The sequence below is a fragment of the Mucilaginibacter pallidiroseus genome (genome assembly GCF_007846085.1).
Lineage (GTDB): Bacteria > Bacteroidota > Bacteroidia > Sphingobacteriales > Sphingobacteriaceae > Mucilaginibacter > Mucilaginibacter pallidiroseus.
In genome coordinates, this window is sequence record NZ_VOEJ01000004.1 from 115344 (window position 1) to 173014 (window position 57671).

The window sequence follows — 57671 nt, forward strand, 5'->3', positions numbered from 1 at the left end:
CCGCGAATATTTACTACATCGCCATTACGCTCATCTATCACGATATTAAAGTTTGCTGCTTTGTCTATGTTAACGGTTGCCGTAACATCCAGCCCGGTAAGTTCCGACTGTTTAAGCGAGTCGAGCTGCCGCGCCATAAGTATGGAATCGGTTTTTGGCGCATCCTGGTCAAAAAACTCAACCACGCCTTTCCTGTCCTCAATACCGGGATCGGTAGTTGGCAGTACAAAGGTCATGTCGGTTTTATCATTAACGGTTAGGGTTGCGTCTACAACAGGCTTGGCCATGTCGCCACGCACTTTTACGTTGGCATCCATAAACAACTTACCATAAAACAACTTGTTATCGGCCTTGGTAGAGTTGATGACCCTAAAGTTATCCATCCGTATATCCATGCCAAACTTAAAGTCGGTATAAGTAGTGGTGTAAACCGCACCTCTGATAACAGCTTTATTGCCGGTCGAGTCGACCATCGTAAAGTCATTGAAGCGTATGCCTTCATCATTAAACGTAATGCTCTCTTTAGGCATAGTAAAATAAGAGTTAAGCATCGATACGTTAAAGCCTACCTGGTTAAAGTTTATTTTACCCCTAACGGCAGGCTTATCGGTTGTGCCTGTTATTTTTAAACCGCCGGTTATGTTGCCACTTGCATTGCGTATGCTGCCAAAGCTAAAGCCTTGTATGCTTTTCATGCTCAGATTTACGATGTTCAGGTTCATATCAAAGCGGCTCTCAGGCGTGGTATAGTACATACCCATTAAATCCACCTGGTTACCTTTACCCGTTACGCTTACATTTACATCAAATGCATTGGCTGTTTGGTTATTTACCTTGGCCGATATGTTGCCAACTGTGTCGCCTTTAAAGTTAAAGTTGCTTACATCCATAGCAGCGGTAAATACAGGCGATTTTTGCAGATTACTCACAACAGCGTTACCATTGATGGTACCCCCAATAAGCAACGAATCTTGCTTGGCCATCTTGGTGAGCGTTTCGATCTTAAAGTTTTTAAAGTCGACAGTTATTGGCGAATTAAACTCGCCCGAGTTGCTGTTGATGCTCAAAACCTGGTTGGCATTACTTAGGCTGAAGTTTCGCGCAAGGATACCCTTATTGCCGTATAAAAAGGCATTATTAGGGTTAACCGCCCAAGGCGTATAATCGAGCATAACACCGTCCTGTAAAAAGCTAAACTGGTACTGATTTGGCAACGCACTGAAGTTACCGGCAATACGATAGCGTTCTTTCTTTTGTGCATCGCGTACCTGCAGGCTTATGCCTAATATGTTGTTTTGCGCAGCACCGCTAATACTGGTGTAAAGCAGGTCGAGGTTCGAGCCAACTTTAATCTCGTCGGTAGTAAGGCTGTAGTTAAGTGCATTGTTGCCTGTATTTACAGCCAGTTTCATGTTATTAACGGTATTGGTGCCGTAAACAACGGTAGGGATAGAGCCGTTTAAAACCAGTTCGCCAGCTGTGGAGTTGAAGCGCCCGTTTATTATTACAGGATCAAGCGTTTTTAAATCCGGAACAAATTTTTCTACCAACGGGGTTTTAACAAAGCGTGCATCAAAATTAAATTGCTGCGGCGAGTACTTTACTTTAGGTCCGGCCTTTTTGCCAGCGGCAAGATTAGTATCGTAATATTTATTTATTACATCCTGTATAGCAGGGGCAATCTCGGTAAGCTTATACTTGCCGCCCATGTGCGCATAAAACATTGGCGTTTTAAGGCGCAGGCTGCTGCTATCGGCATTGGCGGTAGATATCAGGCTTACGGTGTCAAGCGCAATGCGCTGCGCCTTATTAATAACTAAAAGCTCGGTTGCCAATATATTAGCGTTCAGGTAATCTGGGTCGGCGGTTGGTACATCGGCCACAATTTTACCATGAAAGCGCATCGGGTCCTTAACAAATTTTAGTTTTTGCAGGTCAATGCTGTCAACCATCAGCGTAGCGTTTACCGATGGATACTTTTTGTTCATGTTTGCCTTTGCATCAAGCGCAAAGTTGATGTTTGGATCGCGCATTACGGCGTTTGCCACATAGCTGCCATTGCGCGCACTGCCTTTCATTTGCAGGTTGCGGTAATTGTAGCCTTTGATGTAGGAACTGGCAACATTGCCGTTAAACTGCAGGTTGGCTTTTTTAGGATCAAGACCGGCACCTTTGATATTGGCGCTCATGGTAACCATGCCAACCATTTGCGGTTGCTTGGTTAACGCACCTACGTTAAGGTTATTGGCTTTTATGTTTGCCGTATAAGTTTCGCTTCCCTTACGACTGCCGCTTTTCATGGCGGCTACCAAATCAACCGCGCCATAGCTGCTGCGCAGGTTCATTTTGGTGTTAAAGGTTTTCATCGACCCTTTGAATGTTCCCGTAAGGTTCATGTTCTCAGGTATGCTTACCGTTGGCGGGATGGTGCCCTTAGGTGCAAGGCGCACAATATCGCTGCGTGTTGTGCGGAAGTTTGCAATGTTAACATCAAAGTAGGCCTTTTCCACATCGGGCAGGCCGCGCATACTTGCAGATGCTTTTATGTAGGTATTGCCAAAACCGCTTATCTCGATGTTAGGAATGCGCAGGTTGTCTACTGTTCCGTTTACACGGCCATTGATTTTGATAACCGAATTTGGCGATGATTTAAAGGGCTCCATAGACGCCATTGTAGGCATCAGTAATAATATATCACCCAGGCTTAGCTTGCTGCCATCAAGGTTGGCGTTAATACTTAGCTTACCCAGGTTTTTGGTAAGTGATTCGATAGAAGGGTAGCCCACCTGCAGATCTTTCTGAATAACAGATTTCGGCGTTTCAACCAACAAGTCTTTGAGGTAGGCGCTTTTTGGCCGGTAGAAGAAGCTTGTATGGAACTTATTGATCTGTAAACCACTTTTCTCTTTAAAAGTAAATGCGTTTACACGGCCCGAAAGGCTGTCGGCTGTGTAAGAAATTTTCTCTACATCAGCGTTTAGGTCCTTGATGTTCATGTGCGCAAAATCGAGCCCGCGTGGCAGGGCCTTTTGCGCATCGTTATCAAACTTTATGTTGTTGTTGGTAAAAGTTACTTTGCCTAAATCAGCACTCCAGCTTTTTGCAGGTTTCCCGGCAGAGGTAAGGGTATCAAGCTTCTTAATGGTTTTATCAACCGCTTTCGCTACCGTTTTAGGTTTTTGTAAAAGTAAGCCTGCATTGGTATTATCTAATTGAATATTTTTAATGCCCACATGCTGGTTTTTCATGTCTATTTTATCCATGCTAACCAGCAACTTACCCAAATCAACCTTCGCATCCATTTCAGAGCTTTGGTAATCAACCTTGATTTTCTGAAAGTCGATATCACCTAACGACAGATCGAGCATAAGCGGTGCTGTGGCGGTATCAATTACAGCTGCCTGTTGTATGGATGAGCCGGCCGGTGTTTGGATAATTTTTGCGTTTACGCCGCTCAGGTTGATTTTGGGAATGGTGAACTTCATCTTGTCCAAATCAAAATCGGTAATGCGGGTATCAAAATGGCCGAGTAAAAATCTCACATCGTTGCCGGTAGTAACATCCTTATATTTAATATTAATACGATCCAGAATAACTTTATCAACCGAGAATTTCATGGTTGAGGTTGTGTCTTCCGGTTTAGGTTCTTTCTTTTGCTCGCCGGCAAAGGCTTTTATAATGTAGTCGAAGTTGAAAAGGCTGTCGGAGCCGCGGCTTACATTGGCGGTAATGCCTTCCAGGTTAATCTCATTTATCTCGACCTTGTTTTTTAAAAGCTTTAAAAGGGTAATATCAACCTTAAGCTTATCGCCTGCAATAAGGGTGTCTTTTTTTTGGTCCTCAAAATAAACATCCTCCAATACCAGTAGTTTTGGCAGGCCAAGGCTGATGTGCCCGATCTCTACCTTGGTATGGATCTTATTTTGCAAAAAAGTTACAGCTTTGTCTTTTGCGAAGTTTTGTACGGCGGGCACCTGTATCGAAATTACTACAAGTAATATCAAAAAAATTACACTCGCAATTATCCAAAGTATTGTTTTAAGGGCAATGCGTCCAAATCGATTCAAATTCGTAAAGATTAAAGTTACTACTGATAGTTGTACAAACAATGTGCTGCAAATAGCACAACAACGCATTTTGAACAGTACAGCCGGGGTAATTGTTTCTGTAAAACTGTTAAATGGCGCAATAAATGGGCAACGGCTCGTTTATAAAAATAATACTCAAATAAAAAATCGTTCCAAAGCTTAGCTGTTCAAATAAAGTTTTCAAGGCTACCTGTGGAAAATATAATGGCAGTTATGTGATTGTGCCACCTTTGTTTTTGGTAATTTTGTAATCCACCGATAATTCTCTCATGCCCAATTTTTCGCACTTACACGTACATACCCAATTTTCGCTGCTGGATGGTGCAGCAGACATATCCAAGCTGTACAAGAAAGCCGCTGCCGATGGTATGAAGGCCCTTGCCATTACAGACCATGGTAATATGTTTGGGGCATTTAAGTTTGTTGCCGAAGCGGGTAAGCACAACGTAAAACCCATTGTTGGTTGTGAGTTTTACGTGGTTGAAGACAGGCACATCAAGCAGTTTACCAAAGAGAAAAAAGATAAACGTTACCACCAGCTGATGCTGGCCAAAAATGCCGAAGGCTATAAAAACCTTATTAAACTTTGCTCGCTTGGTTACATGGAGGGCCTGTACAGCAAATGGCCGCGTATTGATAAGGAACTGATATTAAAGTACCATAAAGGTATCATAGCTACTACCTGCTGCCTGGGTGCATCGGTACCGCAGGCTATACTGCGCGATGGTGAGGCAGCTGCCGAAATTGAGTTTAAGTGGTGGCTCGATTTGTTTGGCGAAGACTTTTATATAGAGATGCAGCGCCACGACATTCCCGAGCAAAATACGGTGAATGCCGTGCTCATGAAGTTTGCCAAGAAGTACAATGTTAAGGTTATCTGCTCAAACGATTCGCACTATGTAGATCAACAAGACTCGAACGCGCATGATATTCTGCTTTGCGTAAACACCGGCGATTTGCAAAGCACCCCTATAGCTACCGATGAAGAAGGTGGTAAGGGCTACCGTTTTGGTTTTACCAACGACCAGTTTTACTTTAAAACGCAGGAAGAAATGGGCAAACTGTTCCATGATATTCCGGAGTCGCTTGATAATACCAACGAGATTGTTGACAAGGTTGACGTGCTGAAGCTTAAGCGCGATATCCTGCTACCCAATTACCAGATCCCACCTGAGTTTAAGATCCACAGCGATATAACACCGGATGCGGATACCCTTAACCAGTGGGAGTATTTAAAGCACTTAACGTTTACCGGCGCAAAAGAGCGCTATATTGATATAAGCCCCGAGGCAGAAGAGCGTATCAACTTCGAGTTGTTTACCATCCGTACCATGGGTTTTGCAGGGTACTTTTTAATTGTAGCCGATTTTATTAAGGCAGGGCGCGACATGGGCGTATTCATAGGACCGGGCCGTGGATCGGCAGCCGGGTCTGTGGTAGCGTATTGTATAGGTATTACCAATATCGATCCGCTTAAGTATAACCTGCTTTTCGAGCGTTTCCTAAACCCCGACCGTAAATCGATGCCGGATATTGATACGGATTTTGATGATGCAGGCCGCCAGCGTGTTATTGATTACGTGGTTGATAAATATGGTAAAAACCAGGTAGCGCAGATCATTACCTATGGATCAATGGCTGCACGTACCAGTATCCAGGATGTGGGCCGCGTGCTTGATATGCCCTTAAGCGAGGTAAATGCCATGAAAAAGCTTGTGCCCGAAACTTTGGGTATAAATCTTAAAACGGCAATTGACCAGGTGCCCGAGCTACAGGAAATATACAAGGCAAATGACCTGCGTGGTACCGTGCTGCGCGAGGCCGAGAAACTGGAAGGATCTGTACGTAACACGGGTGTGCACGCTGCCGGTATCATTATTGCTCCTTATGACCTTACCGAAATTGTACCGGTTGCTACCGCAAAGGACTCCGACCTGCTGGTTACCCAGTATGATGGCCGTGTAATTGAAGATGCAGGCGTTATCAAGATGGACTTTTTGGGCCTTAAAACCCTTACCATTATTAAGGATGCGCTGCGGTTGATCAAGCAAAATCACGGCATTGAGATAGATATCGACTACATTCCCCTGGAGGATGAACAAACATATGCGCTTTACCAGCGCGGTGATACCAATGGCACCTTCCAGTTTGAAAGTGATGGTATGCAAATGTACCTGCGCGACCTTAAGCCCGATAAGTTTGAGGATTTGATTGCCATGAACGCGCTTTACCGCCCGGGCCCGATAGAGTATATACCCAACTTCATCAAACGTAAACATGGCCAGGAGCCGATAGTGTTTGACCTTGAGGACATGGAAGAATACCTGGGCGAAACCTATGGCATAACCGTGTACCAAGAGCAAGTGATGCTTTTGTCGCAAAAGTTAGCAGGATTTAGTAAAGGCGACGCCGACGTTTTACGTAAGGCAATGGGTAAAAAGCAAATTGAGGTACTTAACAAAATGGAGGCCCAGTTTATGGACGGGGCCATGGCTAAGGGCCATCCTAAAGATAAGCTTACTAAAATTTGGACCGACTGGAAAGCTTTTGCGCAATACGCTTTCAATAAATCGCACTCCACATGCTACGCTTTTGTAGCCTACCAAACGGCTTACCTAAAAGCGCATTATCCGCCGGAGTATATGGCTGCGGTATTAAACAACCAAAACAGTTTGGAGAAGCTTACCTTTTTTATGGAGGAAGCGCGCCGCATGGGTATCGAGGTACTAGGCCCGGATATTAATGAGAGTGATATGTCGTTCTCGGTTAACAAGCGCGGGCAAATTCGTTTTGGCCTTGCGGGTGTAAAAGGCGTTGGTGAAAAGGCTGTTGAAAGCATTATTGAGGTACGTAACGAGGGCGGCCCCTACAAAAGCGTTTATGATTTTGCCCAACGCTCAAATACGCGCTCCGTTAACCGTAAATCGTATGAGAACCTGGTTTACGGTGGTGCTTTTGATGAGTTTGGCATACGCCGTTCGCAATTCTTTGCTAAAACAGAAAACGGCCTGCTAACAGGGGTGGAGCGTTTAATTAAATACGCTAACGATTATCAAAACACGCAAAACAGCTCGCAGTCGTCATTATTTGGCGGTTCGGTAGCGTCATACATTCCTGAACCGGCCATGCCGGAGGCCGAAGAATGGGGACTAATTGAGAAGTTGAAGTACGAGAAAGACGTAATAGGAATTTACCTAACAGGCCACCCTTTGGATAACTATCGGTTCGAGATGGGTAAATACTGTAATACCACCATTACCGAATTGAAAGTGCTGCAAAAGGCACGATCTGGCGAGGGGGGGGAAGAGGTAATGGCCAAATTTGCTGAACTGCGCAAACGCGGCGAAATATGCATTGGCGGTTTAGTTACCAGCGTACAGCACAAATTTACCAAAATGGGCAAACCTTTTGGCGCATTTGTATTGGAAGATTATAATGACTCGTACGAGTTTGCCTTTTTTGGTGAGGATTATGCCAAGTTCCGCAATATGTTGGTAGAAGGCTACTTTATGCACATCAAGGGTAATATTGAAGAAAAATTCCGGCAGAAGGATAACTGGGATTTGCGGGTAACCAGCATGAGTTTACTATCTGAAATGCGCGATAAACTAAGCAAATCATTGACGGTGTGTGTTGATGTACGCCAGCTGAACAGCCAATTTTTAAACAGCCTGGAACAAGCTATAAATACCAATAATGAAAAGTACCCGTCAAAAAGCTGTACCCTCAAATTCAAAGTAATGGATGGAGAAGAATCGATGACGGTTGATCTGTCGTCCAAGTTGGTTAAGGTAAGCCCAAGCGATGAATTGATGGAGGATATTTACAATCTTACCAGCCTAAGGGCAGTATTGCAGTAAGGTATTTACAGAATAAGAAGCCCCTTGGTTTATCAACGGGGCTTCTTGTTTTAAGCACAAATATCAAGTTAAAGGTATCTCGAAGTAAAAGGTGGAGCCTACATCCGGCTCGCTCTCTACCCAAATTTTTCCGTTGTGCCTGGATATGATCTCGGCAGAAAGGTACAAGCCGATACCAAAGCCTGATACCGAACTGGTTTTATGGTTGGATACACGGTAAAAGCGTTCAAACAGTTTTTGTACATCCTCCGGCTGTATACCACGGCCCTCGTCTTTAACGCTCACAGTTACTTTACCCTCGCTTTGGTAGGTGCTTATAAAAATTGATTTGCTGTGGTCGGCATATTTAACGGCGTTGTTTAACAAGTTTGTCACTACCTGTCCGATTTTATCCCTGTCAGCATTTACAATTATGCGGCCCGCTGCAGGTTCGAAAACAATATCGTGATTAGGAGATATTAATAAAACATCGCCTGATACCTCATAAAGCAGGTCATTAAGATCGAATTCCTCTTTGCTCAGCAAAATTTTACCCGAATCGAGCCTTGAGATGTCAAGAAATCCGCTTATCATCTTGTTCATTTTATCAATTTGCAAGTTGGTTTTGCGGAGAGCATTAGTAGAAAATTCGTCGCCGGCCTTTTGCAATCTGCTGTTGAGCATTTGTGTATAAGCCTTAATAGATGTCAGGGGAGTTTTAAGCTCATGGCTAACCATGGCAATAAAGTCGTTTTTCCGTATTTCGTCCTGCTTTTGCTCGGTAATATCCACCAATATTCCGGAAAAGCTTGCAGGGTAATCTGGTGTTACGTAAAACATTTTACCGGTTACACGCAGCCACACCCTTTCCTTGCTCATAGGATTATTAACCGGAAATTCAAGATCAAATGGCTTGCTGTTTTTAATGCCGTTATCAAGCGCATCGGCCACAATTTTACGATGGTCATGGTCAACCATGTTTAGCAGTGCGGCAATGGTTATTTCCTCATTTTTAGGAAGCCCCATTATTTCTGATGCCCTTAAAGAGAGTGTTACACGGCCGCTATTTGGGTCGGCACTCCAGGTTCCCATACCAGCCGAGTCAATTGCCATCCTGAATTGAACCTGAGCCCACTCGGTGTGCTTACGGGCAATATAAGTTTCAGTAATATCTTCTAAAATTACCAAAATGCCGCTTACATTACCATCGTTGTCAAATATTGGCTGATAGGTGGAGTTTACTATGGCTGTACGCGTTTGCCCATCAAGCGTAGGCATTTGCAGCATTACCTCATGGTTTATTTTTGACTGTTTGGTAACAAGCACTTCATCCAACCAGTTACCAATGCCCTGGTTATGCACAAAAGGCCGCGCTATGGCATGTGGTTTATCCAAAACATCTTCGCGGCGGCTTCCCCATATGTTTATTATGGTATCGTTCGCTTGTTCAATAACATGGTTTGGGCCGGTAAGTACGGCAATACCTATTGGTGCTTTTTCATAAATGTTGGCAAGGCGCTGTTCGCTTAATTTCAGTTCAGTGAATAACCCCTGCAACTTCCCGCGGGTGTCGGCTAGTTCATTATTGGCCGACTGGAGTTCCTCGTTAATGGCATTGAGCTCCTCATTTATAGCGATGTATTCTTCGTTAAGCGAACTTAACTCATTATTTGCATTGTTAAGCTGCTCATTGGCGCTGTGGTATTCTTCATTTAACGAGGCTACTTCTTCATTTGTTGAATTGAGTTCGTCGTTTTTTTCCAGGAAAACCGTATTTAGGGCTGTCAGCTCACGATTGGTTTGCTGCAGTTCAAACATCAATTCTTCCCTTACCCGTTTTGCTTCATCAGCCAGTTTCTTGGCCAGGTAACGCTCGGTTACATCTTGCGCCGTATGAAGGATGCACAGCATATTTCCATCAGCATCCTTAATAGCCCGGTAACTAAAATCAAAGTAGGCAGTTTGCAGTTTGCCGTTAATCAGTAATTCGGCAGGCGTATCAACCGCCACGTAGGTTTCCATTGTTTCCCAAACAGTTTTGAGCAAACCTATAAATTCCTGGGTATTAAGTTCGGGTACAGCTTCGGTAAGAGGCATTCCGACAATATCACGACTGCGTCCCCAAAAAGAGAGCATAGCATCGTTGGCCATTTCAATAACAAGATCGGCAGATGTGTATATAGCCGTCGCATCTTTTGATAGCGCCAATATTTCGAGTAGTACGCTGTCTGTTAATCGATGGTTATTAAAAGGCATTAATCAAAATTAGGTATGGTAAAAATAGCTTAAAGCCTGCAATAATTATAATTAGAAGTTAACTTTACTTATTCCTATTTGCTATCCTGTTAAAACTACGTTAGGCATTGTAAACGTTTTCAACAGCTATTTTAACTGCTTTGAACTTATACGAAACAGAACGTGCTGTCATATAGTTAAGTGTTAATAATATAATTGTCACATTGTCATGCCCTCACTTGTGGCAAGCTATTTGAATACTATATATTTGTAACATATTATTAAAAAATAGAAATCATGGCTTTAGAAATAACTGATGCAAACTTCGAAGAACTTGTTCTTAAATCAGATAAACCTGTACTTGTAGATTTTTGGGCAGAGTGGTGCGGTCCATGTAGAATGGTAGGCCCGGTGGTAGAAGATATTGCTAAAGAATACGATGGCAAAGCCGTTGTAGGTAAAGTGAATGTTGACAATAACCCAGGCATATCAATGAAGTACGGTATCCGTAACATCCCGGCGCTTTTATTCTTTAAAAACGGCGAAATAGTTGACAAGCAAATTGGTGCGGTGCCAAAATCAGTATTGGCTGATAAATTGGTTAAGCAATTAGCATAATTAATATCATCATATAATAAAAAAGGCTTCGGTGGATAATCCTCGAAGCCTTTTTTGTTATGTTTAGTTGCTTCCCACCGGGAGGGACAGGGAGGCTGTTACATCCTACTCACGCTGCCGCTGCCCGCTTTTGAGCTTGATATGTTCCTGGCGGCACCGGTGTAGTGAATATCACCTGATCCTGTTACAGATGCATCAATTTTCTCTGCTGCGTTAACGCGGGCATCGCCGCTACCGGCAACCCTAACCGAAGTATTTGTAGTAGCCAGGCTTTGACCGGTAAAATCGCCCGAGCCAATTACGCTCACATTTGATGTTTCGGCACGGCCGCTTACTGTGATATCGCCTGAGCCGGATACGCTGCTCTCCAAATCCTTCACATCAAGTTTTCCGCTGATATCACCTGAGCCAACTACCTTTAATTTAAGAGATGTTGCTTTTAAGCCGTCTTTAAAAAATACATCGCCCGAACCTGATAGGCTAACGGCGTTTACATTTTTAATAGACACATAAACAATCATCTTATTGTTTTTGCCCCAGCTCCAATTGATGCCATTGTTGTTTTTGATGTAGATATTTAATACGCCGCCTTTAACCTCGGTAATGATACGATCGATAACGTTGGAAGGTGCATCAACCTTTACCGACTCTGTTGACCCCTGGGTTATATAAACATCAAATGAGCCTGATACGCTTACAGCGTTAAAGCCTGTAAGATGGCGATCTTCAGTGCTATAGGAATTGCTGTAATTTAAAGCTGTTTTAATAGGTGTAGCGATAGTAGCGCTGGTAGCCATGGTAAGGCCTGCGGCCAATAGTAAATTATTTAAAGATCTCATAGTTAATTGTGTTTAGTACCTATTAGATGCACTTTGTATCAGAAAAGTTGCAGGGCGATGAAAATTTATTTTTTGGCGCTGCAATCAATGTAGATGGCGTTGCCATGCTATCCCTCGCAACAACATATCAGATGTATTTGTTACAACACATACAACCGCGTCATTGCGAACGATAGTGAAGCAATCTTCGCCGTACAGGTTGTAATTTACATATCAAATGGATTGTTTTTTGCCTTGCAAGGAAGTGTTGGAAAACATAAACGCGCCCGTATAAACGAGCGCGTTTTCTTTGTCATGCTGAGTAGCGTGTGTTTTTATTAATCTACCAGCACACCTACGTAATAATTAAAGGTATCTACCTCAATATTATCTTTGTTAACACCGTCAATATTAAGCGGGGTAAAACGGTTACGCAGATTTACAAATTTATATTCGCCGCCTTTTGCGCGGATTTTTACCGGAATGTTAAAGTCGGGAACGTCGCTTATCCAGCGGGCCATTAGCTTGCCGTTAATGGTGATTATTTCTACTATTGGCAAGTTTTTGTATTTTAGATATTGGTCAAAAACAGGGGTGAGCTTCACGCCGCTTTCCTGGTTTATGTAGTTTACAACTTGATCGTAGGTAACGGTTTGATGGTAAAATACCTTGTTAAGGCCCCGTAAAATATTGCGCCATTTCTCATCATCATTAATGATGGTACGCAGCATATTTAGCATGTTACCGCCTTTAGGGTACATATCTCCCGAACCTTCCTTGTTAACGCCATAAGGGCCAACAATTGGGCCATCGTTATTGATGCCCAGGCGGGTGCCGTGTATATATTCCTGGGCGGCTTGTTTGCCGTAATAGCTTTCAATAAATAACGATTCGCTATAGTTGGTAAAACTTTCATGTATCCACATGTCGCCCAAGTCTTTACTGGTAATGTTATTACCAAACCATTCGTGGCCGCTTTCATGCACTACAATGAAATCCCATTTTAAGCCCCAGCCCGTTCCGGATAAGTCGCGGCCAAGGTAGCCGTTGCGGTATTTATTACCATAAGCCACGCCGCTTTGGTGTTCCATACCAAGGTGAGGGGTTTCAACCAGTTTGTAACCGTCCTCATAAAAAGGGTAGGGGCCAAACCAATGCTCAAATGATTTTAGCATACGGGGCACTTCAAAACCCCATTGTTTTTTAGCTTTTTCCAGGTTATAAGCCAGTGGCCAGAAATCAAGCGTGAGCTTGCCTTTTTCGCCCTGGTAGCTGCTGGTGTAATGGGCATAGTCGCCTATATTGGCTTCAATATCATAATTATTGATAGGGTTAGCAATAAACCAATCGAACCGGGTATAGCCGTCTTTAAGTTGCGTTACTTTTCGCAGACGCCCGTTTGAAACATCTTTTAAGCCTTTAGGCACGCTGATGCTTACCATGGCGCTGTCAACCTCATCATCCTGCTGATCCTTAGTTGGCCACCAAACGCTGGCGCCCATGCCCTGGCAGGCAGTAGCTACGTGTGGCTTGCCAAGTGAGTCTTTGGCAAACTGTACCCCGCCGTCCCATGGTGCACGTTTAGCCTCCGTAGGGTTGCCCGAATAGTAAACGGTGAATTGGTCCTTCGCACCCTTAACAATAGTTTGTGGGAAGGTTACAAATACCGCGTTAAACTCCCGTGTGTATGGTAGTTCTTTCCCCTTGTAAACTACTTTCTCCAGTTTAAGATTGTTCCACAGGTCGAACTGCAGCTTTGTAAAATCCTGCTCGCTGGTAAATTTAAACAGTACGTTGCCACTGATGAACTTTTTATCGATGTCAAACTTAATATCCAAGTGATAATAGTTGATATCATAACAGGTGCGAAAAGGCGAGGTTAAAGAGCCGCGCAAGGTATCTGCACGGGTGAAGGTTTCCTTATGGGTGCCGAGTTGCGCATGGGCGTTTAATGTAAAAGCGGTTAGCACCGCAAGTGCTAACAGTAATCTTAATTTCATTCTGCTGTATTTTAGTCATCCTGAACTTGTTTCAGGATCTCATATTTAGTTTTAAGCTTAGCATTTGGGATGCCGAAATAAATTCGGCATGACCATGTTTTATGTGAAGAATAAATGTCGTTGCGAGCGATAGTGTGGCAATCTCGCCGCTTATTTTCTGAACGCGATAAGATTACCGCTTTACTGCGCTCCTCGCAATGACAAAAGGTTTAACAAAAGAAACTAATCTCTTATCGCCAACCTTTTATCTCTAAAGTCTACTTCAGCACTTCTACATCCACGTAGCTGTCATTGTAAACGGTTTCGGTAGCTTTAATGTAGTCGCTTTCGTTGGCTTTGTATGGGTTTTCTACAAATTTCTGCGGGTTGCGCGCAAACAGCGGGAAGGCTGTGCTTTGTACCTGTATCATAATGCGGTGGCCTGCTTTAAAGGTGTGCAATACATCATTCAGTTTAAAGTTAACCGCTGTTTTTTGATTGGCAACCAAAGCCTCGGGTTTTTCAAAGCTGTTGCGGAAGCGGGCCGGCATTACCTGGCTGCGTACCATTTGCTGGTAGTTGCTCATAATAATGTTCTTGTTTGGCTGGTTAGGGTTATTGGCCGCATCCGGTGGGTAAACGTCTATCAGTTTTACAAAAAAGTCGGCATCAGTACCGGTGGTGGCAATTTTTAGGTTGGCCATGATCTCGCCACCAAGCGTCATATCCTCGGTCAACACATCTGTCTGGAAAACCAAAACATCTGGCCTGCGGCCTGCAAAGCGTTGGTCCTCGCTCATGTAGTTGTGCGGCGTAAAGCCCATAGTGGTGCTGTTGTCTTCGGTATATGGTACAGGTTTAAGCGGATCGCTGATGTAGCTTGTTGAGCCGGCCGCACTTGGTGCCGTAGTAGCAAGTTTACCATCGTTATTCAGGTAAAACTTAACGTGTGTTGCCGCGGGTGATGGCCATTTATCGAATTTGCGCCACTCGTTTTTGCCTGTGTTGAACATATAAGCGTCGGGCAGGCCCGAATTTTTGTCGCCGCTGCCTTTCAGGAAATGGTTGAAGAACTTTTGCTCAATTTGGGTTTGATAAAAAGTGGCAATACTATCGCCAAAATAAACATTGCTATGGAAGGTGTGCCCTGTCTCGCGCGACCAGCGGCCATGCCCGAACGGACCCATTACAATAGTGTTATAAGCCGACGGATCTTTCTTCTCGATGGTTTTATAAATAGCCAACGGGCCTGTTAAATCTTCGGCATCAAACCAGCCGCCAACCAGCATCACCGCAGGTTTCACTTTGTTGTAGTGTTTTAACAGGCCACGTTTTTGCCAAAACTCATCGTAGTTTGGGTGATTAATCGTTTCCTGCCAGTAAAAATTGTCTTTGTAATATTTGTCGGCGTTTTTAAGCGGGCCCATGTCCAGCAAAAACTGGTAGCCATCGCGTGTGCCCGGGTTGATCATGGTATTTTGATACCACGCTTTAGATGTTGTATCAGTTTTTTGTACACCAAATACCGGGAAGGTAAAAAAGTAGCTTTCAAGGAAAGCACCGTTATGGTGAAAGTCGTCAAAGAAAAAGTCTGATATTGGTGCCTGCGGTGATGAAGCCTTTAGAGCCGGGTGATTACTTAAAATACCTGCGGCAGTGTAAAAGCCCGGGTAGCTAATGCCCCACTGGCCCACGCGACCATTATTGCCTGTAACATTTTTGATCAGCCAGTCGATAGTGTCATAAGTATCGCTGCCCTCGTCAACATCTTTTTTGCTTTTCTTGTTATCTATAACGGGCGTCATATTGGTCCAGGTGCCTTCGCTTTTGTAGCGGCCGCGCACATCCTGGTATACGAAAATATAACCTTCCTGCATCATGAATTTTGAGGGACCAACCTGGCCCGGATATTTAGTTTCGCCATATGGTGCAACGCTGTAACAGGTACGCTGCATTACAATAGGGTATTTGTTTTTGGCCGATGCATCTTTAGGAGAGTAGATCGATGTAAACAACTTTACGCCATCGCGCATGGTTATGTACACATCCTTTTTGGTGTAGTGCTCTTTTACGTAGCTGCTTTGGGCAAAAGCGCCGCTGCAAGCCGCCGTAAAAACAAATAAGAGGGCTAAAATTTTTTTCATGATGGGTTGATCAGTTATTAGTAACAATAGGGCTGTAATTTACTAAGTATATAATTAATAAGCTACATGTTACAACGATGTTACAAAAGCAACATTGTTTCATTTGTCGCTATAAGTTGTAGGTAGTACTATTATGCATTTATATTAAATTTGGTTATGCGTAAATTTACCTTCGCTCATCTAGAAATCCGAAAATTAAGCTTTTCAGATTTACTTTGGCTATTTGTATTTATCTGCGTCGTAGTAGCGCTGTTTGCTTTCGAAGCAAAGGGAGTCCATAAGAATGCCTTTATAGTACTATTCGGTGGTCAGATGGGAATTGCATACCTTGTATTGACTACACAATTCGGCTTGCGGTTTCGAAGTGCACATTTTTCGCTATTTTGGTTTATTTTAAGCCTGTTGTTTTTAAGGGTAGGCATTCCTATATCTTTTTTGTCAATCAGTTTATTTGTTTTGTACCACCTCTTAAGGTTTATTTTCTTTCTTAAATATGGCCGCGAATTTATTCCATTTAATCTTGGTCGAGGTTTTCAGTTTTACCGTCAAGTCGATAATATTGAAAGGCAGGGTGGAACAAATCACGACAAAGACTTTATGAAGTTATTAGCTATAGTTGGGTTCGCTATTTTGATAGCTTGCCTTTAGGTATAGTTGGCATAAAAATCAGCTAATAGTTTCACGCAGCATTTTAGTTATTAGCTTATTTGAAGATTGCTTCGTACCTCGCCAAGACGAAGTTGGATTTTAAAGCCGCGAATTTGTTTGTTGTCAAATAAAAATCACTGCCTTACTTAACAGAGCACTAATCGCACAAGGGTTATCTTCATACTCAAATTACGCTAATTTATTAGGCTTAAATGTGCATTGTCAATCCATCAACATTTTAATCAAATACCTATTTATTAGGCCTTATATATTCGCTAACTTTGCGGGCTATAAATACACACTACTATGCAATATGATGTTATCGTTATAGGTTCGGGCCCTGGTGGATACGTGGCTGCCATACGCTGCGCACAGCTGGGTATGAAAACCGCTATTGTCGAAAAATATAATACACTTGGAGGTACCTGCCTTAACGTGGGTTGTATCCCGTCAAAAGCTTTGCTTGATTCTTCCGAGCATTTCCATAATGCTGCACATGCTTTCGCATCTCACGGTATAAAATTAGATAACCTGGCTTATGATTTCGGCCAGATGATTAAACGCAAACAGGAAGTTGTAGATGCCAATACAAGCGGTATCAGTTTCCTGATGAAAAAGAACAAAATTGACGTACACAATGGTGTAGGTTCATTTAAAGATAAAAATACCATCACGGTTACCAAGGCCGACGGTATCGCTACCGAGATCACTGCTAAAAATGTGATAATTGCTACCGGTTCAAAACCATCGAGCCTGCCTTTCCTGAAGATCGATAAAAATCGCATCATCACATCAACGGAAGCTTTGACGCTTAAAGAAGTGCCTAAGCACCTGATCTTGATTGGTGGCGGTGTTATTGGCCTGGAGTTAGGTTCGGTTTATGCACGTTTGGGTGCCAAAGTATCTGTAATTGAATTTATGGATGGTATTATCCCTACAATGGATAAAGGCCTTGGCCGCGAATTGCAAAAGGTGCTTAAAAAACTCGGAATGGAATTTTACCTGGGCCACAAAGTAACCGGCGCAACTGCCGAAGGTGATGAGGTTACCGTTACGTTTGATAACCCTAAAGGCGAGAAGCAAGAACTTAAAGGCGACTACTGCATGGTAGCCGTTGGCCGTGTTGCTTATACCGATGGCTTGGGCTTAGATAAAATTGGTATAACCGTTGAAGAGCGTGGCCGCAAAATACCGGTGGACGAGCATTTGGAAACAAGCGTTAAAGGTGTTTATGCTATTGGCGATGTTATTAAAGGCGCTATGCTTGCGCATAAGGCCGAGGATGAAGGTACGTTTGTTGCCGAATTGATTGCCGGACAAAAACCACATATTAACTATAATCTTATACCGGGTGTGGTTTATACCTGGCCGGAGGTTGCCGCTGTTGGTTATACCGAAGAGCAGCTTAAGGAAAAAGGCGTTAAATATAAAGCCGGCTCGTTTCCGTTCAAAGCAAGTGGCCGTGCCCGTGCCAGCGGCGACCTTGATGGTTTTGTAAAGGTTTTGGCTGATGCTGCTACCGACGAAATTTTAGGTGTACACATGATAGGTCCGCGTGCTGCAGATATGATTGCCGAGGCGGTTATAGCAATGGAGTTCCGTGCCAGTGCAGAGGATGTTACTCGTGCAAGCCACGCACACCCAACCTACACCGAAGCCATGCGCGAGGCCTGCCTTGCCGCAACAGAGAATAGAGCAATACATATATAATCGCATTTTATTGGTGCTTTTAGAGGTGCCCAAGGAAATGCGGTTTAATAATGATATCACAAAGCAGAACAATTAACTTGGTTCTGCTTTGTAGTTTACAGATATTTAAAAATGCAAATTATACTAAACATCGGCATTATTTTACTTACCATAGCAGCAATGGAGCTGGCTTCATGGGCCATGCATAAATATCTTTTTCATGGGCCGCTTTGGTTTATCCATAAAACACACCACCAACAGCGCCATGGCTGGTTCGAGCTAAATGATGTTTTTAGTTTTGGGTTTGCTGCCCTTGCGCTTTGGTTAATGTGGATAGGCCGCGAAGGGCCCGACTATCGGTTTTGGATAGGCGCTGGTATCAGTACTTACGGTACTATATACTTCATCTTTCACGACTGGTTTATACACAACCGCTTTAAAGCATTCAAGAGCAGTAACCGATATTTAAGCGCTATTCGCCGTGCGCATAAAATCCACCACAAGTCTACCGAGAAAAATCCTTCGGAAGAATTTGGACTGTTGGTGGTAAGCAAGAAGTGGTATAAAAGATATTAGTCTAAACTCGAATTGAAAGAATTGAGGAATTAGCAGAATGATTTTGGGCTATTGAGCCTAATTAAGAAGTGTATAAGAAATAAAGTCTGAACTCGAATTGAAAGAATTAAGGAATTAGCAGAATGATTTTGGGCTATTGAGCGTAATTAAGAAGTGGTATAAGAAGTAAAGTCTAAACTCGAATTGAAAGAATTAAGTAATTAGCAAAATGATAGGTAAATTCTGTTCATTCCTTAAATTGAATAAAATTCGAGTTCAGACATACTATTAAATAATGAACGCCTCTTTCTCCGCTGCCCCGCTTTTACCCGCTTTATAACCAATTGCAGCGTAGTAAAGTATAAACAGGTAAATAGGTATCAATATCACGTAAGCTGTTTGCGCCGACATTGCATCAACCAGCATCCCGTATATTGGCGGGAAAACAGCCGCACCTGCTATACCCATTACCAGTAGTGAGGATGCAAGTTTTGTAAACCTGCCAAGTCCGGATAGCGCTAATGGCCATATGGCCGGCCACATTAGTGAGTTGGCTAATCCTAATAAAGCAATGCAGGTAATGGAAATATATGTTGGCGTTACCAAAGCAATAAGGGTTAACACTACCCCTAAAACGGCAGATATTTGCAATGCTTTTTGCTGACTAATGTATTCTGGAATGAATGCTATGCCTGCGATATAGCCCAGCACCATACAGGTAAGAGTGCCCGATGCAAAATATTGAGCTGTTGATAGTGCAATATGGTGCGATGCGCCGTAGCTAATGATGGTATCGCCTGCTATAACTTCTGCACCAACATATACAAATAGTGCAATTACGCCTAATATAAGATGCGGAAACTGTGTTATGCTGGTTTTGCCCGAGTTAGCCATCGCCACATTTTCATCTTCGCGATCGGTATCAATTTCCGGAAGGCCCGAAAAGTATATAAGCACCGCAAGCACCAACAGTATAACTACTATGGCTATGTAAGGCTCAATCACCCTTGATGCCAATTGATTCAACTGTACAAGCTTTTCGGCTTCTGTTAGTTTGGCAAGCTTGGGTTCAAAACCGTCGATGTTATTTAAGATTACCGCGGCCAAGACAGGAGGGGCAAGCACCCCTGCAGACTTGTTACATATACCCATAATGCTGATACGCTTTGCAGCACTTTCTGCCGGGCCAATTATAGTTATATAAGGATTTGATGCCGATTGTACCACAGCCGAGCCGCTCCCTTGTATAAATAAACCTACCAGGAATATTGCATAGGTGCGCGTCATTGCAGCAGGTATAAATATGGCAGCGCCTATAGCCATCATCACCAAACCGGCTACCATGCCATTTTTGAAACCAAAAAAGCCAAGCAGCCAGGCCGACGGCTTTGCCATAAGCAAACAGGCTATATAAAAAGAACTTGCAACTAAATAAGACTCGGAACTTGTAAGCTGGCAGGCAATTTTTAAATAAGGAATGAGCACTGAGTTTAACCAGGTAACAGATCCTAATATAAAAAACAATGAACCGATGATGATAATGGGATTAATTCCGCTTCTTTTCGCCTGGACCGGCTCAAAACTTACCTGACTCTTCATAAAATGTTATTAAAATTTATTAATAAGTACTTATATGTTTCTAAAATAGTTAAAAAAGTTGGATTTCGGTCTGTTTGCTTATCAATTTATTAATATTTCTGCTCATTAGCTGTAAATCTTTGAATGTTTCCTAAATAAATTCGTAATCATGGTAAAAAACAACACTTTCTTTTCGCAAAGCATGTAACATGGATTGAAAATCAGATTTGATGGAAAACCGGAGAAAATGACGAAATTTGCCACACTAATCACTGCTTCTATGCTCCAGATACAAGAAAATGTCTCGCTCAAGAATTTCAATACTTTTGGTATCGATGCCAATGCAAAATATTTTGCAGAAATAAGCCGCGAAGATGAGTTGGTCGAGCTGTTTGCTGACGAGCAGTGGAAACAAATGCCACGGCTGATATTAGGGGGCGGCAGTAATATGTTGATGGTTGCTGATTTTGACGGGCTAGTGGTGCGCCTTAACATCCGCGGAATAGAGCATCATATTAACCATGACGAAGTGCATGTTGAAGCGGGGGCAGGCGAAGTTTGGAACGATCTGGTCAATTACTCTGTTAACCATGGTTTCGCCGGTATGGAAAACCTTAGCCTTATACCAGGCTCGGTAGGTGCATCGCCAATCCAAAACATAGGTGCCTACGGTGTAGAGTTAAAAGATGTATTTGAAAGCTGCCGTGCGTTTGAAATTGCTACATCAACATTCCGCACATTTACCAATGCCGAATGTAAGTTTGGTTATCGCGAGAGTGTATTTAAAAGCGAACTTGCGGGTCAGTATATTATTGTGTCTGTAAAATATAAACTGTCGGCAATACCACAGCTTAATTTGAAGTATGGGGCAATAGAAGAGGAGTTGCAAAATCGCGGTATAACGCAGCCCACTATTAAAGATGTATCGCAGGTGGTATCTTATATCCGGGTATCTAAACTGCCCGATCCATCTACAATTGGTAACGCAGGGAGCTTTTTTAAAAATCCTGTAATCCCTATTGAGCAATTTACGGCACTCCAACAAAAATACCCAACAGTTGTTAATTACCCAACGAGCGACGGAAACATTAAGCTTGCCGCAGGCTGGCTTATTGAGCAATGCGGCTGGAAGGGAAAAACCGTAGGCCAAACCGGTACCTGGAAGAATCAGGCACTCGTTTTAGTGAACCATGGCAACGCCACCGGTAAGGAAGTGTATACGCTTTCGTCGCAAATCATAGACAGTGTGTACACTAAATTTGGCGTTATACTACAACGTGAGGTAAATGTTATAGGTTAATGTCATTAACCTTGGGTTACTTTACCCACTAAACTCACCTACAGTAAGTTAAAAAATTATCAATCTTTTGTTTGATCGGCTATTACTGTTCCCTATATAATCCTTCGTTTTTGTGTTAACTTTCTCTTTTTCAATTATATAAGTAACTTTTCAACTTTTTTGCGCTTCATCGTAGTTGATTGTATGCAGTATTAGGCATTTGTACTAAAATCAAATAGTGGTACCATGTTTGAATAATACTCAATACAAAACAACAACAGAATGACAAAGATTGAGTTTAACACCCTGGTATTACGTCAAGCAAGTTCACTAAGGTCATACGCCTTACACTTTACACATGACGCAGACGATGCTAACGACCTTGTTCAGGACACGATGTTGAAAGCTATAACTTATTACAATAAGTTTAAAGAAGGTACTAACTTGAAAGGATGGTTGTATACCATAATGAAAAATACTTTCATCAACAACTATCGCCGTTTTGTTAAGATGAGCACTTTTGTGACTAAAAGTGATGAGATATCTTCTCCAAACCTGGTATTCAGTTCGACCAAAAACCAAGGTGAAGCCAAATTTGTAATGGATGATATCAAAAGAGCTTTAGACAGGTTGCCATCTGATTACTTTGTGCCATTCACCATGTATTTTGAAGGACACAAATACCACGAAATTGCTGATCATTTAGATATTCCAATTGGTACAGTAAAAACCCGTATCCACGTAGCACGTAAGTTGCTTAAAAAGAGCCTTAAAGCTTATGATAATGGTGTGGCAAAACCAATTTACGCCGAAAATTAATTGCAAATAAACTCAACATATATATCAGGGAACCCGCTTTAACAGCGGGTTTTCTTTTTGTATAACTACAGTTTATTTAAGCTAATTTTCCGATAGCCTTAAATTTCTCAAACACGGTTTCGGTATGAGGGGCATCAGTAAGCTCGGGGGTAAGATCCTGCCCGGCCCAGTGTTCATAATGCTTACCGTTTCGCCAAAGGCGGCTTTCGGTAACATCGTAAATAGTCCCTTTATAAGCTACCCATATCTGGGGCTTATCCTGCCCGTTACGTAAAGCCAACTGCGAGCGGGTGTACACAGGTAAGCTATCCATTAGCTGTTGCGCTTTTTAGAGTATTCAAAAAAGCCGATGTTCATTACTAACAGGGCCATACTGTAAAAGTGATCCTCGAAAGGAATTGTACCAACCCTTGTAGCCATATTCTGCGCATTATTGTACAATACAACCGGTATCGACGTTAGCATTCCATTAACAACATAAAAGGGGATAAGCGTAACCAAAAATGCCATATAAAACCTGCCCATCCACTTTGCCCTTAATGTAAAAGTGAGCAGTAATAGTATAATCAATAACAGGCCAAATGTAACTGCTGTATACAGCCTGTTAGAATAAATCACCAATAAGATACCAGATAAGGTAATTAAACCTATGCTCACATAGCGCGTTAACGTGGCGCCGGGCTGCCATTTAACATAATAATTAAGGCACTCGTGTATAAATATGCATGCAAAGGGCACGGTAAGAAAAAATAAAATCTCCTCTAAGGGCAAGCCGTAAAAGCGTATGCCAATAATATATTTATCGTTGAATGACCAAACACCGTATATAGTAAACAGTACATCCCAAAACAAAAATAGCAAGCCGGTTAATGCCATGCCCGGCCAAATAAATTTCCACTTCCTGAAAAACGTTACCCGTTTGTCGAACGACAGTACCAACGGGAAAAATATCGTAGCAATATTAATAAGCAAATAGGTGTAGTTACTTTTCACTTACAGGGCGGCTAAGTATTGTTTAAGCGAATGTGTTTCGGCTGTAGTGCAGCGTTTAGATTCGAGCAGGAAATTGATGATCGTTTTTACCAGTGCTTCGTCTGCCTGTGCATAATGCTTATGGCCAAGTTGCTTGATGATCTCGGCCTTATCTGCCTCCAGGTTTTTATTATAACCTAAAAAGCCAGGCACATTATGTTCTATAGAAAAACGCATAAAGCGAATCTCGATATTATGTGGATCGCGGTGCGTGGCAGCCTTGAATGTTTTCTCGCAATCGTTTAAGTATTTTACTTTATAGTAGGGGTTCCAGGCATGTTTGGCTTTCAAAGCTTCAAGCGTAGCCATATAACCACTTGTAAGTGCCGACGGCGACTTTACTGCTGCAAGCGAAGTGTAAAGCGAATCTGTAGTTTTTTTACTTTCAATCGCCGTAAGCAGTAATTTACGTATGATGTGCGGCTTCGGGTCGGCCAGGTCATCGTCTGCAGTGTATGCATAAGCATGGTTTGCAGCAAATGCCAGCATCAAACAAAAAAACATAGCGCCCAGGCGGAACGGGAAATTATACAGCAAACGGAAAGGCAACTTAAATAACATTGAGCTTTTGATGTAACACAGCCTTAAAGTACAGGCTTAATTTGTGAGTATCAGACACGCGTATGCGCTTTTGCATGATGGTACCGGCAGATGTTCGCATGATTTTTTTGAACAGTTGCAGGTAGTAAATGTAAGCCACATACACACCCAATCGGCTACCTTTAGGCAGCTGTTTTATGCCCCGCAAAGCGTTGTCAAAATCCTCTTTAATATCTGCCTCAATCAGTCGCTTATCAGCCTCGGAGAAATTGTTAAAATCCACCTCCGGAAAGTAAGTGCGGCCGCGTTCTTCAAAGTCAGACTTAATATCTCTTAAAAAGTTTATTTTCTGGAATGCAGAACCCAGGCTTCGGGCCGTAGGTACCAATCTATCGTAGAGGTCAGCGTCGTTTTCGCAGAATATACGTAAGCACATCAGGCCAACAACTTCGGCCGATCCATAGATGTAGGTTTTGTAGCCGTTATCGTCGTAAGCCGTTTTGTCAAGATCCATCATCATCGAAATAAGGAAAGCCTCGATAAGCTCTTTCTCTATACCATATTGATTTACCACCTGCTGAAAAGATTGCAAAACGGGGTTGATGCTTATACCGCGGTCAATAGCCTTAAATGTTTCTTCCTGAAATTCCTCAATCAGCTGGCGCTGGTCGTGTCCAAAAAAGGTATCTACAATTTCGTCGGCATAACGTACAAAACCGTAAATAGCATAAACCGGGTAGCGAAACCTTTTCTCAAAAGCCCTGATACCGGTACTGAAAGAGGTGCTGTACTTTGTGGTAATCAGCTTGCTGCACTCAAAGCACGATTCATCAAACAGGTTCATCATCATCCAAATGTACAAAATGGGGCGCGTAATGTTTTTTAACAGCATAAAACTATTTGCTTAATTTGTGGGCAGATGAATAATCAAAAACATGTTATTGTTATAGGTGCCGGTTTTGCAGGCCTTGCCGCGGCTTGTATATTGGCTAAAGAAGGCTATAAGGTTACCATTTTGGAGAAAAATGACCAGCCGGGCGGACGGGCCCGGGTTTGGGAAAAAGATGGATTTAAATTTGATATGGGCCCAAGCTGGTATTGGATGCCCGACGTATTCGAAGATTTTTATGCCCTTTTTGGCAAAAAGCCATCAGATTTTTATGAATTGAAACGCCTTGATCCGGGCTATCGCATTTATTATGGCAAAGATGATATACTTGATGTGCCTGCCAATATGCAGGGCCTAGAACAGCTTTTTGAGGATATTGAACCAAGAAGCAGTGCCGGATTGAGAAAGTTTTTAGATCAGGCGGCTTATAAATATAAGGTGGGGATGGGCGAATATGTTTTCCGCCCGTCGCACACGCTTACCGAGTTTATCGATCTTAACCTGATCATGAAAAGCATGAGCATGCATTTGCTAACCAGCATGAGCAGCCATGTGCGCAAGTATTTTAAAAATCCTAAGCTGATAAAACTGCTGGAGTTCCCGGTTTTGTTTTTAGGTGCCACTCCGCAGGATACCCCTGCCATGTACAGCATGATGAACTATGCCGACCTTTCTTTAGGTACGTGGTATCCGATTGGAGGAATGAACGAGATTGTAAAGGCAATGGTAAACATTGCCGAAAGCTATGGTGTAGAGATTAAGCTGAATGCCGAAGTAACGCGGATTGACGTAGAAGATAAAACGGTATCATCAATAGAGACTAATGCAGGTAGTTATCAGGCACATTTTGTGATAAACGGCGCCGACTACGAGCATACTGACCAAAAACTTTTAGCAGAGCCCGACCGTAACTACACGGCATCTTACTGGGATAGCCGCACCATGTCGCCGTCAAGCTTGTTGTTTTACATCGGCACCAATAAAAAGGTAGAAGGCGTACAACATCATAACCTGTTTTTTGACGAGGATTTCGAACAGCACGCTAAAGAGATATACAAACAGCCGCAATGGCCGAGCAAGCCATTATTTTACGTTTGCTGTACGTCAAAAACCGATGCAGCAGCGGCCCCGGAGGGCGGGGAGAACCTATTTTTCCTGATGCCTTTGGCACCTGGCTTAAATGATGATGAAGCTACGCGCGAAAAGTATTTTAATGTTATGCTCGATAGGTTTGAAAGCGTAACAGGGCAAACTATAAAAGATAACATAGTGGTGAAGCGCAGCTACGCCATGAAAGATTTTGAGGCAGATTATCACTCATTTAAAGGTAATGCCTATGGGCTGGCAAACACACTTGCACAAACAGCCTATTTTAAACCGGCTATGCGTGCAAAGCATATTAAAAATTTGCTACACACAGGCCAGCTAACCGTTCCGGGGCCAGGTGTGCCACCAGCCTTAATATCGGGGCAAATTGTGGCGAAAGAGGCTATGAAGATTTTAGGTAAATATTAGCCTGGGGTTTTGCAAGCAATGAAATTGCTTCACCATCGTTCGCAATGATATGGGAAAAACAAGTAGAGCCGCATATTTGCGGCTCTACAAATGGATTGTGTAAGTAGTAGATTACACCAGGTATTCGAACAAGGTAGCATCCTTGTTAATTTCAATTACATTAAAGCGGTTTTCCTCCATGCGCTGCAGTAGGGCAGGGTAGTCTTCCGCGTTTTTTAGCTCGATGCCAACAAGGGCAGGGCCGTTCTCGCGGGATGTTTTTTTGATAAACTCGAAACGTGTAATATCATCACCGGGGCCAAGCACGTTGGTCACAAATAGCTTTAAGGCACCCGGACGTTGCGGGAAACGTACAATAAAGTAATGCTTCAATCCCTCGTAAAGCAAAGATTTCTCCTTGATCTCGGCCATGCGCTCTATATCGTTGTTACCACCGCTGATAATGCAGACAACACGTTTGCACTTTATCTGATCGCGGATGGCATCCAACGCAGTTACCGCAAGTGCACCTGCTGGTTCAACTACTATGGCATCTTCGTTATAAAGCCTAAGTATAGTAGTACAAACTTTACCCTCGGGCACGGTTAGCATATCGTCCAGTATCTCGCGGCAAATAGCAAATGTTTTATCGCCTACGCGTTTCACAGCAGCGCCGTCAACAAAGCGGTCAATATCGGTTAATGCAGTGTTTTCTCCTTTGGTTAAGGAGGTAAGCATTGATGGTGCGCCTTCCGGCTCAACACCAATCAGTTTTATGCCGGGTATCTGGTCTTTTAAATAGCTGCCTAATCCGGCTGCGAGGCCGCCGCCGCCAATGGGCATCACTATCACTTCGGGGTTGGGCAAATCCTGTAATAGCTCAACACCTACGGTTCCCTGTCCTTCAATAGTACGGAAATCATCAAACGGCGGGATAAACGTCATGCCATTGGCTTCAGTATAAATTAGAGCTTCGCGCAGGCAATCGTCAAAGGTATCGCCGGTAAGTACCAGCTCTACGTTGCCATTACCGAACATTTCGGTTTGCTTTACCTTTTGCTGCGGGGTAATCTCGGGCATAAATATAACGCCCTTAATATCCTTGCGCTTGCACGAGTATGCAACACCCTGGGCATGGTTGCCCGCACTGGCACAAACTACACCGCGGCTAAGCTGCTCATCGCTAAGCTGGCTTATCATGTTGTAAGCGCCCCTAAGTTTGTATGAACGAACGATCTGCTGATCCTCGCGTTTCAAATATATTTCACATTCGTATTTTGCCGAAAGGCGGGCATTGTATTCCAACGCGGTATGCCTTACCACGCCTTTAAGCCGGTTGTAGGCGGCATCAAAATCCAAATGTACTTGCGTATCAGTATCCATTGCTTAGTTCTTTACCATGCGGGCAGCTACAAGGCCCTGCAGGTCATCATCATTTATATCAAGTTTGCCATCGGCCAATATCAAAAAGCGTTGGTAAACTTCAGATAGTTCATCTTTATCAAACGTATGGCCCAAACGCTCCAGGTGGAATTTTAATGCATGGCGGCCGCTGCGTGCGGTAAGTACAATACTTGCGCTCGGGAAACCAACGTCCTCGGGCTTTATGATCTCGTAATTCTCACGATTTTTAAGGAACCCGTCTTGGTGTATGCCCGAGCTATGCGCAAAGGCGTTGGCACCAACAATAGCCTTATTTGGCTGTACCGGCATACGCATTTGGGCGCTTACCATGCGGCTAAGCTCGTAAAAGTTTTTGCTGTTGATGTTGGTATGCAAGCCAAGGGTTTGATGTACCTTAAGTATCATGACCACTTCCTCGATAGAAGTGTTACCGGCACGTTCGCCTATACCGTTTATAGTGCCTTCAATTTGGCGGGCACCATTTTGCAAACCGGCAATAGCGTTGGCGGTAGCCAGGCCAAGGTCGTTATGGCAGTGTACGGATATAATCGCCTTATCAATATTTTTTACGTTCTCTTTCAAGAATTTGATCTTTGCGCCATACTGATCGGGCAGGCAGTAACCGTTGGTGTCAGGTATGTTTACAACCGTTGCACCTGCTGCAATAACGGCTTCAACCATTTGTGCAAGGAAAACCACATCGGCCCTGCCTGCGTCTTCGGCGTAAAACTCGATATCTTCAACGCTTTTTTTAGCATATTTTACAGCATCAACGGCGCGTTGCAAAATCTCTTCTCGGGTGCTGTTGAACTTGTGCAGAATATGCTGATCTGATGAGCCTATACCGGTATGGATACGTGGATGTTTGGCATATTTAAGCGCTTCAACAGCCGAATCGATATCGCCTTTATTTGCACGTGTAAGCGCACAAACCGTTGGTGCGGAAACCGCTTTAGATATCTCTACAACACTCTGGAAATCGCCGGGACTTGACACCGGGAAACCTGCTTCAATTATATCCACGCCAAGCGTTTCCAGCTCGCGGGCTATCTCAATCTTCTCGGGGGTTGTCAGCTGGCAACCCGGCACTTGCTCGCCATCACGCAGGGTGGTGTCAAATACGTAAACGCGGTTTGGATCGTGTAACATAGTTATATTAGATTTAAGACGTTAGATATGAGATTTGAGACTGCTCCTTCAAATCAGTGATCTTTCATCAATTTTCTTAATTTATTTTAGTTGATATCGTCGGCTGCAAGATCTCAAGTCTCACATCTCAATACTCATATCTATTCTTTTACTGCTATAAACCTTAAACGAACGTAGTCGGCGTACCATTGGCCGTTATCTTCGTAGTAAGGTTGCAGTATGTCGGTTATCTCGTTTAGCACAGCGGGCATGTCTTCTGCCGCTATTTCGCCAAAGAAATTTGGCCCAAACATATTAAGCCATTTGCCAACTCCCTGGCGGCCATCCTGCAAAAGTGTTTTGCGATCAAAGTGTACCATAAAGGTAACTCTAAAACCGGCTGCTTCCAACTTTGCGGCATATTGCGCCGGCGACGGAAAATACCACGGGTTATTTTGCTCAGCGCTATCATGCCCTCGCTGCTTCAGCACTCGTGCTGTAGCAGCTATCATTTGTTTCATGTTGCCTTTGCCACCCATTTCGGCTACAAAGCGGCCGCCTGTTTTTAAGGCATCGTAAACACACTTAATGGCAGCATCAGCATCTTTTATCCAATGCAATGTGGCGTTAGAGAACACAGCATCAAACGGGTCGTCAAATTCAAAACCGGTACCATCAGCCACAAAAAAATCCACGTTATTAAATGTTTCACGTGCCTTCTGTATCATCTCGGGCGATGCATCGATGCCGGTAACCACTGCGCCTTGTTTCTGGATTTCGCTGGTTAGATACCCCGTGCCGCAGCCCAGGTCAAGGACATGTTCGCCGGGTTTAACGTCCAACACTTCCAGCACACTCTCGCCGTATTGAAATACGAAGGAGTGTTTATCATCATATAATTCAGCGTTCCATTTCATCTTTTCTGAGCTTAAAGCTAAAAGCAAAGGGCTTAAAGCTTTTTAACATTTAAATATCGTCTTTATGCTTTCGGCTTTTACCTTTCAGCTTTAAGGCTTACAAATACTCCAATACCTTCTGCCCCATTGCGGTGGTGCCTAATATTTTTGCCTTGTCGGTATTGGCGTCGGCAATGTCGCCGGTGCGGTAGCCGTCTTTAAGGGCTTTGTCTATCGCATCTGTAATCTTTTTAGCTTCTTCTTTTAAGCCAAAGCTGATCTCAAGCATCAAGGCAACCGATAGAATAGAAGCCAGCGGGTTTGCTTTGTCCTTCCCTGCAATATCATGTGCCGAACCGTGGATAGGCTCAAAGAAACCCGTGCCATCACCTATAGAAGCTGATGCAAGCATACCCATTGAGCCCGCAATCTGCGAGGCTTCGTCGGTAAGAATATCGCCAAAAAGGTTGGCGGTTAATACCACATCAAACTTTTTAGGGTTTTTAACCAGCTGCATAGCCGCATTGTCAATAAACATATGCTCAGTTTCTACATCCGGGTATTGTTTAGCCAGTTCCTGCACCACTTCGCGCCACAGGCGTGAGGCCTCTAACACGTTTGCCTTATCAACAGAGCAAAGTCTTTTACTACGCGCCCGAGCTGCCTCAAATGCTTTAGTGGCAATGCGCTCAACCTCGTAACGGTGGTATATCATCAGGTCGGAAGCGGTGTTGCCATCCTCGCTGCGTTTTTTCTCGCCGAAATATACGTCGCCGGTCAATTCGCGGAAAAACAGAATATCTGTTCCTTTTAATATTTCGGGTTTCAGGCTGGAAGCATCAAGCAATTCATCGAAAAGCATTATAGGGCGCAAGTTGGCGTAAAGGCCCAATTCCTTGCGGATTTTTAAAAGACCTTGCTCCGGGCGCACCTTTGCAGACGGGTCATTATCGTATTTGATGTGACCTATGGCGCCAAACAAAATGGCGTCACTCGCTTTTGCTTTTTCTAAAGTTTCATCTGGCAGTGGGCTACCTGTAGCCTCAATGCCTGCATGACCCATCAAGGCCTCATCAAAGGTAAATTCGTGGCCAAACTGGCTGCCTATCTTTTCAAGTACCGCTTTGCCCCAGGTAGTTACTTCCGGGCCTATCCCGTCGCCGGGTATTACTAATATGTGTTTTTTCATGTGCCCCCTAACCCCCTAAAGGGGGAATTGGTTTTTTTATTAATTATTTGTTCCGCGCACTTCTTTTAGTTTCATAACCATCAGTTGTGCGTCGGTTTCAATCCATTTATTATACTCATCGATCGCGAGCAGACGATCTGCATCGCTAATGTAGCCTTCCTCAACCATTTGGATAGATTGCGCTACAGACGACCATATGCCTACTTTCTTGCTGAAGTTTGCCTCGCCTTTTTTGTAAGCTTCGTTGGCTTCCAATATTTCTATTGATGATAATCCTGCGTCGGCAAATAGCCCCGGAAGGTCGTCAGCCATCAAATTGTCCATGCCGGCCTCGGCTCGCCACCTCAAAAAAGTAGCATAAAACTGGCGCATACTTGCTGGTGGCTCGGGCTGCCATTCAAGCAACTCGTGGTTATAATCTAATACAGACAGTATACCACCCGGCTTCAGCATCGATCTTAGCTTGATGATGGCCGCAAGCGGATCATTAAGCCATTGCAGCACCCTTGCCGTCACAATCAGGTCGAACTTTTCTGACGGGTCAAAGGCAAAAAGATCGGCATGGTGCAATTCAAGGTTGCTTACGTCGGCATAGGTTTGTTTACCGCTATCAATGAAGTATGCGGTGTTATCAATGCCAGTTACATGCCCGGCAGCACCAACCCTTTCGGCTATACCTGCAGATATTGCACCGGTACCACAGCCCACATCCAAAACGCGCCAGCCTTGCTGCAGTAAAGGCAGCAGGGTAGCATAGTCGGCTTCCAGGCTGCGATCATCAAATAATTTAGCAGTGCCTTCGCCTTCGCGCTGTATATGTTTTTGCTGGTTCATTGGTTTATTTGTTCAGTGGTTTATTTGTAAAATAGTTTGTGGTTTAGCCATCACTACTCACAAATTACCACTTACTATCTCACAGCTTCAAATTGCTCTACTTTGTCTTTCTGGCTTAGTATATAGTCAATATCATCATAGCCATTTATCATGCAGGCCTTTTTGTAGGGGTTTACCTCAAAACTTTCCTGCTCGCCGGTTGCTACAATTTTGATGAATTGATCTTGCAGGTCAATTTCTATCTGCGTTTCGTGATCTGCATAAATCGCATCAAAGATCTTCTGCAGAAAATCGTCACTAACCTGTACAGGCAGCAAGCCGTTGTTAAGAGCGTTGCCCTTAAAAATGTCGGCAAAAAAGCTGCTCACCACAGCATCAAAGCCATAATCAGATATGGCCCAGGCTGCGTGCTCGCGGCTGCTGCCGCAACCAAAGTTTTTGCCTGCTACCAATACCTTGCCGCTAAACAATGGGTTGTTCAAAACGAAATCCTGTTTTGGATGATCGTTATCATCGAAACGCCAATCGCGGAACAGGTTATTGCCAAAGCCATCACGCGTGGTGGCCTTTAAAAAACGCGCCGGTATAATCTGGTCCGTATCAATGTTCTCGATAGGCAGCGGCACCGCGCTTGTTTGTATATGTTTGAATATTTTAGTCGCCATTTTGTGTTGTCTGAACTCGAATTTTTTGAATTCAAAGAATTTTTTGAATTGCTGTTCTGATTAAATTTTACTGTACTTGTTGTTTAGCAGTCTTTTAAATTCAAGACTTTGACTGCCAAAATTTTATAAGAAGCCCTGTTTTAACATTATAAGCTTCAAGATAATTTATAGCTTGAGCAAGGTGTACATTTTCTAAAGTTATGATTGCCTTAAGCTCAACCATAATTTCGCCTTCAATAAAAAAATCAACACGACGGCTACCTATCTGTTCTCCTTTGTAAAAGATAGGCATTTCCATCTCTCGTATAAATCTTAAGCCGTTTTCTGCTAACTCGATTTCTAAAGCTCTTTGATAAATCACTTCCTGGAAACCATTTCCTAAAGTGCTATGCACTTTCATAGCGCAGCCAATGATTTTGCTTGTGCAATCATTAAACTGCTCGGGTTTTCTTTTTATATTCCATTCTTTTAATTCACCAATTCTTTAAATTCGAGTTCAGACCAATTCCTCTTCCTTCAAAAACTCCCTTATATCCGTTACCTTACCGGTAATGGCGCTGGCTGCTGCTGTGAGCGGGCTGGCCAAAAAGGTGCGGCTATTGGGTCCTTGGCGGCCTTCAAAGTTTCGGTTTGATGTAGAAACACAGTATTTGCCTGCAGGTATTTTGTCTTCATTCATGCCAAGGCATGCGCTGCAACCGGGCTCGCGTAGCGGGAAACCTGCGGCATCAAATATTTTGTCCAATCCCTCGCGGATGGCTTGCTCCTGCACTTGTTTTGAGCCGGGCACTACCCAAACGGTAACACCGTCGGCCTTGTGTTTGCCTTTCACAAAATCAGCAACCTGGCGCAGGTCCTCGATACGTGAATTGGTACAGCTGCCGATGAAAACATAGTCGATAGGTTTGCCCAATAACTGTTCATCATCATGCAAGCCCATGTAATCAAGGGCCTTTTTGTATGATCCTTGTTCTTTAACATCAAAAGATGTAGTCTCTGGTACGTGCTGTGTTACGCCGATACCCATTCCCGGATTAGTACCATAGGTAATCATCGGCTCAATATCTTCGGCATTAAAGCGTAGTACGCTATCAAACTCGGCATCTTCATCAGAGTAGAGGGTTTGCCAGTAAGCAACAGCTTTGTCCCACTCTTCGCCTTTCGGCGCAAATTCACGGCCTTTAACGTAGTTAATGGTCGTTTCGTCGGGCGCTATCAATCCGCAACGGGCACCCATTTCAATGCTCATGTTACAGATGGTCATGCGGCCTTCCATGCTTAACGAGCGGATGGTATCGCCGGCATATTCAACCGCGTAACCTGTACCGCCTGCAGCAGATATTTTTGAGATGATGTAAAGGATGATATCCTTTGCACCAACGCCGTTTTGCAATTTGCCGTTTACTTCAATCTTCATTCTTTTTGGGCGCGATTGCAGTAAACATTGAGTAGCCAATACCTGCTCAACCTGCGATGTACCTATGCCAAAAGCAATAGCACCAAATGCGCCGTGAGTAGAGGTGTGGCTGTCGCCGCAAACATAAGTGCAACCCGGACGGGTAACACCCAGCTCGGGCCCTATAACGTGGACGATACCCTGGAAAGGATGCCCCAAACCATACAGTTCGATACCGAACTCTGCACAGTTTTTTGTAAGCATATCTACCTGGTAGCGGGAAAGTTCTTCTTTAATGGGTAAATGCTGGTCCCAGGTTGGGACGTTGTGGTCGGCCGTGGCAACGGTTTGTTTTGGCCTGAAAACGGGTAGCCCTCTTGCGCGCAAACCATCAAATGCCTGCGGACTGGTTACCTCGTGAATAAAATGCGTGTCGATGTATAAAATATCCGGAAAGCCCTCAGCGCTACTGACGACGTGAGCGTCCCATATCTTATCAAATAATGTCTGTCCCATTGGTTCTAAGTGAAAAGTCAAAAGTAAAAAGTCAAAAGTAAAAAAGCAGAATTATCGGTTTTTCATTTTCAACTAAGCACTTTACTATGCTTTTAAGCAAAAAGCCAAAAGTATAAAGCGGATGTCTGACTTTCCACTTTATACTTTCAACTTGGTACTTTAATATTATGCTTCTACAGCCTGGTTTTCCGGGCGTAAGCTGCGTACAGTTTTGCCTGCCTGCCATAATTCGCTGTCGCGTAACTCGGCTAATTCGGCATCCAGTTTCTCGCGGTAATCCGGCTTGCTGTTACTGTCAATTGATTTTTGTGATTCTTTGCCGGTAGCAACGCTATCATACAATTTTTCGAATACCGGTTTTGTAGCATCGCGGAACTCTTTCCACCAGTCTAAAGCGCCGCGTTGTGCGGTGGTTGAGCAGTTGGCATACATCCAATCCATACCGTTTTCTGCAACCAATGGCATTAAAGACTGGGTTAACTCTTCAACCGTTTCGTTGAACGACTCTGACGGTGAGTGGCCTTTTGAACGCAGTACATCATACTGTGCTGCAAAGATACCCTGGATACAACCCATTAGTGTACCGCGCTCGCCTGTTAAATCGCTGTATACTTCTTTCTTGAAATCAGTTTCGAACAGGTAACCGCTACCTACGGCAATACCTAACGCGATAACGCGCTCAAATGCTTTACCTGTAGCATCCTGGAAAATAGCGTAGCTTGAGTTTAAGCCACGGCCCTGCAAAAACATGCGGCGTAATGATGTGCCTGATCCTTTAGGTGCAACCAAAAATACGTCAACGTCAGCAGGAGGGATGATACCTGTTTGCTCGTTAAATGTGATACCGAAGCCGTGAGAGAAGTATAGTGCTTTACCCGGGGTTAGGTGTTTTTTAACGGTTGGCCATAAAGCTATCTGTGCAGCATCGCTTAATAAATAGCAAATAACAGTTCCTTTTTCAAGGGCCTCTTCAATCTCAAATAAGGTTTCGCCAGGTACAAAGCCATCACTGATTGCTTTATCCCAGGTTTTCGTGCCTTTACGCTGACCAACAATTACGTTGATGCCGTTGTCTTTTTGGTTAAGCGCCTGGCCCGGGCCTTGCACACCGTAACCAATTACTGCTACAACTTCGTCCTTTAAAACGTCCTGAGCTTTTGATAAAGGGAACTCTTCGCGGGTAACTACATTTTCTTCGGTACCGCCGAAATTTAATTTTGCCATTGTATTGATTTTTGTGATTACACCGATTGAATTTAGCTCACACCGGTGCGTTTATTGTTTCTATTTCTTATTAATTGATTCCACTGATTGAGGATTGATTCCGCAGATTATACCTAATCTCTATTCTCCAATCACTACTCACTAAAGTTTACATCGTAAACACCTTTTGCCCCTGGTTAAGGTATTCGTTTTCGGCTACTTCTTCGCCGGGCTCAAGGCGCTCAAACTCGCGCAGTTTCCGGTTAAAGCCTTCGCTATCTTTAATAATGGCAACGCGGGCACTACGCACAAATTCGATAAGGCCGTATGGCTGTAATATTTTGATCAGGTTGTCGGTTTCCTCCCGGTGGCCGGTAGCCTCAAAAACGGTATAATCTTTACGGATAACAACGGCGCGGGCGCCATTCTCGCGCAGCAGACGCTCCACACTTACCTTTTCCGCAATAACGTCGGTAGACATTTTGTACAACGCCAGCTCCTGCCAAACTACGTCTGCATTGGTGTGGTAGTATACTTTTAGTACTTCCACCTGTTTCTCTATCTGGCGGGTAAGCTTGCGCACCACTTCCTCAGATTCTGTTATTACGATATTGAAGCGATGGATGCTCTCAATCTCCGAAGGAGAGGTATTCAAACTATCAATATTTATTTTACGACGGGTAAATATAATCGCTATGCGGTTTAGCAAACCAATTTGATTTTCGGTGTAAACCGTTATGTTGTATTCCTGCTTTAATGGTTCCATTATTTGTGTCATTAAGTCATTTGGCCATTGAGTCATTCAATGACTGCTAACTGAATTATTTTAACCTGATCTCTGATACGCTGCAACCTTGCGGCACCATCGGGAACACGTTGTTCTCTTTACGCACCATCACTTCCAACAGGAATGATCCATCATGATTTAGCATTTCCTGTAACGATGATACTAGATCATCGCGCTCTGATATGGACTTGCCTGCAATGCCATAACCTTTGGCTACGGTAACAAAGTCCGGGCTTTGGATATCAACGAACGAATACCGGCGCTCATTAAACAACTCCTGCCACTGGCGCACCATACCCAGGAAACGGTTGTTAAGAATGATGATCTTAACATTTACCTTGCTCTGCATAATGGTACCCAGCTCCTGCAAGGTCATCTGGAACCCACCATCGCCAATAATAGCTACAACATCCTTGTCCTGTGCACCAAATTTGGCACCTATGGCCGCAGGTAATGCGAAGCCCATAGTTCCCAAGCCACCGCTGGTTACATTGCTGCGGGTATTGTTAAACTTAGCGTAACGGCAGGCTACCATTTGGTGCTGGCCAACATCGCTAACTATAACGGCTTCGCCTTTGGTAATTTCATTTAGTTGTTTAACAACCTCGCCCATGGTCATTTCGCCGGTGCCGGGGTTAAGCTCCTCATTTATTACCGCATCTACCTCTTTCTGGGTATACTCGTTAAAAGTAGTTAACCATTCTGTGTGCTGTTTCTCGTCAATCAGTTTGGTTAAGGCAGGGAGCGTTTCCTTGCAATCGCCCCAAACAGGTACAGTTGTCTGTACGTTTTTGTCTATCTCAGCCGGATCGATGTCCAAGTGGATCACTTTTGCCTGTTTGGCATATTTATCCAAACGGCCGGTTACACGGTCGTCAAAACGCATACCTATGGCAATTAATACGTCGCAATCGTTAGTTAATACGTTTGGTCCGTAGTTGCCATGCATACCCAGCATACCTACATTTTGAGGATGATTCGTAGGGATAGCGCCCGCACCAAGGATGGTCCAAGCTGCCGGGATGCCGCTTTTTTCAACAAAAGTTTTAAACTCCTGCTCGGCGCTGCCCAGCAATACACCTTGCCCCCAAATGATGAATGGTTTTTTAGCTTCATTGATCAGCTTTGCCGCTTCTTCAACATATTGGTGGCGTACAATCGGTTTTGGCCTGTAGCTACGGATGTGGTTACATTTCACATAACCTTCATAGTCAAACTTCTGGATTTGCGCGTTTTTAGTAATGTCAATTAACACAGGGCCGGGTCGGCCGCTGCGGGCAATATAGAACGCCTTGGCAATAACCTCCGGAATTTCGGTAGCATCAGTCACCTGGTAGTTCCATTTGGTAACGGGGGTAGTGATGTTTATTACATCAGTTTCCTGGAAAGCATCGGTGCCTAACAGGTGCGCAAATACCTGGCCCGTAATACAAACCAAAGGTGTACTATCTATTTGTGCATCGGCTAAACCTGTTATCAGGTTTGTGGCTCCGGGGCCGCTGGTTGCAAACACAACACCCACTTTGCCCGATGTACGCGCATAGCCCTGGCCGGCGTGTATGCCGCCCTGCTCGTGGCGCACCAGTATGTGGTTCAGCTTTTCGTTATAATCATAAAGTGCATCATAAATTGGCATGATAGCACCACCCGGGTAACCAAAAATAGTATCCACACCCTCAACGATCAGTGCCTCCAACAGAGCTGCCGATCCCGATAGCTCAACCGCCTGCGGCTTTGCAGTTGCCGCCGCCTCACTTACTTCCTGTGCAATTGTTTGTGTTTCCATTTAAAATTGATTACACCGATGCTTTTGTGATTACATCGATTGGTTTTATTATATATGACAGATATCTTATTCTGTTAATTATTTAATTCTATAAATTCCCGTTCAGACAGCTTCCTACATTTCATCTGTTACGCAACCTTCGGCGGCAGAGCTTACCGTTTTTGCGTATTTGTACAATAAGCCCTTTGTTGCTTTTAAAGCAGGTTGTACCCAGGCAGCTTTGCGGGCAGCCAGCTCCTCGTTGCTTATCCTTAAATTAATGGTGCGGGCAATTGCATCGATCTCTATAAGATCTTCATCCTTTACCAAGCCGATCACGCCACCATCAAAAGCCTCAGGCGTGATATGTCCCACTACAAAACCATGTGTACCACCGCTGAAACGGCCATCGGTAATCAAAGCAACTGATGCACCCAAACCTGCGCCAAATATGGCCGATGTTGGCTTCAACATCTCGGGCATGCCCGGTGCACCCTTAGGGCCAACATTGCGGATAACCACCACATCGCCGGCTTTTACTTTGCCTGTCATGATACCATCTATCAGATCAAATTCCCCGTCGAAAGTACGTGCCGGGCCAGAGAAGCGTTCGCCTTCTTTACCACTAATTTTTGCTACGCTGCCACCTTCGGCAAGGTTGCCATAAAGTATTTGCAGGTGCCCCGTAGCCTTAACCGGTTTTTCAACAGGCCATATAATATCCTGCTTGCTGAAATCAAGTTCAGGAATATCGGCTAAATTTTCTGCAACTGTTTTACCTGTTACAGTTAAACAATTACCATGCAGCATGCCTTGCTGGTAAAGGTATTTCATCACCGCCGGTATGCCGCCCACATTATGCAGATCGGTCATCATGTATTTGCCGCTTGGCTTCATATCGGCCAGTACAGGTATGCGGTTGCTAATTTCCTGGAAATCATCCTGCGTAAGTTTTACGCCAACGCTTTTTGCCATGGCTATCATGTGCAGTACTGCGTTGGTGCTACCGCCCAATACCATAATTACCACCATCGCATTTTCAAATGCTTCGCGGGTCATGATATCGCTTGGTTTAATATCTTTTTCAAGCAACAATCTTATTGCTTTACCGGCTGCCAGACATTCTGCTTTCTTTTCGTCGCTCAAAGCAGGGTTGCTTGATGAGTAAGGCAAGCTCATGCCCAATGCTTCAATGGCTGCCGCCATGGTATTTGCGGTGTAAACACCACCGCAGGCACCAGCACTTGGGCAGGCATTTTTAATTACGCCTATAAAATCTTCGGGGGTTATGGTACCCGCAATTTTTTTACCCAGGGCCTCAAAAGCTGATACGATGTTCAAGTCTTCGCCTTTCCAGTGGCCAGGGTGGATGGTGCCACCGTAAACCATTATAGAAGGGCGATCCAACCGGCCCATTGCTATGATTGAGCCCGGCATGTTTTTATCACAGCCCGGCAGGGTAATTAAACCATCATAATATTGTGCGCCGGTAATGGCCTCTATCGAGTCGGCAATAACATCGCGGCTTATTAAAGAATAACGCATACCAAGAGTACCGTTGCCCATGCCGTCGCTTACGCCAATGGTGTTAAATATCAAGCCAACCATATCATCATCCCAAACGCCTTGTTTTACCAACTGGGCCAGATCGTTAAGGTGCATGTTGCAGGTGTTGCCGTCATAACCCATGCTAGCAATGCCTACCTGCGCCTTTTGCATGTCATCGTCCGTAAGGCCAATGCCGTATAGCATGGCCTGCGCTGCAGGCTGGGTTGGATCTTGCGTAAAAGTTTTGCTGTATTTGTTTATTTCCACAGCGTTTGATGTATCAGTTGCCGAACTCATTTTTTGTCGTTTTCTGTAGCCTGCCGATAGTTGGATATTGCTATACGCCCACAGGTAGGTTTGTTTATTTGTAAGTTAGATATAGCACTCGCGATAAGCAAGCTTTCAAAAATAAATTTTTATTAAGTATATTATTCTGTATAAATTATATTTTATTAATTTAATTCTGTTTTTTAGTTAAATTTAAGAATTATATTTTTGTTAAACTATACCAAAGTTTAAAACGGTATTTGGTACAAAAAATATGCATGCATAGCAAGTTTTTAAAATTCGGCGTAAAATGGGAGATAGAGTTAAAAAAACTGTTTACATCTGTATATGTAAACTTCATTTGTCAGCGCTAAAAACTATCCGCATATTTAGTATTCATTTAAAAGCATATATGAATAAAATCTTTACCTTATTATTATCAATGATGGCCCTTAACAGTTACGCACAAAAAGCCAAACTGGAACTAAAACTTCAAAAGGACAGTACCTATTATTTAACTGTAAATGCCAAAATGAATATTGATCAGCTTATTCAGGGCACGCACCAAATAGTAAAATCAACCATAACTGGCAGTATGGCCCATAAAGTTGTAGCCATAAAGGATACTATTTACGATATGGATGTAATTTATAAGAGCCTTGCAATGGAAATGGAAATAGGTGGAAGGGCAATAAATTTTGACAGCGAAAGCAGCGATACTACCAACATGTTCACGAAAGTCATGAAAAACCTCATAGGCAAATCTTTTACCATAGTAATGAGTAAAAGGGGGCAAGTAGTTGCAGTTAAAAATACCGAGCGTATGTTCGAAAGCCTTTTTAAGGGTTTCCCACAAATTGATGAGCAAAAAAAAGCTCAATTGCTTGCCCAGTTTCAGCAATCTTTCGGCGCTAAAACAATAAAAGGTAACCTGCAGGAATCGTTTGTGATTTTCCCGAAAACAGCTATTGTCGTTAAAGGTACTTGGACAAACCAAACGAATTTGGAAGCTGCAGTTATTTCGTCAAAAACTAACACCAGATTTACTTTAGATAATATTACCAATAATGCTTACGAAATAACCGGAAATGCTGTAATAACGCCTGATAAAGCACCTGTTTACAAAAACACAAATAATCTTTTTATGCGATTGTTAAATGTTGGAGGCTCTAATACCACCAGAATAAAAATTGATAAAAAAACAGGATGGATCATTCAGTCTACAGTTGTTAAGCATGTTATAAGCGATGTTGAACTTAAGCAAACTTTAGATGGGCCGGTTATGATGACTTACCCTATGGTAATCGATGCCAACATGGAAACCAAAAACTAAGAATATAAATCAAAGAACACAAAAAAAGTCCGGCCATATACTGACCGGACTTTCCATATTTCAGTATGTAAGTTCCTATTTGTGAATAATACCTTCGGCTAAAACTGTAACCTTGTTATCTAAGGCTTCAACAACACCCCCCTTGATAAAAAATACATCTTCGGAGCCTTTGCTGCGTATGGTTAACTTGCCATCATTTAATGTTGAAATGATAGGAGCGTGATTATCCAATATCTCGAATGAACCCAATGCACCAGGCAACGATACCGAGGTTGCAGTACCTTCAAATATTTGCTTATCAGGAGTAAGAATTTCTAATGTCATGGTTTTATTAGATTCAAGAGTTAAGAATCAAGACTTAAAATTTCTCCTGTCCTGATTCTTAACTCTTATTTCTTGATTCTATTAGCTATTAGCTTCAGCTAATAATTTTTTGCCTTTTTCAATAGCGTCTTCAATGCTGCCCACAAGGTTAAATGCTGCCTCAGGGTATTCATCTACTTCACCGTCCATGATCATGTTGAAACCTTTGATAGTATCTTTGATATCAACCAATACACCTTTTAAGCCGGTGAACTGCTCTGCCACGTGGAATGGCTGAGAAAGGAAACGCTGAACACGGCGAGCGCGTGATACAACTAATTTATCCTCTTCAGAAAGCTCGTCCATACCTAAAATGGCGATGATATCCTGAAGTTCTTTGTAACGTTGTAGAGTTTCTTTAACACGTTGAGCAGTGTTGTAGTGCTCGTCGCCTAAGATGGTTGGGCTAAGGATACGTGAAGTTGAATCCAGAGGGTCAACCGCAGGGTAAATACCTAACTCAGCAATTTTACGTGAAAGTACTGTTGTAGCATCCAAGTGAGCGAAGGTTGTAGCCGGCGCAGGGTCGGTCAAGTCATCCGCAGGTACGTAAACCGCCTGTACAGATGTAATTGAACCACGTTTTGTTGACGTGATACGCTCTTGCATGGTACCCATTTCTGTTGCCAAAGTTGGCTGATAACCTACCGCAGATGGCATACGGCCCAATAGTGCCGATACCTCAGAACCTGCCTGCGTAAAGCGGAAGATGTTATCGATAAAGAATAATATATCACGGCCTTTGCCATCCTCTTCACCATCGCGGAAGTATTCTGCAATAGTTAAACCAGATAGCGCCACACGTGCACGTGCACCCGGCGGCTCGTTCATCTGCCCGAAAACAAATGTCGCTTTAGAGTCTTTTAATTCTTCGGCATCAATTTTTGATAAATCCCAGCCGCCTTGTTCCATTGAATGCATAAATGCATCGCCGTATTTAATAATGCCCGATTCAAGCATCTCGCGCAACAAGTCGTTACCTTCACGGGTACGTTCGCCTACACCGGCAAATACTGATAAACCTGCGTATGCTTTCGCAATGTTGTTGATCAGCTCCTGGATCAATACTGTTTTACCTACACCGGCACCACCAAACAACCCAATTTTACCACCTTTTGCATAAGGCTCCAACAAGTCGATAACTTTGATACCTGTAAAAAGTACTTCAGTTTCTGTTGATAGATCTTCAAAGCGTGGGGGGGTAGCGTGGATTGGGCGACCATTGGTTTTGTCAAGGTTTGCAATACCATCAATAGCATCACCAACTACGTTAAATACGCGGCCTTTGATGTTTTCGCCGATAGGCATTTTGATAGCTGCTTCGGTATCCAAAACGTTCATTCCGCGCAATAAACCATCTGTCGAGTCCATCGCGATTGCACGCACACGGTCTTCACCCAAATGTTGTTGCACTTCTAAAACTACTTTCTGGCCGTTGTCTTTAGTGATCTCCAACGCGTCGTAAATCTTAGGAAGATGTGCATCATCAGCAAAACTTACGTCAACTACCGGACCGATGATCCTTGATATTTTTCCAATGTTTGGCATATATAACCTGGTGTTTTAAAGAATTTTAAATGAAACAGCTATTAACTGATTAAAGTAGTGCCATTTCAGGAGCGCAAAGTTACGGTTTATAACCAAATAATTAAATACTTATATCAAGAAAATGCATAAGTTTTTTCGGGCCTGTTTTCGTGTCTAAAATACACAATAAATACGCCCGCTTATTCAATACTTCTGCTATTTATCGCCAATTTTGGGCAGCTGTCTATGGTTTTCATTTAGCTGCAAACCCATTATTCGCTCTTTAAACTGATGGCCGGGTTTGCTGATGCCGCCTTAAAAGATTGCGCGCTGATGGTGGCAAAGGCAATAACAACTGAGCCAAGGCCAGCCAGTGCCAGCATCCACCATTGGATGTTTTGGCGGTAGGCAAATCCCTCGAGCCACTTGTGCATGGCCAACCACGCCAGCGGTGCAGCTATCAAAAATGCAATAATAACCAGTTTAATGAAGTTTTTAGATAGCATGCCTACTATAGCGCCCACACTTGCGCCCAATACTTTGCGGATACCAATCTCTTTATTGCGCTGTTCGGCAGCGTAAGCCGCCAGGCTAAACAAACCAAGGCTGGCAATAATTATGGCAAGCGTTGTAAATATCATAAACAGCCTGCCGGTGCGCTGCTCGGTGCCGTAAGCCGAGTTAAAATCATCGCCCATGAAAGAATACTCAAAGCGCTGATTTGGCGATACGGCGTTCCACTTAGTCTCTATTTGTTTTATGTATCGATTAGCATCGTTGCCTGCAAACTTTACACTAAGAGCCCGATTATCATTACCTAACATCATTACAACAGGGGTAATATTATCGCGTAGCGAGCTAAAATTAAAATCTTTCACAACGCCAATAATATGGTATTCTTTTATGTGTTCGTCATTGCCTTCGGGCACGTAAAAGAGCGTCTTGTTTAATGGATCTTTACCGTAACCCAGCATACGCAGCGCGGTTTGATTAACGATAACGGCCAGCGAGTCGGTACTCATTTGATTGGAAAAATTACGCCCGGCCGAAAGCTCCATACTCATTGTAGAAAGGTAGTCTTCGTCTACTGGCCAGATCTCGCTGAATACAGCGTTCCGGGATGTTGGTACACGGGATGTAAATACCGAGTTGGGTTGCCTTAAACTTCCGGTAGGTAGAAAGCCACTCAAAGAAGCATCCGATACACCCGGTATTTGCTTAAGCTGCTGTTTTAGGAGTTTTGCATGGCTTAGGCCAACAGTATTTTTGATGACCAGTACCCTGTCGCGGTTGTAGCCCAAATCTTTGTGCTGAATGTATTGCAGCTGATTATAAATAACAATGGTGCCTATAACTAAAAAGATGGATACTGCAAATTGCAGCACTACTAAAAAGTTGCGGAATGCGCTGCCCTTAAAACCTGCCGAAAGCTTACCTTTTAACACCGTTATTGGTTGAAATGCCGATAGGTAAAAAGCCGGATAGGCCCCAGCCAATATCCCCACCACTATAATAATAATAAGCAGGGATGGCAGCATCCAGCCAATGGTTTGCAGGTTTATTGAAAGTTCTTTGCCTGCCAGTTGATTAAAGGTGGGCAGTAAAATAATAGCAACGGTGGCAGCTATCAATGTAGATGCTAATGTCACCATTAACGATTCGGCTAAAAACTGGGCAATAAGTCCCTTCCTTGCCGAGCCCAATACCTTACGTACCCCAACCTCGCGGGCGCGGTTGGCCGACCTGGCGGTAGACAGGTTCATGAAATTGATGCAGGCAATCACCAGGATAAATAATGCGATGGCCGAAAAAATGTAAACGTAAGTTACGCTGCTATTGGCGCCTAATTCATACTGCCGGTTGGATTTTAAGTGGATGTCGGTGAGTGGTGTAATGTTTAACCTTACGTAACTGCCGCTCTTTTTAAACCCTGCGGCATTGAAGCCTGGCTGTTGTGCAAAATAACCATCAAACAAATGGGCTGCATTTTTTTCAAATGCTGCCGCGTTTGTATTTGGTTTTAACAAGGTATAGGTAGTATAACTAAAGCTGTTCCAGGCCTTGCTCTGGCTTGATGGCAGCGACAAAGCCGAAATAAGAAAATCAAAATTGAAATGCGATTGCGACGGGATATTCTTGATAACGCCGGTTATTTTTAAAGCACTATTTATATTAACAAACGTTAGGGAGCGGCCCACAACATCAGCGGTGTTAAAGTATTTTTTCGCAGCCCGTTCCGTTAATACTATGGTGTTTGGCTGTGCCAAAGCCTTTTGTCCTGCGCCGTAAAGCATGGGCAGCGTAAACACATCAAACAAGGTAGAATCGGCATAAGCAACCTTGCTTTCGATGATGTCATCATTGCCCTTTTTAAAACGGCTGTCAACAGCTGCTATAAGGCGGGTGGTTTGGGCTACTTCGGGTAGTTGTGCTTTTAAAGCCTGCGCCAGCGGCGGGGGAGTTACCGCATACGAGCTGGCATTGCCGCCAAATTTTATATCAGTGTTAATGCGGTATATGCGGCCGGCGTTAGCATTGTAGCGATCATAACTTAATTCATCAACCACAAAAAAAACAATTAGCAGGCAAATTGATAGGCCCATAGCCAGGCCTAATATATTTATAATTGTGAATCCTTTGTTTTTTAGCAGGCTTCGAAAAGCCAGCTTTAAATTGTTTTTAAACATAGTGCAGGAGGTTATAAGTTGTTTGTGCCATACAAATGTATTTGGTTAATGCATTTGTAATCTGTTAAATAAAGTTAAAACTAATTATTTAGTTATGAGATATTTATTTTGAATATTTAAGGGATGTTCAGCGGAGCGTCGATTTTCAATGATCAAAAAGCTTTTAACCAAAATGATTGCAGAAGGGAGGATTTGAAATAATCCTTCATTATTTGGCTGAACTGTAAACGTTTACAATAAATTTTAAAGAAATAATGAAAATATTTTTGACGGATTAAAGTAAAAGTCTATTTTTGCAGTCCATTAAAAACGGGTCGGTATCGGTTAGTGATATTGATAAATTTTATAATTAAAGCGCACTTGTAGCTCAATTGGATAGAGCATCTCACTACGGATGAGAAGGTTTGGGGTTCGAATCCCTACAAGTGCACACATTTTAAAGCCTTTCTGTTGATTCGACTGAAAGGCTTTTAACTTTAATCACATAAAGGGATGCTTAACTTAGTACTGTTTGGTCCGCCCGGTGCCGGCAAAGGCACTCAATCACAAAATCTTATCGAAAAATTTGGCTTGATCCACCTTTCAACAGGCGATTTGCTTCGTGGCGAAATTGCGCAAGGTACTGAGCTTGGTTTAGAAGCCAAAAAATTAATGGACGAAGGTACCCTTGTGCCTGATAGCGTTGTTATTGGTATGATAAGCAATAAGCTTGATGCAAATAAAGATGCTAAAGGCTTTATTTTTGATGGCTTTCCGCGTACAGTTGCACAGGCCGAAGCGCTTGATGAGTTATTGGCTTCAAAACAATCGGCCATATCGGGCATGATCGCATTAGAGGTTAATGACGATGAGTTGGAGCAGCGCTTACTTAAACGTGGCGAAACATCTGGCCGCCCGGATGATGCCAACCCGGAGGTTATACGCAAGCGTATTAAAGAATATAATGATAAAACTGCACCGGTTGCAGGGTTTTATAAAAACCAAAATAAATTTACCAGCATAAACGGTATAGGTTCCATCGAGCAAATTTTTGCTTCAATAGTTTCTGTTATCGAGGCTTATTAATTATTAATAGTCCGGAAGTCGGGAAAGTCCGAAAGTTAGTAAGGTTCTCAAACCTGCTGTCTTTCGGACTTTCCGTCTAAAGGCTTTTCCGACTTAAAAAGAAAATATCATGTCACAGGGTTCAAATTTTGTTGATTACGTAAAAATATGCTGCCGCTCGGGGCATGGTGGTGCAGGTTCTTCGCATTTACACCGCGACGTATTAACGGCAAAAGGCGGCCCTGATGGTGGCGACGGTGGCCGTGGCGGTAATGTTATTGTTAAAGGCAATGCCCAGTTATGGACCTTGCTGCACCTAAAATTTCGCAAACACGTAATTGCCGGCGACGGCGACCCCGGCAGCAGCTCTACCAGTACCGGCAAAAGCGGCCGCGACGAGATACTTGAAGTACCCTTGGGTACCATTGCTAAAAACGCAGAAACCGGCGAGGTACTTTTTGAGATAAGCCAGGATGGCGAAACCAAAATACTAACCAAAGGTGGCCGAGGCGGCTTGGGCAACTGGCATTTCCGTTCGTCTACACAGCAAACGCCGCGCTTTGCGCAGCCCGGTGAGGAGGGTAAGGAAGATTGGAACATACTTGAACTCAAATTACTTGCTGATGTTGGCTTGGTAGGTTTTCCAAATGCGGGTAAATCCACTTTGCTATCGGTAGTGTCTGCCGCTAAGCCCGAGATTGCAGATTATGCATTTACTACATTGGTGCCTAACCTGGGTATTGTAAGCTATCGCGATAATCGCTCGTTTGTAATGGCCGATATTCCGGGTATTATTGAGGGTGCATCACAGGGCAGAGGCTTAGGTATCCGCTTTTTGCGCCATATCGAGCGTAACTCGGTATTGCTGTTTATGGTACCTGCCGATACGAGCCGTACTATAAAACAGGAATACGAAATCCTGTTAAACGAGCTTAACGAGTATAATCCCGAGCTGATGCATAAACCACGTGTGCTGGCTATTACAAAAGGCGATATGCTTGATGATGAATTGCAACAGGAGATGGCCAAAGAAGTACCGGCGGATGTTCCGTACATCTTTATTTCCTCGGTAGCGCAGAAGAATCTTGTCGAACTTAAAGACATACTTTGGAAAGCCATCAATAAGTAATACCTGCCGCTTCGCGGTAATCCAACTTTTTATTTTAGTATTTTTGCATCCTTTAATTTGATACTTAAAATGAGGATTGCTATAAACGGCTTTGGGCGTATTGGCCGCATATTTTTGCGCACCATACTTACCAAGCCCAACATTGAGGTTGTTGCCATAAATGACCTCACCGATACCCAAACACTTGCCCATTTATTTAAATATGATTCGGTACACCGTGGCTTTAAAGGTACGGTGTCTGCTAATGATAATAATATCATTATCAACGGAAATACGATTAAAGTGCTCCGCGAAAAAGATCCGGCTAATCTTCCGTGGAAAGATCTGGATATCGACCTGGTCATCGAGTCGACAGGTAAATTTACCGATGCTGCCGGTGCTCAAAAACATATTGCCGCGGGTGCAAAACAGGTTATTATATCTGCCCCATCCGGCGATAGAAGCGTACCTACAGTAGTGCTTGGTGTAAATGATCATGATATTGATTTGCGTGTGCCCATTCTGTCAAACGCATCTTGTACTACGAACAACGTGGCTGCCATGGTTAAGATTTTGGATGACAATTGGGGTATAGAAGACGGTTACATAACCACCGTACACTCCATGACCGGCGACCAAAACCTGCATGATGCACCGCATAAAGATTTGCGTCGTGCCCGAGCAGCATCAGCATCCATCATCCCTACAACAACAGGGGCTGCAAAAGCCATAACCAATATATTTCCACACCTCGAGGGCAAATTGGGCGGGGCCGGCATCCGCGTACCTGTATTGAACGGTTCATTAACGGACTTTACCTGCAGCCTTAAAAAGCTGCCCACAGTTGCCGAAATCAATGATGCTTTTAAACAAGCTGCCGAAGGGCCCATGAAAAATGTGTTGGAGTATACCGAAGATCCTATAGTATCTACAGATATATTGGATAATCCGCACAGTTGCATATTTGATGCGCAGCTAACATCAATAGTTGGCGGGCTGGTTAAGGTTGTGGGCTGGTATGATAACGAAATGGGCTACTCGAGCCGCCTGGCCGACTTGGTTGAAGAAATCAGCGAATTACCAGCATGATAAAGTTTATAACGGCCGATGATGTGTTGCCTATCCGTAATGAGGTTTTGCGCGAAGGCAGGCTCAGCCTTGACGAATGCCGTTTCGAGAACGACGATGCGGAAGGGACATTCCATTTAGGTTATTATGTGGGCGAGGAACTGGCCTGCATTGCATCATTTCATCCGCAGGGGTACAAAGATTTTAACGGTAAAGCTTACCAGCTGCGCGGGATGGCCACCATTGATAAATACAGGGGCAAAGGTTACGGTAACATGCTGGTTAACTTTGCTATAACGTATCTGCGTGGCCAAAAAGTGAATTACGTTTGGTGTAATGCCCGCAAGGCTGCCGCCAAATTTTACCTCAGCCTTGGCTTTGAAATCATATCGCCCGAGTTTGACATTGCCGGCATTGGCCCGCATTATGTAATGTATGTTAAAATACAGTGAAGTTTTATGCAAAGCAGAACACGTTTTTAACTTTTGCTTTGCCGATTAAAATAAATTTACCCAATTTGGGCCAATTCTTTAACATCACGAAGTATATATGAAGACAATTGATCAGATCAGTTTTAACGGCAAAAGGGCGCTCATCCGCGTAGACTTTAACGTTCCGTTAGACGAGAACTATAATATCACGGATGATAACCGTATGACGGCAGCCTTGCCGACAATCAAAAAAATCCTTAAGGATGGTGGCGCAGTTATTTTAATGTCGCACCTGGGCCGCCCAAAAGATGGCCCGACAGAAAAATACAGCCTAAAGCATGTTGTTCCTCATCTTTCGGATTTGTTAGGTCAGCAGGTTGAGTTTGCTAATGATTGCATTGGCGAAGAAGCAGTAACGAAAGCTAAAGAACTTGAAAAAGGCGAGGTATTGTTATTAGAAAACCTTCGTTTTTACAAAGAAGAAGAAAAAGGTGATGTTGGCTTTGCCGAAAAGCTATCAAAGCTGGGCGATATTTATGTAAACGATGCATTTGGTACAGCACACCGTGCGCACGCTTCAACAGCTATCATTGCTCAGTTTTTCCCTGAGGCAAAATTCTTCGGTTACCTGATGGCTGCCGAATTGAACAACGCCGAGAAAATATTAAACGGCGCTGCAAAACCATTTACCGCGATAATGGGTGGCTCAAAAGTATCTGATAAGATCTTATTGATAGAGAAATTGCTTGAAAAAGTAGATAATCTGATTATTGGTGGTGGTATGGCTTACACCTTTGCAAAAGCAAATGGTGGTAACATTGGTACCTCATTGGTTGAATTGGACAAGATTGACCTTGCTCTTAGCCTGGTACAAAAAGCAAAAGATAAAGGCGTAAACCTGCTTTTACCTTTGGATAACGTTATTGCGGATGCTTTCTCAAACGATGCCAATACTGATGTTGCTAAAACCGGCGAAATAAAAGACGACTGGATGGGCTTGGATATTGGCCCGGAAACTGCTGCCTTGTTCAGCAAAGTGGTTGAAGAGTCTAAAACCATTTTGTGGAACGGCCCGATGGGTGTGTTTGAGATGGAGAAATTTTTGGTAGGTACCAAAGCAATTGCCGAAGCGGTTGCCAAAGCTACTGACAATGGTGCATTCTCACTTATTGGTGGTGGCGACTCTGCCGCAGCAGTAGCCAAGTTTGATATGGTTGACGATGTTAGCTATGTATCAACCGGCGGTGGCGCTTTACTTGAGTATATGGAAGGTAAAGAGTTGCCCGGTGTTAAAGCAATAAACGAATAATAGATATCCGGATATATATTATGAAGGCCCTGCATTTGCGGGGCCTTTGTTGTTTTAAACTCCATGTCATTGCGAGCGAAGCGCGGCAATCTCGTCGCTTGCAGATATAAACGCGATGAGGTTGCCGCGTCGCTGCGCTTCTCGCAATGACATGGTTGTCTGAACCCGAATTTTAAGAATTAAAGAATTTTCAGAATAAGATTATCAAAAGAAAAACACTGACTTTACGATAACATTCTTCATTGCGCTCGTCTGCGACGAGTGCATAGTTGTTTTGCGTCTGCGACGCAACGTTGCGATATAATCGCAAAGCCTTGTTAAGCGCTCGTTATAAACGAACGCAATTATTTAGATCCTCACATTCGTAACTTATTTGTGAATGCCACTAATGCTCATAGCGGCTTTTGCATTTAATCGCTACATTTAAAGCATCATTTTTAAATCCATGAACAAATCCTTACTGATAGCTTTCTGCTTTATCTTTTCTGCTTTAACTTCTTTTGCGCAGGGCGATGCAGCTTACGTTAAAGACAACTATACCAAGTACGAGTACCAGGTGCCTATGCGCGATGGCAAAAAGCTTTTTACATCGGTGTATGTACCCAAAGATCAAACAAGGAAATACCCGATCATGATGGATCGTACTTGCTACAGCGTAGCGCCATACGGTGCGGACAAGTATAAAAGCAGCCTTGGCCCGTCGCCATTATTTTTAAAGGATGGATACATATTTGTTTACCAGGATGTACGCGGCCGTTGGATGAGTGAGGGTATTTATGAGGAAATGACGCCCGAACTGGAAGTGCATAAAACCAATAAGGATGTTGATGAAGGTACCGACACCTACGATACCATAGATTGGCTCATTAAAAACCTGCCGAACAATAATGGCAAAGTAGGCGTGTGGGGTATATCTTACCCCGGCTTTTACACCACAACTGCCTTGCTGAGCCGTCATCCTGCTTTAGCGGCAGCATCTCCGCAGGCACCAATTGCCGACCTGTATCGTGACGATGCTTTTCATAACGGTGCATTTATGTTAGTGGCCAATTTTGGTTTCTATCCAGGCTTTACCAACAGGCAGGATGATAAGCCAACGCAGCGCAGGGGCGGCAGGTTTAATCCGGGTACCGAAGATGGTTATAAGTTTTTTTTGGATATGGGCAGCATGCGCAACAGCAATGTAAAATACTTTAAGGATACCATCCGCTTGTGGAACGAAATGATGGATCATCCAAACTATGATAAGCACTGGCAGGATCGCAATATGCTTACCCATTTGCATGATATTAAAACGCCAACCCTGGTTACCGGTGGATGGTACGATGCCGAGGATTTGTACGGCGCTATAAATACGTATAAAGTGCTGGTTCAAAAAAATCCCAAGACACCTGTTTACTTTGCAATGGGGCCTTGGGTGCACGGCGGCTGGGCACGTGGCAACGGCGACCACCTGGGCGATTTAGATTTTGGCGGGCCTACCGGTCCAATGTACAGGGAGAATATCGAGTTTGCTTTTTTTAGCCATTACCTGAAGGGTACGCCGCTTGATCTGCCCAATGTAAACACCTTTCAAACGGGTGTTAATCAATGGAAAACTTATAAGCAATGGCCTCCGGTTGATGCGAAAGAACAAAACCTGTATTTGCTTCCGGGTGGAAAATTATCATTCGAAGCACCTAAGCAAGCCAAAGCCGATTATACAGAGTTTGTATCCGACCCAATGAACCCGGTGCCGTTTATAGACGGTATCGACTTTGATATGAAGCGCGAATACATGACAGCCGACCAGCGTTTTGCTCAAAAGCGCCCTGATGTTTTGACTTATCAAACCGATGTGCTGGATAAAGACATCACGCTTGCAGGGAATATATGGGCCAACTTAAAAGTAAGCACCACAGGCACCGATGCCGACTGGATAGTAAAAGTACTCGACGATTACCCCGACACCGCAACGGCTAATAAATTTACCGGTAAGGGTGTGCAAATGCCCGGTTACCAGCAAATGGTGCGCAGCGAGGCCATGCGAGGCAAATACCGCAACAGCTTTGAAAAGCCGGAGCCTTTTACGCCGGGCAAAGTAACCCCGGTAAATTTTGAATTACAGGATGTGCTGCATACGTTTAAAAAAGGGCATCGCATTATGGTGCAGATCCAAAGTACCTGGTTCCCGCTTATTGACAGGAATACCCAACAATTTCAGGACATCATGAAAGCCAAAGACACCGACTTTAAGAAAGCCACGCATCGAGTGTACAGCTCAAAAGGTCAGCAAAGCTTTTTAAAGGTTAGGGTTATGTAAGGGCTCGTTGGTTTTGAGATTAATGCAATGCGATGAAATATTTATAAAGCGTGCTTTAGCACTACTGCTTACTTTACATTCATTGCGGAGTTCCGATGCCTGTAGCTCGAGTCTTAATTTTTATAGGATAACCATAATAGTGGGTTTTAAATGAAGTTTGTAATTATCACAGTAGTTTTTTTAATAGCAGGTTTTGTCATTTGGCGTTTTTTACCTGGCCTAATCTTAAAGGGTAGCAAATCGCGACCCTCCGACGATAAACTACCAACAATTAAGCGCGACAATGATAAGATTATCATGGTAGAAAACGTTCAGCATGATGATTTGAGGCGTGCCTTAATTAAATTTTGCGAGCTGTATAATGAAAGTGACTTTGCTGCGCTGCCGAGGCTTTGTCAAATTTCGCAGGGAAAGTATGCAGTTACATTTCCGTATGACATTGATTTTATGACATTTTGCTTTGCCGTAAATTTTTTAGGGTACCCAACTGATATTGCATGGGCAGGCAAGGTACGTGCATGGGCAACTACAAAGTCAACGGATGAGTGGGTTACCAGGGAAAGTGCAAATAAAAAGGTGATGCTATTTTTGGCAGAAGATGACAAAGATTACGACAATGTGTTTTTAACAACTGAAGACAATATTGGTTATAAATTAGGTTTTGCATCAGGAGAAGAAAAGCAGATGTTATCTACTCCTAACGAAAGATATATTAAGCCAAAGGTAGCTTTGGAAGATTTTAATACCTTGAAATTTGAAGATTTTAAATAGTGTCCTCTTTAAATTGAATTGCTGCGAGTATTTTCTTAGTGAGTAAAATCAAACACCCCATGTATAACGCCGAAAATTTACAGATAAACGCCATACAACACATTGGTATTCCGGTAACAAACATTAAAAACTCGCAAGCCTTTTATGAGGCTTTGGGCTTCGCCAACGTAATGCAGGCCACGTTCGATGAAAAAGGCGAGCCAGGAACCTGTGTAATGATGAAGCGCGGCGCAATCATCATAGAACTTTATCAACTACCGGAAAGCGGCCTTACCGAGATCCGCTTACGGGGTAATGGCCATATCGATCATGTTGCTTTTGATGTGCCGGACATAGATGCAGCATTTGCCATTTTAAAACAGGCAGGCTTTAATATCCAGGAACCTGAGCCAAAGTTTTTACAATTTTGGGAGCGGGGCTGCAAGTACTTCAACATTCTGGGTCCCGACGGCGAGCGGTTGGAATTTAACCAGCTTTTGTAACATCTGTCTCATAAAACAAATTTTGCTTGCAAGGGGTTAAATAATTAATAAGTTTGCACACAGAATAACTGTCAATGAAGCATTTAATCTTAAAATACCTTTTTGTTTTGGTTTGTACCATTACGGTGCTCCAAAATTCTGGCGCAGGTGTTTTGTCGATGTTCTTCCCTGATGATGATGTTATAGCCTTGCAGATTACTAATACCGCAAACGACGACGAGGATGCGCCAGAGCGGTCTGAAAAGGAGATCAATTTCCAGGAATATTTTTTTACTCACTTATACATAGATGTAACGCCCCAATGTATTACCTGCAGCCCTGTAGGTTATGCCGATGAGCAAAACAACCATCATTTAGGCTGGGTTACGCCCGTACCCACCCCTCCGCCCAATCAACTGGCGTAATAACCACTTTTAATCCTGAATACGCGTTGCTTGAGGCGACGTTACATTGTTTTATTTAAATTTTAAATTAGTCATGACAACTAAAGGTCAAATCCTATTATCATTTTTCGCGATTGGTTCATTAATCGCTATATCAAATACAGCAAGTGCACAGCAAATCAGCGACAGCAATCTTAAGAAGAACACCGCACCTGTTACCAATGCTGTAAGCTATCTGTCGCGGTTGCAGCCCATAACGTTTGAGTACAATAAGGATGCTAACAAGCAACTAAATTTACCCTCGGGCCTGCAATACGGCTTTAATGCCGACGAATTAAAACAAGTTGTGCCTGCCGCGGTAAGTATGCAAAACAACTGGTACCGCGCCGGTAAAAACAATCAAAGATCAGTGTCCACTGCAAACGTGGAATTGGAGAAACTGGTTCCTTTGTTAGTAGCTGCTGTTAAAGATCAGCAGGTTGAAATTGAAAACCTAAAGAGCGAAATAGCCAGATTAAAAACCGGAAGCGGTACTAAATAAAAGCGACAAGCCGATAGATCGTGGAGTCAGTCTGAGCCTGTAAGAATTAACTTGCAATTCAAGTTTCAAAGAGGTTGTTCTCATCAGCAGAACAGCCTCTTTTGTTTTATGCCTTCAACATTTTAGGACAAAGCTTGTTAATAGGGCTTACAAACAAAAAAATCCGTATGATAAGCGCTAACATATTTAAACTATTCTTTGCCCTTGCAATTGCCGTTACGTTAAGCGCTTGCAGTAAAAAGCTAAACAGTGAAGGTTGTCCAACAAACCAAATGTGCACCATGGAGTTTGCTACGCTGGGACTGCAATTTGTTGACGGAGCAGGCAATGCCGTAGCGGTTAAAAACGTAACGATTACTAATAAGCGAACAAATCAACCAATCGTTGCAAACAACGATGCTCCTGCATCCGGTAATTATGTGATTGTAACGGATGCCAACAAAAAAAGGAACTATCTACAACCGGCGATGATGTTGAAGTGGTTGCGACGACTGCCGACGGTCGTACAAAAACGGTTGTTTATAAAATATCAGGTGGTTGCAATTGCCACGTTAAAATTATTTCGGGCGATACAAAAGTTGTGTTTTAATAACGGTAGCTTTATACAAACCTTAAGTTATGAAACCACGCCACATCATTATTGCTGCTTTATCGTTAATAGCATTTGCTGCCTGCAAGCAATCTGGCAAATCAACCGCTGAAGCCGGCAAGGATACTGCTAATGTCGTAAATGCCGATAGTGCCTATAACGAGCAATACAGGTTGCAGGCGCACTGGTCGCCAAAGGCAAAGTGGACTAATGACCCAAATGGGTTGATATTGCATAACGGTACTTACCATCTATTCTATCAGCATTATCCGGACTCAACGGTTTGGGGGCCAATGCACTGGGGGCACGCAACCAGTAAAGATTTAGTTACCTGGAAACAACAGCCTATTGCGTTGTATCCTGATAGCTTGGGTTATATCTTCAGCGGCAGTATTGTAGCCGACGAAAAAAATACCTCGGGTTTGGGTGAGGGTGGCAAAACACCTTTGGTGGCCATATTTACTCATCACGACCCAAAGGGTGAAAAAAGCGGATCAAGCACTTATCAAAACCAGAGTATAGCTTACAGTTTGGACGAAGGCCAAACCTGGACCAAGTATGCCAATAACCCTGTGCTCAAAAATCCGGGCATAAAAGATTTTCGTGATCCAAAGGTGTTTTGGTACGCACCGCAAAATAAATGGTTAATGAGTTTGGCCACTAAAGACAGGATAACTTTCTATTCGTCTGCTAACCTTAAAAACTGGAAAAAGGAAAGCGAGTTCGGCGAAAAGCTTGGCGGCCACGGCGGCGTATGGGAATGTCCCGATCTGATATCGCTAAAACTAAACGGCAAACAATATTGGGTATTGCTGGTAAGCATTAACCCTGGAGGGCCAAACGGTGGCTCGGCCACGCAATACTTTGTAGGTAATTTTGATGGTAATAAATTTACACCATTAGACAGCCAAACCCGCTGGATAGACTACGGGCCGGATGATTATGCCGGCGTAACATTTGGCGGTACCGGCGATCGTAAAATATTTTTGGGTTGGATGGGTAATTGGCTTTACGCCAACCAGGTGCCAACAAAAAACTGGCGCAATGCCATGACTATTCCGCGCGAACTTTCATTGCTTTCAAACAAGGGGCGTGTCTTCCTGGCATCAACGCCGGTTAAGGAATTGGGTAATTTGGCAATGCAAACTGAAAAGGTTGATGGAAATCAGCTAACACCAGGTGCAGACGTATTTCAGGTAATTAAGCAAAGTCCTGCACAATTTACCCTGCATTTTACCACCCCACAATTAAGGGATTATAAGTTGGTGTTAGCAAATGATGCAGGTGAGGAATTAGTGATAGGCTATGATGCAGCTAAAACACGTTACTATATCGATCGCAGCAAAGCGGGCGATAATAGCTTCAGCAAGCAATTTGCAGGTGTAGCTTATGCTCCGCGCATTTCATCAGCTTTAAATTCTGATTTAAAATTAGTGGTAGATGCCTCATCCATAGAGCTTTTTGCCGATGGCGGGTTGAGTAATTTGACGAGCGTGTTTTTTCCTAAAGCGCCCTACACCCATCTAAAAGTTGAGGCCAAGGACATGAAGGTTGAGAACATGGAAGTGTCGCCACTAAAATCTATCTGGAAGTAATAGGTGTAAAGCCCGTGTCATTGCGAGGAGCGGAGTGACGTGGCAATCTCCTCGTAATTAATGCCAACGACGGGATTGCCACGCTGTCGCTCGCAATGACATACTTAGCGCATTCATTTCTCACTTTTGTACCTACAATAACCGAGCGCACTACTCCAGCACCACCGTCTTATTTTTGTAAACAAACACTCTATCATCAAAAACCAGCTTCAGGGCTTTTGCCAAAACTGCCGTTTCAATTTCTTTTCCCGCTTTTACCATATCTTTAACGGTGAGCGAGTGGTTGGCTGGGATAA

At 43.5% G+C, this 57671-nt stretch carries 47 protein-coding genes and 1 tRNA gene (2 of these 48 cut by a window edge); 22 read left to right on the top strand and 26 right to left on the bottom strand.

All coding sequences use genetic code 11. The features are described from left to right. On the bottom strand, nucleotides 1-4067 hold the 5' portion of the coding sequence (locus FPZ43_RS09835; RefSeq protein ID WP_146381744.1) for a translocation/assembly module TamB domain-containing protein. 1060 nt of this gene lie to the left of the window's left edge; 4067 of the gene's 5127 nt are visible here — the first part of the coding sequence; its start codon is at nucleotides 4065-4067; its stop codon lies off the left edge, out of view. A 290-nt stretch (nucleotides 4068-4357) separates the two neighbouring features. Here FPZ43_RS09835 and dnaE point away from each other — a divergent pair, with 290 nt between their 5' ends. Further along, nucleotides 4358-7948 carry a DNA polymerase III subunit alpha gene (gene dnaE / locus FPZ43_RS09840; protein ID WP_146381745.1) on the top strand — a complete coding sequence of 1197 codons (3591 nt, stop codon included), beginning with the start codon at nucleotides 4358-4360 and terminating at the stop codon, nucleotides 7946-7948. 63 nt (nucleotides 7949-8011) lie between these two features. Here the strand turns inward: dnaE and FPZ43_RS09845 are convergent, their stop codons facing one another. Beyond that, entirely contained in the window at nucleotides 8012-10183 is a 2172-nt protein-coding gene (locus FPZ43_RS09845; protein ID WP_146381746.1) for an ATP-binding protein, read from the bottom strand. A gap of 276 nt (nucleotides 10184-10459) precedes the next feature. On the opposite strand from FPZ43_RS09845, the gene trxA reads away from it, so the two are divergent. Next, on the top strand, nucleotides 10460-10780 hold the full coding sequence (gene trxA / locus FPZ43_RS09850) for a thioredoxin (protein ID WP_146381747.1): 321 nt from the start codon (nucleotides 10460-10462) through the stop codon (nucleotides 10778-10780). Between the two features lie 98 nt (nucleotides 10781-10878). Here trxA and FPZ43_RS09855 read toward each other — a convergent pair whose 3' ends face one another. The 3 genes from FPZ43_RS09855 to FPZ43_RS09865 all read right to left on the bottom strand — a co-directional run bounded on the left by FPZ43_RS09855 (nucleotide 10879) and on the right by FPZ43_RS09865 (nucleotide 15721). Further along, nucleotides 10879-11619 carry a head GIN domain-containing protein gene (locus tag FPZ43_RS09855; protein ID WP_146381748.1) on the bottom strand — a complete coding sequence of 247 codons (741 nt, stop codon included), beginning with the start codon at nucleotides 11617-11619 and terminating at the stop codon, nucleotides 10879-10881. 317 nt (nucleotides 11620-11936) lie between these two features. Then, nucleotides 11937-13598, bottom strand: coding sequence for a M1 family metallopeptidase (locus FPZ43_RS09860; RefSeq protein WP_146381749.1), 1662 nt, complete (start codon nucleotides 13596-13598; stop codon nucleotides 11937-11939). A gap of 257 nt (nucleotides 13599-13855) precedes the next feature. Beyond that, complete coding sequence (locus FPZ43_RS09865; RefSeq protein WP_146381750.1) at nucleotides 13856-15721, bottom strand: CocE/NonD family hydrolase; 1866 nt, start codon at nucleotides 15719-15721, stop codon at nucleotides 13856-13858. Nucleotides 15722-15877: 156 nt separating this feature from the next. Between FPZ43_RS09865 and FPZ43_RS09870 the strand changes: the two genes are divergently transcribed. The 3 genes from FPZ43_RS09870 (at nucleotide 15878) to FPZ43_RS09880 (ending at nucleotide 18634) form a co-directional block, all read left to right on the top strand. Continuing rightward, the gene (locus FPZ43_RS09870) at nucleotides 15878-16369 is read left to right on the top strand and encodes a hypothetical protein (RefSeq protein WP_146381751.1); all 492 of its coding nucleotides are present in this window, start codon (nucleotides 15878-15880) and stop codon (nucleotides 16367-16369) included. 306 nt (nucleotides 16370-16675) lie between these two features. Continuing rightward, nucleotides 16676-18079 (top strand): dihydrolipoyl dehydrogenase, encoded by a 1404-nt coding sequence (gene lpdA / locus FPZ43_RS09875; RefSeq protein ID WP_146381752.1) that lies wholly within the window; start codon nucleotides 16676-16678, stop codon nucleotides 18077-18079. 111 nt (nucleotides 18080-18190) lie between these two features. Further along, complete coding sequence (locus tag FPZ43_RS09880) at nucleotides 18191-18634, top strand: sterol desaturase family protein (protein ID WP_146381753.1); 444 nt, start codon at nucleotides 18191-18193, stop codon at nucleotides 18632-18634. 267 nt (nucleotides 18635-18901) lie between these two features. On the opposite strand, the gene FPZ43_RS09885 is transcribed toward FPZ43_RS09880, so the two are convergent. Beyond that, complete coding sequence (locus tag FPZ43_RS09885; protein ID WP_146381754.1) at nucleotides 18902-20212, bottom strand: sugar MFS transporter; 1311 nt, start codon at nucleotides 20210-20212, stop codon at nucleotides 18902-18904. 259 nt (nucleotides 20213-20471) lie between these two features. On the opposite strand from FPZ43_RS09885, the gene murB reads away from it, so the two are divergent. Both murB and FPZ43_RS09895 read left to right on the top strand, forming a co-directional pair. After that, nucleotides 20472-21491 (top strand): UDP-N-acetylmuramate dehydrogenase, encoded by a 1020-nt coding sequence (gene murB, locus FPZ43_RS09890; protein WP_146381972.1) that lies wholly within the window; start codon nucleotides 20472-20474, stop codon nucleotides 21489-21491. 261 nt (nucleotides 21492-21752) lie between these two features. Then, the gene (locus FPZ43_RS09895; RefSeq protein ID WP_146381755.1) at nucleotides 21753-22289 is read left to right on the top strand and encodes an RNA polymerase sigma factor; all 537 of its coding nucleotides are present in this window, start codon (nucleotides 21753-21755) and stop codon (nucleotides 22287-22289) included. A 76-nt stretch (nucleotides 22290-22365) separates the two neighbouring features. On the opposite strand, the gene FPZ43_RS09900 is transcribed toward FPZ43_RS09895, so the two are convergent. From FPZ43_RS09900 to FPZ43_RS09915, 4 genes are read right to left on the bottom strand one after another with little or no spacing between them, the layout of a single operon-like run. Continuing rightward, nucleotides 22366-22602 carry a cytochrome b5 domain-containing protein gene (locus FPZ43_RS09900; RefSeq protein WP_146381756.1) on the bottom strand — a complete coding sequence of 79 codons (237 nt, stop codon included), beginning with the start codon at nucleotides 22600-22602 and terminating at the stop codon, nucleotides 22366-22368. Further along, nucleotides 22602-23282: a lycopene cyclase domain-containing protein gene (locus tag FPZ43_RS09905; protein WP_146381757.1), complete on the bottom strand. Its 681-nt coding sequence runs from the start codon at nucleotides 23280-23282 to the stop codon at nucleotides 22602-22604. The genes FPZ43_RS09900 and FPZ43_RS09905 overlap by 1 nt, the downstream gene beginning before the upstream one ends. Next, entirely contained in the window at nucleotides 23283-23882 is a 600-nt protein-coding gene (locus tag FPZ43_RS09910; protein WP_146381758.1) for a hypothetical protein, read from the bottom strand. Then, complete coding sequence (locus tag FPZ43_RS09915) at nucleotides 23872-24753, bottom strand: phytoene/squalene synthase family protein (protein ID WP_261381043.1); 882 nt, start codon at nucleotides 24751-24753, stop codon at nucleotides 23872-23874. The genes FPZ43_RS09910 and FPZ43_RS09915 overlap by 11 nt, the downstream gene beginning before the upstream one ends. A 27-nt stretch (nucleotides 24754-24780) precedes the next feature. On the opposite strand from FPZ43_RS09915, the gene FPZ43_RS09920 reads away from it, so the two are divergent. Beyond that, nucleotides 24781-26265: a phytoene desaturase family protein gene (locus FPZ43_RS09920; protein WP_146381759.1), complete on the top strand. Its 1485-nt coding sequence runs from the start codon at nucleotides 24781-24783 to the stop codon at nucleotides 26263-26265. A gap of 111 nt (nucleotides 26266-26376) precedes the next feature. Here FPZ43_RS09920 and ilvA read toward each other — a convergent pair whose 3' ends face one another. From ilvA to ilvD, 12 genes are all read right to left on the bottom strand, one after another. Next, entirely contained in the window at nucleotides 26377-27627 is a 1251-nt protein-coding gene (ilvA, locus tag FPZ43_RS09925) for a threonine ammonia-lyase IlvA (RefSeq protein WP_146381760.1), read from the bottom strand. Nucleotides 27628-27630: 3 nt separating this feature from the next. Beyond that, the gene (locus FPZ43_RS09930; RefSeq protein ID WP_146381761.1) at nucleotides 27631-28797 is read right to left on the bottom strand and encodes a 2-isopropylmalate synthase; all 1167 of its coding nucleotides are present in this window, start codon (nucleotides 28795-28797) and stop codon (nucleotides 27631-27633) included. A 140-nt stretch (nucleotides 28798-28937) separates the two neighbouring features. Next, on the bottom strand, nucleotides 28938-29693 hold the full coding sequence (locus FPZ43_RS09935; protein ID WP_146381762.1) for a class I SAM-dependent methyltransferase: 756 nt from the start codon (nucleotides 29691-29693) through the stop codon (nucleotides 28938-28940). Between the two features lie 97 nt (nucleotides 29694-29790). Further along, nucleotides 29791-30861 carry a 3-isopropylmalate dehydrogenase gene (gene leuB, locus FPZ43_RS09940; protein ID WP_146381763.1) on the bottom strand — a complete coding sequence of 357 codons (1071 nt, stop codon included), beginning with the start codon at nucleotides 30859-30861 and terminating at the stop codon, nucleotides 29791-29793. Between the two features lie 39 nt (nucleotides 30862-30900). Beyond that, nucleotides 30901-31695, bottom strand: a complete 795-nt coding sequence (locus tag FPZ43_RS09945; RefSeq protein ID WP_146381764.1) for a methyltransferase domain-containing protein — start codon at nucleotides 31693-31695, stop codon at nucleotides 30901-30903. Between the two features lie 74 nt (nucleotides 31696-31769). After that, entirely contained in the window at nucleotides 31770-32360 is a 591-nt protein-coding gene (leuD, locus tag FPZ43_RS09950) for a 3-isopropylmalate dehydratase small subunit (protein ID WP_146381765.1), read from the bottom strand. Nucleotides 32361-32460: 100 nt separating this feature from the next. Next, a complete protein-coding gene (locus FPZ43_RS09955; RefSeq protein WP_261381044.1) occupies nucleotides 32461-32760 on the bottom strand; it encodes a GxxExxY protein in 300 nt (99 codons plus the stop codon). A gap of 96 nt (nucleotides 32761-32856) precedes the next feature. Further along, nucleotides 32857-34272 (bottom strand): 3-isopropylmalate dehydratase large subunit, encoded by a 1416-nt coding sequence (gene leuC, locus FPZ43_RS09960; RefSeq protein WP_146381766.1) that lies wholly within the window; start codon nucleotides 34270-34272, stop codon nucleotides 32857-32859. A 165-nt stretch (nucleotides 34273-34437) separates the two neighbouring features. Next, nucleotides 34438-35496, bottom strand: a complete 1059-nt coding sequence (gene ilvC, locus FPZ43_RS09965) for a ketol-acid reductoisomerase (RefSeq protein WP_146381767.1) — start codon at nucleotides 35494-35496, stop codon at nucleotides 34438-34440. A gap of 148 nt (nucleotides 35497-35644) precedes the next feature. After that, nucleotides 35645-36241, bottom strand: coding sequence for an acetolactate synthase small subunit (gene ilvN, locus FPZ43_RS09970; protein ID WP_261381045.1), 597 nt, complete (start codon nucleotides 36239-36241; stop codon nucleotides 35645-35647). 55 nt (nucleotides 36242-36296) lie between these two features. Next, a complete protein-coding gene (ilvB, locus tag FPZ43_RS09975; RefSeq protein ID WP_146381769.1) occupies nucleotides 36297-38048 on the bottom strand; it encodes a biosynthetic-type acetolactate synthase large subunit in 1752 nt (583 codons plus the stop codon). A gap of 114 nt (nucleotides 38049-38162) precedes the next feature. Then, nucleotides 38163-39872 (bottom strand): dihydroxy-acid dehydratase, encoded by a 1710-nt coding sequence (ilvD, locus tag FPZ43_RS09980; RefSeq protein WP_186461805.1) that lies wholly within the window; start codon nucleotides 39870-39872, stop codon nucleotides 38163-38165. Nucleotides 39873-40254: 382 nt separating this feature from the next. Between ilvD and FPZ43_RS09985 the strand changes: the two genes are divergently transcribed. After that, nucleotides 40255-41175: a DUF6263 family protein gene (locus tag FPZ43_RS09985; RefSeq protein WP_146381770.1), complete on the top strand. Its 921-nt coding sequence runs from the start codon at nucleotides 40255-40257 to the stop codon at nucleotides 41173-41175. Nucleotides 41176-41250: 75 nt separating this feature from the next. Here FPZ43_RS09985 and atpC read toward each other — a convergent pair whose 3' ends face one another. The 3 genes from atpC to FPZ43_RS10000 form a co-directional block, all read right to left on the bottom strand. Next, complete coding sequence (gene atpC, locus FPZ43_RS09990) at nucleotides 41251-41499, bottom strand: ATP synthase F1 subunit epsilon (protein ID WP_146381771.1); 249 nt, start codon at nucleotides 41497-41499, stop codon at nucleotides 41251-41253. A gap of 81 nt (nucleotides 41500-41580) precedes the next feature. Beyond that, complete coding sequence (atpD, locus tag FPZ43_RS09995) at nucleotides 41581-43086, bottom strand: F0F1 ATP synthase subunit beta (RefSeq protein WP_146381772.1); 1506 nt, start codon at nucleotides 43084-43086, stop codon at nucleotides 41581-41583. A gap of 251 nt (nucleotides 43087-43337) precedes the next feature. After that, nucleotides 43338-45752 (bottom strand): ABC transporter permease, encoded by a 2415-nt coding sequence (locus FPZ43_RS10000; protein WP_186461806.1) that lies wholly within the window; start codon nucleotides 45750-45752, stop codon nucleotides 43338-43340. A gap of 356 nt (nucleotides 45753-46108) precedes the next feature. On the opposite strand from FPZ43_RS10000, the gene FPZ43_RS10005 reads away from it, so the two are divergent. From FPZ43_RS10005 to FPZ43_RS10065, 13 genes are all read left to right on the top strand, one after another. Further along, nucleotides 46109-46182: transfer RNA gene (locus FPZ43_RS10005), tRNA-Arg, on the top strand. A gap of 62 nt (nucleotides 46183-46244) precedes the next feature. Then, complete coding sequence (locus FPZ43_RS10010; RefSeq protein ID WP_146381774.1) at nucleotides 46245-46817, top strand: adenylate kinase; 573 nt, start codon at nucleotides 46245-46247, stop codon at nucleotides 46815-46817. Between the two features lie 109 nt (nucleotides 46818-46926). Continuing rightward, nucleotides 46927-47925 (top strand): GTPase ObgE, encoded by a 999-nt coding sequence (gene obgE, locus FPZ43_RS10015; RefSeq protein ID WP_146381775.1) that lies wholly within the window; start codon nucleotides 46927-46929, stop codon nucleotides 47923-47925. Nucleotides 47926-47994: 69 nt separating this feature from the next. Then, nucleotides 47995-48993 carry a type I glyceraldehyde-3-phosphate dehydrogenase gene (gap, locus tag FPZ43_RS10020; protein WP_146381776.1) on the top strand — a complete coding sequence of 333 codons (999 nt, stop codon included), beginning with the start codon at nucleotides 47995-47997 and terminating at the stop codon, nucleotides 48991-48993. Further along, nucleotides 48990-49424 carry a GNAT family N-acetyltransferase gene (locus FPZ43_RS10025; protein ID WP_146381777.1) on the top strand — a complete coding sequence of 145 codons (435 nt, stop codon included), beginning with the start codon at nucleotides 48990-48992 and terminating at the stop codon, nucleotides 49422-49424. The genes gap and FPZ43_RS10025 overlap by 4 nt, the downstream gene beginning before the upstream one ends. A 97-nt stretch (nucleotides 49425-49521) precedes the next feature. Further along, nucleotides 49522-50712, top strand: a complete 1191-nt coding sequence (locus FPZ43_RS10030) for a phosphoglycerate kinase (protein ID WP_146381778.1) — start codon at nucleotides 49522-49524, stop codon at nucleotides 50710-50712. Between the two features lie 445 nt (nucleotides 50713-51157). Beyond that, nucleotides 51158-53014 (top strand): CocE/NonD family hydrolase, encoded by a 1857-nt coding sequence (locus tag FPZ43_RS10035; protein ID WP_146381779.1) that lies wholly within the window; start codon nucleotides 51158-51160, stop codon nucleotides 53012-53014. 150 nt (nucleotides 53015-53164) lie between these two features. Beyond that, on the top strand, nucleotides 53165-53785 hold the full coding sequence (locus FPZ43_RS10040) for a hypothetical protein (protein ID WP_146381780.1): 621 nt from the start codon (nucleotides 53165-53167) through the stop codon (nucleotides 53783-53785). A gap of 59 nt (nucleotides 53786-53844) precedes the next feature. After that, complete coding sequence (locus tag FPZ43_RS10045) at nucleotides 53845-54267, top strand: VOC family protein (RefSeq protein WP_146381781.1); 423 nt, start codon at nucleotides 53845-53847, stop codon at nucleotides 54265-54267. A 74-nt stretch (nucleotides 54268-54341) separates the two neighbouring features. Beyond that, nucleotides 54342-54671: a hypothetical protein gene (locus FPZ43_RS10050; protein WP_146381782.1), complete on the top strand. Its 330-nt coding sequence runs from the start codon at nucleotides 54342-54344 to the stop codon at nucleotides 54669-54671. A 73-nt stretch (nucleotides 54672-54744) separates the two neighbouring features. Next, the gene (locus FPZ43_RS10055; protein WP_146381783.1) at nucleotides 54745-55191 is read left to right on the top strand and encodes a tail fiber domain-containing protein; all 447 of its coding nucleotides are present in this window, start codon (nucleotides 54745-54747) and stop codon (nucleotides 55189-55191) included. 74 nt (nucleotides 55192-55265) lie between these two features. After that, nucleotides 55266-55892: a hypothetical protein gene (locus FPZ43_RS10060; RefSeq protein WP_146381784.1), complete on the top strand. Its 627-nt coding sequence runs from the start codon at nucleotides 55266-55268 to the stop codon at nucleotides 55890-55892. After that, nucleotides 55810-57375 carry a glycoside hydrolase family 32 protein gene (locus FPZ43_RS10065; protein WP_146381785.1) on the top strand — a complete coding sequence of 522 codons (1566 nt, stop codon included), beginning with the start codon at nucleotides 55810-55812 and terminating at the stop codon, nucleotides 57373-57375. The genes FPZ43_RS10060 and FPZ43_RS10065 overlap by 83 nt, the downstream gene beginning before the upstream one ends. 150 nt (nucleotides 57376-57525) lie before the next feature. On the opposite strand, the gene purU is transcribed toward FPZ43_RS10065, so the two are convergent. Continuing rightward, nucleotides 57526-57671, bottom strand: partial view of a formyltetrahydrofolate deformylase gene (gene purU, locus FPZ43_RS10070; protein WP_186461807.1) — the end only. Its footprint extends 679 nt past the window's final position; the window shows 146 of its 825 coding nt (coding positions 680-825); the start codon falls outside the window, past its right edge — the gene reads right to left on this strand; the stop codon is at nucleotides 57526-57528.

What these genes read in the sequence shown, in the direction of transcription:
- ilvD (WP_186461805.1), bottom strand. Translation starts at nt 39,872, where the DNA reads ATGAGTTCGGCAACTGATACATCAAACGCTGTGGAAATAAACAAATAC.
- atpC (WP_146381771.1), bottom strand. Translation starts at nt 41,499, where the DNA reads ATGACATTAGAAATTCTTACTCCTGATAAGCAAATATTTGAAGGTACT.
- FPZ43_RS09955 (WP_261381044.1), bottom strand. Translation starts at nt 32,760, where the DNA reads ATGAAAGTGCATAGCACTTTAGGAAATGGTTTCCAGGAAGTGATTTAT.
- FPZ43_RS09885 (WP_146381754.1), bottom strand. Translation starts at nt 20,212, where the DNA reads ATGAAGAGTCAGGTAAGTTTTGAGCCGGTCCAGGCGAAAAGAAGCGGA.
- leuC (WP_146381766.1), bottom strand. Translation starts at nt 34,272, where the DNA reads ATGGGACAGACATTATTTGATAAGATATGGGACGCTCACGTCGTCAGT.
- FPZ43_RS10025 (WP_146381777.1), top strand. Translation starts at nt 48,990, where the DNA reads ATGATAAAGTTTATAACGGCCGATGATGTGTTGCCTATCCGTAATGAG.
- FPZ43_RS10055 (WP_146381783.1), top strand. Translation starts at nt 54,745, where the DNA reads ATGACAACTAAAGGTCAAATCCTATTATCATTTTTCGCGATTGGTTCA.
- FPZ43_RS09945 (WP_146381764.1), bottom strand. Translation starts at nt 31,695, where the DNA reads ATGAACCAGCAAAAACATATACAGCGCGAAGGCGAAGGCACTGCTAAA.
- FPZ43_RS09895 (WP_146381755.1), top strand. Translation starts at nt 21,753, where the DNA reads ATGACAAAGATTGAGTTTAACACCCTGGTATTACGTCAAGCAAGTTCA.
- FPZ43_RS09930 (WP_146381761.1), bottom strand. Translation starts at nt 28,797, where the DNA reads ATGTTACACGATCCAAACCGCGTTTACGTATTTGACACCACCCTGCGT.
- FPZ43_RS10050 (WP_146381782.1), top strand. Translation starts at nt 54,342, where the DNA reads ATGAAGCATTTAATCTTAAAATACCTTTTTGTTTTGGTTTGTACCATT.
- FPZ43_RS09985 (WP_146381770.1), top strand. Translation starts at nt 40,255, where the DNA reads ATGAATAAAATCTTTACCTTATTATTATCAATGATGGCCCTTAACAGT.
- FPZ43_RS10065 (WP_146381785.1), top strand. Translation starts at nt 55,810, where the DNA reads ATGAAACCACGCCACATCATTATTGCTGCTTTATCGTTAATAGCATTT.
- FPZ43_RS09870 (WP_146381751.1), top strand. Translation starts at nt 15,878, where the DNA reads ATGCGTAAATTTACCTTCGCTCATCTAGAAATCCGAAAATTAAGCTTT.
- FPZ43_RS09880 (WP_146381753.1), top strand. Translation starts at nt 18,191, where the DNA reads ATGCAAATTATACTAAACATCGGCATTATTTTACTTACCATAGCAGCA.
- FPZ43_RS09920 (WP_146381759.1), top strand. Translation starts at nt 24,781, where the DNA reads ATGAATAATCAAAAACATGTTATTGTTATAGGTGCCGGTTTTGCAGGC.
- trxA (WP_146381747.1), top strand. Translation starts at nt 10,460, where the DNA reads ATGGCTTTAGAAATAACTGATGCAAACTTCGAAGAACTTGTTCTTAAA.
- FPZ43_RS10045 (WP_146381781.1), top strand. Translation starts at nt 53,845, where the DNA reads ATGTATAACGCCGAAAATTTACAGATAAACGCCATACAACACATTGGT.
- dnaE (WP_146381745.1), top strand. Translation starts at nt 4,358, where the DNA reads ATGCCCAATTTTTCGCACTTACACGTACATACCCAATTTTCGCTGCTG.
- ilvB (WP_146381769.1), bottom strand. Translation starts at nt 38,048, where the DNA reads ATGGAAACACAAACAATTGCACAGGAAGTAAGTGAGGCGGCGGCAACT.
- FPZ43_RS09900 (WP_146381756.1), bottom strand. Translation starts at nt 22,602, where the DNA reads ATGGATAGCTTACCTGTGTACACCCGCTCGCAGTTGGCTTTACGTAAC.
- atpD (WP_146381772.1), bottom strand. Translation starts at nt 43,086, where the DNA reads ATGCCAAACATTGGAAAAATATCAAGGATCATCGGTCCGGTAGTTGAC.
- ilvN (WP_261381045.1), bottom strand. Translation starts at nt 36,241, where the DNA reads ATGGAACCATTAAAGCAGGAATACAACATAACGGTTTACACCGAAAAT.
- obgE (WP_146381775.1), top strand. Translation starts at nt 46,927, where the DNA reads ATGTCACAGGGTTCAAATTTTGTTGATTACGTAAAAATATGCTGCCGC.
- FPZ43_RS10040 (WP_146381780.1), top strand. Translation starts at nt 53,165, where the DNA reads ATGAAGTTTGTAATTATCACAGTAGTTTTTTTAATAGCAGGTTTTGTC.
- murB (WP_146381972.1), top strand. Translation starts at nt 20,472, where the DNA reads ATGCTCCAGATACAAGAAAATGTCTCGCTCAAGAATTTCAATACTTTT.
- leuB (WP_146381763.1), bottom strand. Translation starts at nt 30,861, where the DNA reads ATGAAAAAACACATATTAGTAATACCCGGCGACGGGATAGGCCCGGAA.
- FPZ43_RS10000 (WP_186461806.1), bottom strand. Translation starts at nt 45,752, where the DNA reads ATGTTTAAAAACAATTTAAAGCTGGCTTTTCGAAGCCTGCTAAAAAAC.
- FPZ43_RS10010 (WP_146381774.1), top strand. Translation starts at nt 46,245, where the DNA reads ATGCTTAACTTAGTACTGTTTGGTCCGCCCGGTGCCGGCAAAGGCACT.
- FPZ43_RS09845 (WP_146381746.1), bottom strand. Translation starts at nt 10,183, where the DNA reads ATGCCTTTTAATAACCATCGATTAACAGACAGCGTACTACTCGAAATA.
- lpdA (WP_146381752.1), top strand. Translation starts at nt 16,676, where the DNA reads ATGCAATATGATGTTATCGTTATAGGTTCGGGCCCTGGTGGATACGTG.
- FPZ43_RS09860 (WP_146381749.1), bottom strand. Translation starts at nt 13,598, where the DNA reads ATGAAATTAAGATTACTGTTAGCACTTGCGGTGCTAACCGCTTTTACA.
- FPZ43_RS09855 (WP_146381748.1), bottom strand. Translation starts at nt 11,619, where the DNA reads ATGAGATCTTTAAATAATTTACTATTGGCCGCAGGCCTTACCATGGCT.
- ilvA (WP_146381760.1), bottom strand. Translation starts at nt 27,627, where the DNA reads ATGGATACTGATACGCAAGTACATTTGGATTTTGATGCCGCCTACAAC.
- FPZ43_RS10035 (WP_146381779.1), top strand. Translation starts at nt 51,158, where the DNA reads ATGAACAAATCCTTACTGATAGCTTTCTGCTTTATCTTTTCTGCTTTA.
- gap (WP_146381776.1), top strand. Translation starts at nt 47,995, where the DNA reads ATGAGGATTGCTATAAACGGCTTTGGGCGTATTGGCCGCATATTTTTG.
- ilvC (WP_146381767.1), bottom strand. Translation starts at nt 35,496, where the DNA reads ATGGCAAAATTAAATTTCGGCGGTACCGAAGAAAATGTAGTTACCCGC.
- FPZ43_RS09865 (WP_146381750.1), bottom strand. Translation starts at nt 15,721, where the DNA reads ATGAAAAAAATTTTAGCCCTCTTATTTGTTTTTACGGCGGCTTGCAGC.
- FPZ43_RS09915 (WP_261381043.1), bottom strand. Translation starts at nt 24,753, where the DNA reads ATGCTGTTAAAAAACATTACGCGCCCCATTTTGTACATTTGGATGATG.
- FPZ43_RS10030 (WP_146381778.1), top strand. Translation starts at nt 49,522, where the DNA reads ATGAAGACAATTGATCAGATCAGTTTTAACGGCAAAAGGGCGCTCATC.
- leuD (WP_146381765.1), bottom strand. Translation starts at nt 32,360, where the DNA reads ATGGCGACTAAAATATTCAAACATATACAAACAAGCGCGGTGCCGCTG.
- FPZ43_RS09935 (WP_146381762.1), bottom strand. Translation starts at nt 29,693, where the DNA reads ATGAAATGGAACGCTGAATTATATGATGATAAACACTCCTTCGTATTT.
- FPZ43_RS09910 (WP_146381758.1), bottom strand. Translation starts at nt 23,882, where the DNA reads ATGTTATTTAAGTTGCCTTTCCGTTTGCTGTATAATTTCCCGTTCCGC.